General features: G+C 37.3%; 59 protein-coding genes and 1 riboswitch (2 of these 60 running past the window's edge). Of the genes, 31 read left to right on the top strand and 28 right to left on the bottom strand.

What is annotated here, in order from left to right; all coding sequences use genetic code 11:
* Nucleotides 1-888, bottom strand: partial view of a PEP-CTERM sorting domain-containing protein gene (locus tag Q4493_RS03440; RefSeq protein WP_303449426.1) — the 5' portion only. 48 nt of this gene lie to the left of the window's left edge; 888 of the gene's 936 nt are visible here — the first part of the coding sequence; the start codon lies at nt 886-888; its stop codon lies beyond the left edge, outside the window.
* A gap of 196 nt (nt 889-1084) precedes the next feature.
* Nucleotides 1085-1561 (bottom strand): transcriptional regulator ArgR, encoded by a 477-nt coding sequence (gene argR / locus Q4493_RS03435; protein WP_303449424.1) that lies wholly within the window; start codon nt 1559-1561, stop codon nt 1085-1087.
* Between the two features lie 192 nt (nt 1562-1753).
* Between argR and mdh the strand changes: the two genes are divergently transcribed.
* Nucleotides 1754-2689: a malate dehydrogenase gene (gene mdh, locus Q4493_RS03430; protein WP_303449423.1), complete on the top strand. Its 936-nt coding sequence runs from the start codon at nt 1754-1756 to the stop codon at nt 2687-2689.
* Nucleotides 2690-2773: 84 nt separating this feature from the next.
* Here mdh and Q4493_RS03425 read toward each other — a convergent pair whose 3' ends face one another.
* Both Q4493_RS03425 and ispB read right to left on the bottom strand, forming a co-directional pair.
* Nucleotides 2774-3370 carry a paraquat-inducible protein A gene (locus Q4493_RS03425; protein WP_303449422.1) on the bottom strand — a complete coding sequence of 199 codons (597 nt, stop codon included), beginning with the start codon at nt 3368-3370 and terminating at the stop codon, nt 2774-2776.
* A 40-nt stretch (nt 3371-3410) separates the two neighbouring features.
* The gene (gene ispB / locus Q4493_RS03420; protein ID WP_303449420.1) at nt 3411-4382 is read right to left on the bottom strand and encodes an octaprenyl diphosphate synthase; all 972 of its coding nucleotides are present in this window, start codon (nt 4380-4382) and stop codon (nt 3411-3413) included.
* A gap of 231 nt (nt 4383-4613) precedes the next feature.
* Here ispB and rplU point away from each other — a divergent pair, with 231 nt between their 5' ends.
* The 6 genes from rplU (at nt 4614) to Q4493_RS03390 (ending at nt 9058) form a co-directional block, all read left to right on the top strand.
* Nucleotides 4614-4925: a 50S ribosomal protein L21 gene (gene rplU, locus Q4493_RS03415; RefSeq protein ID WP_303449419.1), complete on the top strand. Its 312-nt coding sequence runs from the start codon at nt 4614-4616 to the stop codon at nt 4923-4925.
* Between the two features lie 16 nt (nt 4926-4941).
* Entirely contained in the window at nt 4942-5199 is a 258-nt protein-coding gene (gene rpmA / locus Q4493_RS03410) for a 50S ribosomal protein L27 (RefSeq protein ID WP_303449418.1), read from the top strand.
* A gap of 156 nt (nt 5200-5355) precedes the next feature.
* On the top strand, nt 5356-6513 hold the full coding sequence (gene cgtA, locus Q4493_RS03405; RefSeq protein WP_303449417.1) for an Obg family GTPase CgtA: 1158 nt from the start codon (nt 5356-5358) through the stop codon (nt 6511-6513).
* A gap of 224 nt (nt 6514-6737) precedes the next feature.
* The gene (locus Q4493_RS03400; RefSeq protein WP_303449415.1) at nt 6738-7535 is read left to right on the top strand and encodes an ABC transporter substrate-binding protein; all 798 of its coding nucleotides are present in this window, start codon (nt 6738-6740) and stop codon (nt 7533-7535) included.
* Nucleotides 7536-7652: 117 nt separating this feature from the next.
* Entirely contained in the window at nt 7653-8150 is a 498-nt protein-coding gene (folA, locus tag Q4493_RS03395) for a type 3 dihydrofolate reductase (RefSeq protein WP_303449413.1), read from the top strand.
* A 5-nt stretch (nt 8151-8155) separates the two neighbouring features.
* Nucleotides 8156-9058: a radical SAM protein gene (locus Q4493_RS03390; protein WP_303449411.1), complete on the top strand. Its 903-nt coding sequence runs from the start codon at nt 8156-8158 to the stop codon at nt 9056-9058.
* A 66-nt stretch (nt 9059-9124) separates the two neighbouring features.
* Here the strand turns inward: Q4493_RS03390 and arcA are convergent, their stop codons facing one another.
* The 3 genes from arcA to Q4493_RS03375 all read right to left on the bottom strand — a co-directional run bounded on the left by arcA (nt 9125) and on the right by Q4493_RS03375 (nt 12778).
* On the bottom strand, nt 9125-9826 hold the full coding sequence (arcA, locus tag Q4493_RS03385) for a two-component system response regulator ArcA (RefSeq protein WP_303449410.1): 702 nt from the start codon (nt 9824-9826) through the stop codon (nt 9125-9127).
* A gap of 183 nt (nt 9827-10009) precedes the next feature.
* Nucleotides 10010-11641 (bottom strand): sensor histidine kinase, encoded by a 1632-nt coding sequence (locus Q4493_RS03380; protein WP_303449409.1) that lies wholly within the window; start codon nt 11639-11641, stop codon nt 10010-10012.
* A gap of 99 nt (nt 11642-11740) precedes the next feature.
* On the bottom strand, nt 11741-12778 hold the full coding sequence (locus tag Q4493_RS03375) for a methyltransferase (RefSeq protein ID WP_303449408.1): 1038 nt from the start codon (nt 12776-12778) through the stop codon (nt 11741-11743).
* A gap of 186 nt (nt 12779-12964) precedes the next feature.
* Here Q4493_RS03375 and Q4493_RS03370 point away from each other — a divergent pair, with 186 nt between their 5' ends.
* The 7 genes from Q4493_RS03370 to Q4493_RS03340 all read left to right on the top strand — a co-directional run bounded on the left by Q4493_RS03370 (nt 12965) and on the right by Q4493_RS03340 (nt 21972).
* Nucleotides 12965-14299 (top strand): DsbA family protein, encoded by a 1335-nt coding sequence (locus Q4493_RS03370; RefSeq protein ID WP_303449406.1) that lies wholly within the window; start codon nt 12965-12967, stop codon nt 14297-14299.
* A 127-nt stretch (nt 14300-14426) separates the two neighbouring features.
* Nucleotides 14427-14648, top strand: a riboswitch (Lysine riboswitch).
* Nucleotides 14649-14724: 76 nt separating this feature from the next.
* A complete protein-coding gene (gene dapA / locus Q4493_RS03365; protein ID WP_303449405.1) occupies nt 14725-15669 on the top strand; it encodes a 4-hydroxy-tetrahydrodipicolinate synthase in 945 nt (314 codons plus the stop codon).
* A gap of 31 nt (nt 15670-15700) precedes the next feature.
* Entirely contained in the window at nt 15701-16450 is a 750-nt protein-coding gene (locus Q4493_RS03360; RefSeq protein ID WP_303449404.1) for a 2,3,4,5-tetrahydropyridine-2,6-dicarboxylate N-succinyltransferase, read from the top strand.
* A 41-nt stretch (nt 16451-16491) separates the two neighbouring features.
* Complete coding sequence (locus tag Q4493_RS03355; protein ID WP_303449403.1) at nt 16492-17739, top strand: PLP-dependent decarboxylase; 1248 nt, start codon at nt 16492-16494, stop codon at nt 17737-17739.
* Nucleotides 17740-17792: 53 nt separating this feature from the next.
* Nucleotides 17793-18941 (top strand): succinylglutamate desuccinylase/aspartoacylase family protein, encoded by a 1149-nt coding sequence (locus tag Q4493_RS03350; protein WP_303449401.1) that lies wholly within the window; start codon nt 17793-17795, stop codon nt 18939-18941.
* Nucleotides 18942-19067: 126 nt separating this feature from the next.
* Nucleotides 19068-20570, top strand: a complete 1503-nt coding sequence (locus Q4493_RS03345) for a pitrilysin family protein (RefSeq protein ID WP_303449400.1) — start codon at nt 19068-19070, stop codon at nt 20568-20570.
* A gap of 1 nt (nt 20571) precedes the next feature.
* Nucleotides 20572-21972 (top strand): pitrilysin family protein, encoded by a 1401-nt coding sequence (locus Q4493_RS03340; RefSeq protein ID WP_303449398.1) that lies wholly within the window; start codon nt 20572-20574, stop codon nt 21970-21972.
* A 182-nt stretch (nt 21973-22154) separates the two neighbouring features.
* On the opposite strand, the gene Q4493_RS03335 is transcribed toward Q4493_RS03340, so the two are convergent.
* Entirely contained in the window at nt 22155-23045 is an 891-nt protein-coding gene (locus Q4493_RS03335) for a TetR/AcrR family transcriptional regulator (protein ID WP_303449396.1), read from the bottom strand.
* 171 nt (nt 23046-23216) lie between these two features.
* On the opposite strand from Q4493_RS03335, the gene Q4493_RS03330 reads away from it, so the two are divergent.
* From Q4493_RS03330 to Q4493_RS03320, 3 genes are all read left to right on the top strand, one after another.
* On the top strand, nt 23217-24881 hold the full coding sequence (locus Q4493_RS03330) for an ABC transporter ATP-binding protein (protein ID WP_303449394.1): 1665 nt from the start codon (nt 23217-23219) through the stop codon (nt 24879-24881).
* A gap of 412 nt (nt 24882-25293) precedes the next feature.
* Nucleotides 25294-27672, top strand: coding sequence for a collagenase (locus Q4493_RS03325; RefSeq protein WP_303449393.1), 2379 nt, complete (start codon nt 25294-25296; stop codon nt 27670-27672).
* A gap of 90 nt (nt 27673-27762) precedes the next feature.
* Nucleotides 27763-28320 carry a PEP-CTERM sorting domain-containing protein gene (locus Q4493_RS03320; protein ID WP_303449391.1) on the top strand — a complete coding sequence of 186 codons (558 nt, stop codon included), beginning with the start codon at nt 27763-27765 and terminating at the stop codon, nt 28318-28320.
* A 121-nt stretch (nt 28321-28441) separates the two neighbouring features.
* Here Q4493_RS03320 and yjgA read toward each other — a convergent pair whose 3' ends face one another.
* On the bottom strand, nt 28442-28951 hold the full coding sequence (gene yjgA, locus Q4493_RS03315) for a ribosome biogenesis factor YjgA (RefSeq protein WP_303449389.1): 510 nt from the start codon (nt 28949-28951) through the stop codon (nt 28442-28444).
* Nucleotides 28952-29103: 152 nt separating this feature from the next.
* Here yjgA and pmbA point away from each other — a divergent pair, with 152 nt between their 5' ends.
* Nucleotides 29104-30429 (top strand): metalloprotease PmbA, encoded by a 1326-nt coding sequence (gene pmbA, locus Q4493_RS03310; RefSeq protein ID WP_303449576.1) that lies wholly within the window; start codon nt 29104-29106, stop codon nt 30427-30429.
* Between the two features lie 74 nt (nt 30430-30503).
* On the opposite strand, the gene mgtE is transcribed toward pmbA, so the two are convergent.
* The 12 genes from mgtE to Q4493_RS03250 all read right to left on the bottom strand — a co-directional run bounded on the left by mgtE (nt 30504) and on the right by Q4493_RS03250 (nt 39923).
* Entirely contained in the window at nt 30504-31865 is a 1362-nt protein-coding gene (gene mgtE, locus Q4493_RS03305) for a magnesium transporter (RefSeq protein ID WP_303449388.1), read from the bottom strand.
* Nucleotides 31866-32049: 184 nt separating this feature from the next.
* Nucleotides 32050-32328, bottom strand: a complete 279-nt coding sequence (locus Q4493_RS03300) for an HPr family phosphocarrier protein (RefSeq protein WP_303449386.1) — start codon at nt 32326-32328, stop codon at nt 32050-32052.
* Between the two features lie 4 nt (nt 32329-32332).
* On the bottom strand, nt 32333-33187 hold the full coding sequence (gene rapZ / locus Q4493_RS03295; protein WP_303449384.1) for an RNase adapter RapZ: 855 nt from the start codon (nt 33185-33187) through the stop codon (nt 32333-32335).
* Nucleotides 33188-33211: 24 nt separating this feature from the next.
* Nucleotides 33212-33664 carry a PTS IIA-like nitrogen regulatory protein PtsN gene (ptsN, locus tag Q4493_RS03290; RefSeq protein WP_303449382.1) on the bottom strand — a complete coding sequence of 151 codons (453 nt, stop codon included), beginning with the start codon at nt 33662-33664 and terminating at the stop codon, nt 33212-33214.
* Between the two features lie 27 nt (nt 33665-33691).
* Complete coding sequence (gene hpf / locus Q4493_RS03285) at nt 33692-33979, bottom strand: ribosome hibernation promoting factor (RefSeq protein WP_303449380.1); 288 nt, start codon at nt 33977-33979, stop codon at nt 33692-33694.
* A gap of 23 nt (nt 33980-34002) precedes the next feature.
* Nucleotides 34003-35511 (bottom strand): RNA polymerase factor sigma-54, encoded by a 1509-nt coding sequence (locus Q4493_RS03280; RefSeq protein WP_303449378.1) that lies wholly within the window; start codon nt 35509-35511, stop codon nt 34003-34005.
* A 65-nt stretch (nt 35512-35576) separates the two neighbouring features.
* Nucleotides 35577-36308 (bottom strand): LPS export ABC transporter ATP-binding protein, encoded by a 732-nt coding sequence (gene lptB, locus Q4493_RS03275; protein WP_303449377.1) that lies wholly within the window; start codon nt 36306-36308, stop codon nt 35577-35579.
* Nucleotides 36305-36859, bottom strand: a complete 555-nt coding sequence (gene lptA / locus Q4493_RS03270; protein WP_303449375.1) for a lipopolysaccharide transport periplasmic protein LptA — start codon at nt 36857-36859, stop codon at nt 36305-36307. Before lptA ends, lptB begins: the two co-directional genes overlap by 4 nt.
* Nucleotides 36825-37391, bottom strand: coding sequence for an LPS export ABC transporter periplasmic protein LptC (gene lptC / locus Q4493_RS03265; RefSeq protein ID WP_303449373.1), 567 nt, complete (start codon nt 37389-37391; stop codon nt 36825-36827). Before lptC ends, lptA begins: the two co-directional genes overlap by 35 nt.
* Entirely contained in the window at nt 37388-37966 is a 579-nt protein-coding gene (gene kdsC, locus Q4493_RS03260; RefSeq protein WP_303449371.1) for a 3-deoxy-manno-octulosonate-8-phosphatase KdsC, read from the bottom strand. Before kdsC ends, lptC begins: the two co-directional genes overlap by 4 nt.
* The gene (locus Q4493_RS03255) at nt 37966-38931 is read right to left on the bottom strand and encodes a KpsF/GutQ family sugar-phosphate isomerase (protein WP_303449370.1); all 966 of its coding nucleotides are present in this window, start codon (nt 38929-38931) and stop codon (nt 37966-37968) included. The genes kdsC and Q4493_RS03255 overlap by 1 nt, the downstream gene beginning before the upstream one ends.
* 8 nt (nt 38932-38939) lie before the next feature.
* The gene (locus Q4493_RS03250) at nt 38940-39923 is read right to left on the bottom strand and encodes a calcium/sodium antiporter (protein ID WP_303449368.1); all 984 of its coding nucleotides are present in this window, start codon (nt 39921-39923) and stop codon (nt 38940-38942) included.
* A 363-nt stretch (nt 39924-40286) separates the two neighbouring features.
* Here Q4493_RS03250 and Q4493_RS03245 point away from each other — a divergent pair, with 363 nt between their 5' ends.
* The 7 genes from Q4493_RS03245 to murA all read left to right on the top strand — a co-directional run bounded on the left by Q4493_RS03245 (nt 40287) and on the right by murA (nt 45019).
* Entirely contained in the window at nt 40287-41096 is an 810-nt protein-coding gene (locus Q4493_RS03245; RefSeq protein ID WP_303449574.1) for an ATP-binding cassette domain-containing protein, read from the top strand.
* Complete coding sequence (mlaE, locus tag Q4493_RS03240) at nt 41090-41869, top strand: lipid asymmetry maintenance ABC transporter permease subunit MlaE (protein ID WP_303449572.1); 780 nt, start codon at nt 41090-41092, stop codon at nt 41867-41869. Before Q4493_RS03245 ends, mlaE begins: the two co-directional genes overlap by 7 nt.
* Before the next feature lie 45 nt (nt 41870-41914).
* A complete protein-coding gene (gene mlaD / locus Q4493_RS03235; RefSeq protein WP_303449367.1) occupies nt 41915-42385 on the top strand; it encodes an outer membrane lipid asymmetry maintenance protein MlaD in 471 nt (156 codons plus the stop codon).
* A gap of 26 nt (nt 42386-42411) precedes the next feature.
* A complete protein-coding gene (locus tag Q4493_RS03230) occupies nt 42412-43086 on the top strand; it encodes a phospholipid-binding protein MlaC (RefSeq protein ID WP_303449366.1) in 675 nt (224 codons plus the stop codon).
* A 13-nt stretch (nt 43087-43099) separates the two neighbouring features.
* Nucleotides 43100-43390 carry a lipid asymmetry maintenance protein MlaB gene (locus tag Q4493_RS03225; RefSeq protein ID WP_303449570.1) on the top strand — a complete coding sequence of 97 codons (291 nt, stop codon included), beginning with the start codon at nt 43100-43102 and terminating at the stop codon, nt 43388-43390.
* Nucleotides 43391-43472: 82 nt separating this feature from the next.
* Nucleotides 43473-43730: a BolA family protein gene (locus Q4493_RS03220; protein WP_303449365.1), complete on the top strand. Its 258-nt coding sequence runs from the start codon at nt 43473-43475 to the stop codon at nt 43728-43730.
* Between the two features lie 26 nt (nt 43731-43756).
* Nucleotides 43757-45019: a UDP-N-acetylglucosamine 1-carboxyvinyltransferase gene (gene murA, locus Q4493_RS03215; protein ID WP_303449364.1), complete on the top strand. Its 1263-nt coding sequence runs from the start codon at nt 43757-43759 to the stop codon at nt 45017-45019.
* A 146-nt stretch (nt 45020-45165) separates the two neighbouring features.
* Here murA and Q4493_RS03210 read toward each other — a convergent pair whose 3' ends face one another.
* The 3 genes from Q4493_RS03210 to Q4493_RS03200 form a co-directional block, all read right to left on the bottom strand.
* Nucleotides 45166-46161 (bottom strand): trypsin-like peptidase domain-containing protein, encoded by a 996-nt coding sequence (locus Q4493_RS03210; RefSeq protein WP_303449362.1) that lies wholly within the window; start codon nt 46159-46161, stop codon nt 45166-45168.
* Nucleotides 46162-46410: 249 nt separating this feature from the next.
* Complete coding sequence (locus Q4493_RS03205) at nt 46411-47772, bottom strand: Do family serine endopeptidase (protein WP_303449361.1); 1362 nt, start codon at nt 47770-47772, stop codon at nt 46411-46413.
* Nucleotides 47773-47851: 79 nt separating this feature from the next.
* Nucleotides 47852-48316: a YhcB family protein gene (locus tag Q4493_RS03200; RefSeq protein ID WP_303449359.1), complete on the bottom strand. Its 465-nt coding sequence runs from the start codon at nt 48314-48316 to the stop codon at nt 47852-47854.
* Between the two features lie 184 nt (nt 48317-48500).
* On the opposite strand from Q4493_RS03200, the gene zapE reads away from it, so the two are divergent.
* The 6 genes from zapE (at nt 48501) to Q4493_RS03170 (ending at nt 54346) form a co-directional block, all read left to right on the top strand.
* The gene (zapE, locus tag Q4493_RS03195; protein ID WP_303449357.1) at nt 48501-49616 is read left to right on the top strand and encodes a cell division protein ZapE; all 1116 of its coding nucleotides are present in this window, start codon (nt 48501-48503) and stop codon (nt 49614-49616) included.
* Nucleotides 49617-49814: 198 nt separating this feature from the next.
* The gene (locus tag Q4493_RS03190; protein ID WP_303449355.1) at nt 49815-51971 is read left to right on the top strand and encodes an adenosylcobalamin-dependent ribonucleoside-diphosphate reductase; all 2157 of its coding nucleotides are present in this window, start codon (nt 49815-49817) and stop codon (nt 51969-51971) included.
* A 24-nt stretch (nt 51972-51995) separates the two neighbouring features.
* Nucleotides 51996-52658, top strand: a complete 663-nt coding sequence (locus Q4493_RS03185; protein WP_303449354.1) for a hypothetical protein — start codon at nt 51996-51998, stop codon at nt 52656-52658.
* A 252-nt stretch (nt 52659-52910) separates the two neighbouring features.
* A complete protein-coding gene (rplM, locus tag Q4493_RS03180) occupies nt 52911-53339 on the top strand; it encodes a 50S ribosomal protein L13 (RefSeq protein WP_303449353.1) in 429 nt (142 codons plus the stop codon).
* Between the two features lie 3 nt (nt 53340-53342).
* Nucleotides 53343-53735 (top strand): 30S ribosomal protein S9, encoded by a 393-nt coding sequence (gene rpsI / locus Q4493_RS03175; RefSeq protein WP_303449351.1) that lies wholly within the window; start codon nt 53343-53345, stop codon nt 53733-53735.
* A 215-nt stretch (nt 53736-53950) separates the two neighbouring features.
* Complete coding sequence (locus Q4493_RS03170) at nt 53951-54346, top strand: hypothetical protein (RefSeq protein WP_303449350.1); 396 nt, start codon at nt 53951-53953, stop codon at nt 54344-54346.
* A 76-nt stretch (nt 54347-54422) separates the two neighbouring features.
* Here Q4493_RS03170 and hemL read toward each other — a convergent pair whose 3' ends face one another.
* From hemL to Q4493_RS03150, 4 genes are all read right to left on the bottom strand, one after another.
* Nucleotides 54423-55703 (bottom strand): glutamate-1-semialdehyde 2,1-aminomutase, encoded by a 1281-nt coding sequence (gene hemL, locus Q4493_RS03165; RefSeq protein ID WP_303449349.1) that lies wholly within the window; start codon nt 55701-55703, stop codon nt 54423-54425.
* A gap of 63 nt (nt 55704-55766) precedes the next feature.
* Nucleotides 55767-56780 carry an aspartate carbamoyltransferase gene (locus Q4493_RS03160; RefSeq protein ID WP_303449348.1) on the bottom strand — a complete coding sequence of 338 codons (1014 nt, stop codon included), beginning with the start codon at nt 56778-56780 and terminating at the stop codon, nt 55767-55769.
* A gap of 118 nt (nt 56781-56898) precedes the next feature.
* Nucleotides 56899-57327 (bottom strand): CopD family protein, encoded by a 429-nt coding sequence (locus Q4493_RS03155; protein ID WP_303449347.1) that lies wholly within the window; start codon nt 57325-57327, stop codon nt 56899-56901.
* On the bottom strand, nt 57324-57671 hold the 3' end of the coding sequence (locus tag Q4493_RS03150; RefSeq protein WP_303449346.1) for a chloride channel protein. The gene runs 1377 nt beyond the window's last position; the window shows 348 of its 1725 coding nt (coding positions 1378-1725); the start codon falls outside the window, past its right edge — the gene reads right to left on this strand; it ends in the stop codon at nt 57324-57326. Before Q4493_RS03150 ends, Q4493_RS03155 begins: the two co-directional genes overlap by 4 nt.

Raw genomic sequence — 57671 nt, 5'->3', positions numbered from 1 at the left:
TGTTCTATGTCTTCGCGTTATGAACCACATCAAAAGACTGAATATAAATAACCATATTGTACTTGGTTCAGGTACTTCAACAGTTCCTGTCAGTGGCTCTGAAAACGAATATGATATAAGTGTATTATGAGGTGTACCATAATTAGAATAATCTGTTGGGTTTACTGCAAATGAGTTGAAAAATAAACCATTACTTTGCAATCCAAGGGGAGTGGCGCTTCCTGTACTTGTTGCAATAATAGTGTGGCTTGGGTCATCTATTGCCGGCGCCTGAAATCGAGCAGACTTAAACGTAGCAGACTCTACATATAATGGAGAAGCATCATCAACTATAGCTATAGGCTGACCCATAAAATGACCGGTAAAACTATCTATACCAATCAAGCTATTTAGCGTATTGATACCGAGGCAAAATGTAGTTGGAACGCAATGATCTGTACCTAAAAATAATCCTCCACCTCGTAAAGCCATTTGTTCTGCATAATTTACTAGCATGGTGTGTTCTTGATCATTTCTGAAACCAAGATATTCATTGCTAGTAGTAGTCAAGAGCGAAGATAAAATTCTTCCGTCTGCAATAATGTTTTTATATTGTTGTTGTTGATACCAATTGGCTATCATTTGATAGTTAAATAGATGGTTTGGAGAGTCATCACTTCTTGATGAAAGATCAAACACAAATATTTGTTCGTAGTCTGAAAGGTTTGAGGCGGTATCGGTAAACAGGTTAAAAAATGTTACGTCATGTTCAACACTTAAAATATTATGAAACAGAGCTGCTTGATTTTGATAACCGTTAGTATCGTAAGCGAATAAGATTTTACTTCCGTGTACAAGATTTGATGTAGTTAAAATAATTAATAGTAATAATTTATATAGAATGCGCATTTATTGAGTCCTTTGCTTTTTCTTACAGATAACCTGAAAATAATAACTCAGAGGTAATGAAATTTCTACTATGCTAAAGAGTATTCAATTCCGTGATTAGCCTCATAGTTTTTAAGGAAGAATATAAAAAATGAAGTTATTGGGCACTTGTTTCTTTGACTGAATTAGAAGGGCATTATTGTACGAACTTAAATGGTCAAGATAAGTTTTTAGAAAAGAGTAACTCTAATCTTTCTATGGTTTGTTGTATTTCGCCAACATTGGTCGGGGCGATAAAAATCGTATCGTCACCTGCGATCGTGCCTAATACGCCATCACTTTTACTCAAGCTATCGAGTAAGCGTGCAATTAATTGTGCTGCACCAGGACTTGTGTGAATGATAATCATCATTTCATTGTGCTCAATATCGAGTACTAATTGGCGGAGCGGGCTTTTCGCCGTTGGCACACCTAATTCAGCGGGTAAACAATACACCATGTCTTGACGGGCGTTACGGGTTCTAACCGCACCAAATTTACTTAACATGCGAGAAATTTTCGATTGACTGATATTATCGAATCCTTGCAATTTTAGCGCGTCAACAATTTCACCTTGCGAGCCAAATTGTTCTTGTTTTAATAACTCTTTAAATGCTTGAACGAGTGCTTCTTGTTTTTGTTGTGCAGTTGCCATAGTTATAGTTACATTTCTTGTCAATAAAAGTATAAAAATCGAATCGAGATAATACCTAAGTATTATTTCGTTGTCTGAATTATACGCTATCCTTATAAGTCATTACACGATTAAACATTGTTTTTTGCTGGATAATACTATATCTTTTGCCGGCAAATATTTACGTAATTACTCAAATTTCGGAGACACCCAATGAAAGTAGCAGTATTAGGCGCAGCTGGCGGTATCGGTCAAGCGTTATCTTTATTATTAAAAACTCAGTTACCTGCAGGTTCAGATTTAGCTTTATACGATGTTGCACCAGTAGTTCCTGGTGTTGCGGTAGATTTAAGCCATATCCCAACAGCGGTTAACGTTGAAGGTTTCGGTGCTGACGACTTAGCTTCTGCGTTAAGTGGTGCTGATATTGTTATTATTCCTGCTGGTATGCCACGTAAGCCAGGTATGGATCGTGCTGATTTATTCGCCGTTAATGCTGGTATTATCAAAACGTTAGCAGAAGGCATTGTTGCTAACTGTCCTAAAGCTTTAGTGGGTGTTATCACTAACCCAGTAAACGGCACTGTGCCAATTGTTGCTGAAGTATTCAAAAAAGCGGGTACTTACGACAAGAACCGCGTTTTCGGTGTAACAACACTTGATGTTATCCGTAGTGAAGCATTCGTTGCTGAACTTAAAGGTTTAAATGTTGCTGAAGTTAAAGTACCAGTAATTGGTGGCCATTCAGGTACAACAATTTTACCGCTTCTTTCTCAAGTTGAAGGTGTTACTTTCTCTGAAGAAGAAGTTGCTGCATTAACGCCACGTATCCAAAATGCGGGTACAGAAGTAGTAAATGCTAAAGCGGGTGGCGGTTCTGCTACTTTATCTATGGGCGCTGCTGCTGCTCGTTTTTGTTTATCTTTAGTGAAAGGTTTACAAGGTGAAGAAGTAGTGGATTACGCATACGTAGACGTTGCTGATGGCGATGCTGCATACTTTGCACATCCTGTACGTTTAGGCGCTAATGGTATTTCTGAAATCTTACCATACGGTGAGTTATCTGCTTTTGAAGAAAAAGCGAAGAACGATATGCTAGCAACATTAAACAAAGATATTCAAGAAGGTGTTGATTTTATCAACGGTTAATCCTGAACTTTTTGTTATCAAAGCCAGTCATTGACTGGCTTTTTTTATGGATAAAATATTTAGACTTTATTTTTACGAGAATTATTAATTATTTTGTTCGTGCGGTTTTGATGTTTTATCAAGGTGTTTAAGTGCACTAACACTTAGCTGTGTGCCTAGCATAGATAATAAGCAGTAACTTAAAAAATAATAAAAGCCCATCCCGACATTTGATAACGTTGCACTACTTAACATGACGTTAATTTTAAAGCCAAAAACAGCTAGCGTTTGCTGGGTGGCTGTTTCTGCATGGTTAGTCGAAAGTACCGCTAAAAATATCGCAATAACAAACACATCTGCCATCGACCATTTACCAATAACATTAACAAAAGAAACTAATTTTTTTCCCAAATGAATATTTTTTAAAAAATAGCTGAGTGTCACTAAGGCTGTTTTTAACACGGGTATTGCGATAGAGAAAATAAATATTAACGCCGCAACTAGTAGGCGCTCATCTTGCCAAAGTTCATGAATGGTGCCTAATAATGATAATTCTTTATTGACGATTTCAGAAGATAAACTGCCATTGGCAACATTCGCCGTAACATCCATATTTAAATTAAAAATGGGTAGATAAATACCGGGAATAAAAAGTCCGATGGCGGCTAAGTTAACAATAAAACCTAAGTGTTTTCTAAGCATTTGTGACTCGATTCAATCTATTTAAATTCAAAATAATTGGTTAAGCCGTTCTATTGGCCGCAATATGCGCTAATGAGATAAGGGCGTTTTTATAATCAGAATCTGGAATAATTGCTAATGCATTGATGGCTTTATCTGCTTCTTGCTCGGCAATTTTTTGTGTATAACGTAATGAGCCAGTATCTTCCATTGCTTGTAGAATTTCGTCTAAATTGTCCATGCCGTCGCAATGCTCTATGGCATTTTGGATCAAGGTTTTTTGTTTGTCGGTGCCGTGTTTCATCGCATATAACAAAGGTAATGTTGGCTTGCCTTCGGCTAAATCGTCACCGACATTCTTACCCATTTCTTTGGCATCAGCGGTGTAATCCATAATATCGTCAACAAGTTGGAAGGCAGTGCCTAAAAACTTCCCGTAATTTTGCATCGCTTTTATTGTAAACTTATCTTGATCGGACACAACGGCAGCTAAACGGGTGGCGGCTTCAAAAAGCTTTGCGGTTTTGCAGTAAATAACCTGCATATAACTTTCTTCGGTGGTATTAGGATCATTACAATTCATTAATTGTAATACTTCACCTTCTGCCACAATGTTGGTGGCATCGGATAAAATATCCATAATTTCCATGTTATTAAGCTTAGTCATCATTTGAAAAGAGCGGGTATATAGGAAATCTCCTACTAATACACTTGCGCTATTGCCAAACAGAGCATTGGCGGTTTCTCGACCTCTGCGCATATTTGATTCATCAACAACATCATCGTGTAACAGAGTAGCTGTATGGATAAATTCAATAATAGCTGCAATATCAATATGCTTTGAACCGTTATAATTCAAGGCTCTTGCCGCCAATACGGTTAACATTGGGCGCATACGTTTGCCGCCAGCATTAACAATATAAACACCTAATTGATTGATTAATGCGACATCAGATTGAAGTTGAGAATAAATAAGATCATTAACGGCTGTCATATCAGCTTGTGCTAATGCTTGTATATTTTTGAGATCCATAAAGCGAAAATAGTGACCTAAAAGTTCAATTAACCATAAATTTATATGTGCCCAAGTTTACACGAAATTCAATGATATAGAAGGCTCTATTGAACTGGAAAAATTATTCTTTATTAATTATCATTTATCTCTTAAATGTACTTGCGATCCCTAATATCTTCGCGTAGAATTCGCGCCCTATATTTTTAAATTTAAGCGTCAAATATAACATTGGCGCAGTACGGAGTAGCTATGTACGCTGTATTCCAAAGCGGTGGTAAACAACACCGTGTAACTGAAGGTCAAACGGTTCGTTTAGAAAAAATCGAACTTGAAGTTGGCGCATCAGTTGATTTTGATAACGTTTTAATGATCGCTGACGGCGAAAACATCAATGTAGGCGCGCCTTACATTGCTGGCGGTAAAGTAACTGCGGAAGTTGTTACTCAAGGCCGTGGTGATAAAATTAAAATTGTTAAGTTTAAACGTCGTAAGCATTCACGCAAGCAAGCGGGCCATCGTCAATGGTTCACTGAAGTGAAGATTACTGGTATTAACGGCTAATTAGGAGCGATTAAAAATGGCACATAAGAAAGCAGCAGGTAGTACCAAGAATGGTCGTGATTCAGAGAGTAAACGTTTAGGTGTTAAACGTTTCGGTGGTGAATCAGTATTAGCAGGTAACATTATTGTTCGTCAACGTGGTACTCGTTTCCACGCAGGTGACAACATGGGTATCGGTAAAGACCATACTTTATTTGCATTATCTGACGGTAAAGTTCAGTTTGATGTTAAAGGTCCTAAAAACCGCAAGTTTGTAAGTATTGTTGCTGAGTAACAGTATTTAAGAATTGAAAAACCCTGCTGTTTGGCAGGGTTTTTTTTTGCAGCTATATTTGATCTAGCATCAAATAGTTAGGCTTTGTATCACCTAAGCGAGTAAAATCGCTTATAATACATACAAGCAATTAGTTTTGGAGTGTTTTACAGCACCATGAAATTTGTAGATGAAGTTGAAATTCGCGTAGAAGCCGGTGACGGTGGTAATGGTTGCGTAAGTTTTCGTAAAGAAAAGTATATCGAATTCGGTGGTCCAAACGGCGGAGACGGCGGAGACGGCGGTGATGTTTATCTCATTGCAGACGAAGGATTAAATACGTTAATTGATTATCGCTTTGAACGATTTCATCGAGCAAAGCGTGGTGAAAATGGTAAAAGTAGAGACTGTACCGGTAAAGGTGCAGACGACTTATATTTAAAAGTACCTGTTGGCACACGTGCTGTTGATGTCGACACCGATGAATTAATTGGTGATCTTACGCAACATAAGCAAAAATTGTTAGTGGCGAAAGGTGGCTGGCATGGCTTAGGTAATACTCGTTTTAAAAGTAGTACCAACCGCGCGCCTCGTCAAAAAACCGATGGTACACCCGGTGAAATTCGCAGTCTTAAATTAGAGTTGTTGTTATTAGCCGATGTGGGTTTATTAGGTTTGCCAAATGCAGGTAAGTCGACACTTATTCGTAGCGTTTCTGCTGCGAAGCCAAAAGTCGCTGACTACCCATTTACTACCTTAGTGCCTAACTTAGGTGTAGTGCGTATCGATAATCAAAGTAGTTTTGTTATTGCTGATATTCCAGGGTTAATAGAAGGTGCAGCTGATGGCGCTGGATTAGGAACACAATTTTTAAAGCACTTAGAGCGTTGTCGTATTCTATTACATGTAATTGATGTATTACCTGCAGATGGCTCTGATCCGTTAGAAAATGCTAAAACCATCATCAGTGAACTTGAAACGCATTCAGCTAAACTTGCCAGTAAACCTCGTTGGTTAGTGTTCAATAAATTAGATTTAATACTCGAAGAAGAAGCTAAAGAGTTAACCGATCGCATTATTGAAGGGCTTGATTGGCAAGGCGAAGTTAGATCGATTTCCGCTTTTAATAAAATGGGTACAGAAGAGCTTTGCCAAGGCGTGATGAAATTTATCGATGAATTACCGGATGAAGTGGAAGAAACGCCAGAAGAAAAATCAGTTGAATTTAAATGGGATACTTACCATCAAGAAACCGTCGATGACCTTGATGATGATCTCGATGATGAAGATTGGGATGAAGATGATTACGATGTTGAAGTAGAGTATCGTCGCTAATTTTTCCAGAGCTTTAGTTACAGTAAAATGCCTATCACATGAATTGATAGGCATTTTTTTTGGGTAAAGAAGTAATTATTCTCTGGAGCAGGAATTTTTGAAATTGGGTTTCGTTTAATTAACACTCATAGTGGCTGATTCATTTGGCCAACAAGCAGTACATGCAAAGTGCAAAATTTGAACTATCATCAAAGAAGAAATGACTCAATAGGGAAGGTGTTCAAGTGCGTATTTATATCAAAGTAATTATGTTACTCGCGTTCTTATCTCTAAGCTCTGCTGCTCAAACATATAAAAGAATACAAATAAATGTAGGAGCGGGTATACGACCGCCATTTTTACTTGAAGACAATGCTAAAGGTGTTGGTCCCGATATCATTCATGCATTAAACCTCATCCAAGAACAATTTGTTTTTCAATTGGTGGCAGTACCTATTAAGCGACGTACACAATCATTATATGAGGGCTGGGTTGATATCATCATGTGGGATAACCCCAATTGGGGATGGGAGCTAGAGAGCTTGCAGCATAGTCAACCGTTAATCCATTCAAAAGATGTCTTTATAACGCACGCCGATCAATACCAATCTCAAGATGTTTTTAACCAATTAAAAAGCCATAGTTTAGCTATGGTTCATGGCTATCATTATAAATTTGTTAACTTTGAAACTGACCCCATTAAATTAAATCAATCATTTGATATTACTTTAGTACGAACAGAAGAAGACTCAATTAATATATTGTTATCTGGAAGAGTTGATATTGCTGTTGCCAGTGATGTAGCACTTGCTTGGCATTTTAAAAAACACCCGCAAAGTAAAAATAAAATACTGATCTCTGAGAAATATGATACTAAATATATGCGTTATTTCTTAGTGCCTGCTTCTTCGCCAATTTCAGCGAAAGAATTGGATGAACTGCTAATTTTAGCGGATGAAAAGGGGTTACTGACACCAATATATGAAAAGTATGGTTTAGTGAAACCAACTTTTAAACGTCAATCGCCTTTGATCTCACATTAGTTTCCACATAAATATTTTACGAAAAATTAAATTCTTTTTATTTACGCGTGTAACGCTAGTATCTATCGCTATTTTTTTATTAGAATAACCGACAATAAAAAACTGTAAAGAAAACTTATGACTATCCTTTCTATGATTGTAGCTCATGCTAATAACCGTATTATTGGCAAAGATAATGATATGCCTTGGCACTTACCTGCTGATTTAGCGTATTTCAAAAAAACAACCTTAGGTAAGCCTGTCGTCATGGGCCGCAAAACTTATGAGTCTATCGGGCGTCCATTACCGGGGAGAAAAAACATTGTCATTTCTCGTGATAAAAATTATCAAGCTGAAGGAATAACTACCGTTACTTCAGTTGAGGAGGCGTTAAAACAAGCGGGTGACGTTGACGAAGTGATGGTGATTGGAGGTGGTGCTATTTATCATCATTGTTTGCCTGCGGCTGATCGTCTGTATGTGACTCATATTCATGCTGAAATTGAGGGGGATACACAGTTTCCCGACTACGATACAAAAAACGATTGGCAATTAGTGCAAAGTGAAAAATATAGTGCCGATGAAAAGAATGCTTTTGATCTTGATTTTTGTCTTTACCAACGTATTAGTGAATAACGAGTATGTACCCACTTTCCTATATCGAACCTGTTTTTAGGCCGCCAAGTGAATGGAAAAGTTTGATATTACAAGTGACCAATGGCTGCTCTTGGAATCGTTGTACTTTCTGTGAAATGTACACGGCTGAGCAGAAAAAATTTAAACCTAAAAAACTTGAATTAATCGAACAGGAAATTTTGGCCATCGTAAAATCAGGTTTACCCGTTGGTCGGGTTTTTTTAGCGGATGGTGATGCATTAATGCTGCCATTTAAACGGCTGAAAGAAATTTTATTGCTGATCAAAAATTATTTACCAACGGTCACTCGGGTATCAAGTTATTGTTTACCGCGAAATTTAACCAATAAAACCGTAGAACAATTAACGGAGTTGCGGGCGTTAGGGTTAAAGTTAGTCTATGTTGGCTGTGAAAGTGGCGATGATGAAATACTCAATATCATTGATAAAGGGGAAACCTATGCCAGTTCATTAATTGCCCTTAATAAACTCAAACAGGCTGGGGTGAAAAGCTCTGTCATGATATTAAATGGCTTAGGTGGGCCAGAGTTATCAAAACAACACGCAATAAATTCTGCTCGATTAATGAATGAGGCTCAACCTGATTACTTGTCTACCTTAGTTGTTTCTTTTCCTTTAGGCGAAGAACGCTTTGCTAAACGCTTTGATGAACTTGGTTATCAAGCCTTTCGCTTGTTAAATCAATTTGAACTATTTCAAGAAATGAAACTGTTATTAACTGAATTGGAGTTATCTAAAACTATTTTTCGTTCTGATCACGCTTCAAATTACTTAGTATTAAAAGGTGTATTAGGACAAGATAAATGCAAATTATTGAATTTAGTTAATGAAGCTATTGAACGGCCAAGCAATGTAATTTTGCGACAAGAATGGCAGCGGGGTTTGTGATTCAACAATAACAGACAATAAAAAAGCCACTTTATGTGGCTTTATTGATTTTATAAAAGTGAATTGTTATTCCACTGTGCCGACAAAGCGATAGCCTTCACCATGAATAGTGTTGATGAGTTCTACAGCGCCTTCCACAGACTCAAAATGTTTTCTTAAACGACGAATGGTGACATCAACGGTTCTATCGTTAGAGCGTAAATCACGGCCTGTCATTTCTTTTATCAACTGTTGGCGCGTGACTATTTGTCCGGTATTTTCAATCAGTAATTTTAATGCGCGGTATTCACCACGAGGAATTGAAATAATCTCGCCGTTAGGAGAAGTCATTTTACGAGAGTTACCATCGAGCACCCAATGGTTAAAGCGAATAATGGCACTTTCCGTCTCAGTTTTACCTTGAGATATACGATTAAGGATATTTCGAGCTCGAATAGTTAATTCTCTTGGGTTAAAAGGTTTAGTGAGATAATCATCGGCACCGATTTCTAACCCTAGAATTTTATCGATATCACTATCGCGGCCTGTTAAGAAAATTAATCCTAAATCACTATTGTTGGTTAACTCACGCGCAAGTAATAAGCCATTTTTTCCGGGTAAGTTGATATCCATAATGACTAAATTAATTGTATTTTTTTGTAATTGTTGCTCCATGGCTTCGCCATTCATTGCTTCTGAGACAATATACCCTTCGGCTTCGAATAAATTACGCAAATTAAATCGGGTAACATCTTCATCTTCTACAATAAGTATATGAGGTTTTTGCATGCTCAGTTTCCAGTTAAAAAATACTTTTAAATAATGGGTATGTTAATTACATTTAGTTTAGCAACACCTATGAAACGTTTTATTTACATAGGTTATTAACCGTTAAAATACATGTTATATAACCTATTTATAAAAAACAATTACTAGTTAACCAGGTCAGCTTTATTTTATTAATTGAAATACTTAAAGTAATTGTTCACTGATAGGAAAATTTATTTCAAAAGTTGCCCCTTTATCTGGTTCACTATCTAAACGGATACTGCCACCAAGTGCTTGAGTCACTAAATTGTAAACTAAATGTAGACCAAGTCCGCTGCCACCTTCTCCACGTTTAGTGGTGGTAAATGGTTCGAAAATCTTATCCTTGATTGAAGCATCAATTCCATGACCATCATCTTTAAAAATAATATTAAGCTGTTCGCCTAATTTCATCACTGTGATATCAATAGCGCCATAATCTCTCTTGTCAAAACCATGGATAATAGAATTGAGAATTAAATTAATCATGACTTGATTGATCGGACCTGGTTTACTGACGACGAGTAAATCTTCAGGACAAGTGATATTAATTTGGTAGGGCGTTTTTCTGATTTGTGGAGCAAGTGTTAACAGCACTTCTTTAAGTAATACGTCAAAATTAAACTGACTAAAATCTTCATTAGATTGATCAACCGCTACTTTTTTAAAGCTTGAAATTAATTCTGCGGCTCGATTTAAATTACGGTAAATAATGCCAACGTTTTCTTGCCCTTCATTTAAGAAACGTTTTAATTGACTTGATTTTAATGTTTTTTCGTCAAATGACGTTTTTATTTCATTAAGTCTATCTGATAATAACGTTGAAGCTGTAACCCCTAACCCTATTGGCGTGTTTACTTCGTGAGCAACTCCAGCAACCATGTCGCCAAGTGAAGCCATTTTTTCGCTTTCTACTAATTGGCCTTGAAATTGGTGGAGTTTTTCTAAGGTAGATAATAATTCTTGGTTTGAATCTTTTAGCGCTTCGGTTCGTTTACTCACTTTATCTTCAAGCTCGATATTGAGTAATAAACTTTGTTGTTCAGCAACACCAAGTTTGGTGATATGACGTTCCGTTCTATTAAGTAGATTGTTAATATTTCTAGCTAAAATGTCGATCTCTTTGAACGGCATTGATTTAACTCTATATGAATAATCTTTCGTTTGTGAAATATGCAAAACATCAGCGTTTAATTCTCTTAATGGTGTGGTCACTATATTTTCTAATCGGAAGCTTATAAATACCACTGAAGCGAATAAAACTAAAAAAGTAACAATAAAAATAATAAATAGCTGAGTGCTAAAGGTTAGTCCTGAACGAATATCTGATTGAATGTAAATATAGCCGATTTCATTATCGTTATGCTTAATTGGTGCAACATATTTTACAATGTCGCCTTCGAAGTTTGGTGTTCTAAATTGCTCTTTTTCTTGTGGCGAGATCCGGCTGGTATTATTGGCTATTGAGCCACCCATTTTGAAATTGTAGCTAGCAAAAATACTGAAGTTATCAGGGTATTTTTTATAAATATCAATATAGTGAATTGAGGTGAGTGCTTGGAAGTTATCAAGTTTACTGTTGAGTTCGTTTAGTCTGTCGTTGCGAATATCTTCAGCACTTAATTGAGCAATGTACTTACCTAAATCAATAATACTTTGTTCGTATTGTTGTTTTGATTCATTCAAAAATGTGCTGGAAATATAATAAAGCGCAAGTGAAACAAAAATAAAAACAAAGCCTAACACTGTAGTCAATATTGAACGACGAATAGAGCTAATTTTATTGGTAAGTGTCATATTTAATTGATCGAATATTGATAGCTGCTAAGTAGATAATTATTGATAACTTAACAGATTTCAACTTTTGTTACAGAATTATGTTCAAATTAGCTATCGTTAGTAACTTAAACAGGCATGATAAATAGAGAATCCTCTCTCGACACATATTTTATCGACTTTACCTATCGAATGCTCAATTATTGGTTGGTACTTTAAAAAACTATTCGCAACAATGGTAAGCGTTCCTTTTTTTATTAGGTGTTTTTTTATCCCAGCTAAAAAATTTTCGGTCGCAGCATAGTGGGTTTTTATTCCTTGGTGAAAAGGGGGATTAGAAATAACATGATGGTATTGCTCTGTAATATTGGACAAACTATTCGTTGCGATTACATTTCCCGTTAAGTTATTGATCGAAAGAGTTTTTTCAGAAGAAGCAATGGCAAGTGCACTAACATCAGCTAAAGTTAATTCAGTGTTTTTACATGTTAAACCAATAAAGGTAGCGATTACCCCAGCGCCACAACCAAAATCAAGTACTTTACCGGCAATAATATTCGGTACATTGTTTAATAAAACTTGCGTACCTATATCTAATTTAGCTTGGCTAAACACTCCTGGTAAGGCTGCTACTCTATAAGTTAGCTGATTAACATTAACCGAATAATAATGAAACCATTCTTCAATATTGAACGATATATGATGATTCGTTAATTGTGTTTCAAATAACAAACAATGACGAGCCGCATCAATTTTTTCGCAAAAACTAGTGTGTGCTTTGATTAATTTATCAATAGATTTTATGCCACTTTTATTGTCACCAACAACCAGCACTCTTGTATCTGCATTCGTACACACAGCTAGCATTGCCAATGTAAAAAGCAGTTCTTGTTTACTTTTTGGAAAATGAATGAGCACTAAGTCATGGATTTTATTTGTCTGGTAATGTGCGGCAAAAATACATTGGCTTTGAGCATTTTTTTTATGCTGCTGATGAAGTTCAAAATTGTTATCGAAGTAAGTAATATCACAATCTTTATTCAATGCTGTTAAGCTATGTGACAATTCATCATCTGGCATATTTATTAATAATGGCTTTTTTGCCAATAAGAGGCGTTCATTACGAATTAATACTTGGCTTAAGTTGCTTAAATACATTGAATTACCTAGGGTCTGTTGTACTTTTAATTTATAACTCAGTTGTGCTTGAAAAAATGGCAATCGTGGTACTTAATTTAAGTAACCTATGATCAAATGAAGTTGTTTGAAGAAGGTATTCTACAATAAGATACTGAATTCACCAATAATTCAACTAAGACAAACGCGCATTTTTGAGCGTTAAACATGGAAAGTTTTAAAAAGGGAAATATCATTACCGCTAAATTATTAACAAAACTCAAAGCAGCCTGGCTTAGAAGTAAATATAGAGCTTATTTTTTGACGCTTAAATATTTATATTGGCCAAGTCTATTTGCAGATAAACCAACCATTGAAGTTTACCTCGCCTTGAATGATCCTCATAGTTTTATGTTAGTCCAAGTACTAAGTGAGATAGAACAACGTTTTAAGGTCAATTTAAAATTATTTCTTATTTATGAAACCGTGCCAACGGTGGGCGTTGATCCTAAAATAATACGTCATTGGGCGTTAGCCGATGCCAATTATATAGCCCAACAATATGGCCTCGAATTAATTAAACAGTATCCATCTGCTAAAGCGTTAATAACCGGCCAACAAATTTGGCAACTTAGTTCAAAAACTGTCGAACAAGCTGCAACGATATTTAAGCAAACTTGGTTTGATACATTTGATTTTTATTATAATCCTTCAACGCCGCTGATAAATTTTCAAATTAAAAATCAGCAAAGATTGTTTAGTAAAGGACATTATTTACCTGCGACATTACTTTTTGCCGGAGATTGGTACATTGGAATTGATAGATTAATACATTTAGAGACTAAATTAATTAATCTTGGTTTGAGCAAGAGCAATGAATTAAGCAAATATAATGCTAATTTATTAACGGATAAATGTGTTAGTAATGAAGACTTTATAGCCCCTTGTCGTGAAAATCAGAGTGAAAACAATGTTTGCGAAGTGTTTATTTCTCTAAGAAGTCCCTATTCTTATCTGGGCTTTGAGAAAGTCAAAGCGTTAGCAAAAAAATACCATACCTCGTTAAGAATTAAACCTATATTACCTATGGTGATGCGAGGTTTGGGTATGCCAATAAATAAGGCTCGTTATATTTATATTGATGCCTACCGTGAAGCTAAATTAGCGAATATTCCTTTTCAAACCTTTAATGATCCTATTGGACAAGGCATTGTTAATTGTTACGAGATTTTTAGTTATGCCGAGTCAAAAGGGAAAGCGGTCGAGTTTATCAGTGCCGCGTTTGAAGCTATTTATGTAAAAAATTATGATGTTTCACAACATCAAATGATGAAGCTGATCTGCCAATCAATAAATCTTGATTATAGCAAAGCCAAAGAATACGCAATGCAACATGATTGGCAACAATGGACTGATGTTAATCAAACTGAATTAGAAGAGCTAGGCTTTTGGGGTGTACCTTGTTTTAAATATCAAGATACAAGTTGTTGGGGGCAAGATCGCCTCGCTCAGATAGAACATGCTATGAAAGAAAACATGAATAAAGCGGTCTTTGAGAAATAAGATTGTTGTTTAGTTTTTTTTGATGGCTAGACGGCTATTGCTTCGCATTAGAATAAATGTTCTAATAGTGCCGTCCCTTATTTAAGTTAACTTGTCGTTTAAATCATAAAAGACAAGTTATCCCAAAAGGGCCAGAAGAGGAGCGTTAACTAGGTAGTTATCATGAAGAGATCAAACTCTAATGATTGATAGTAATGGAGATTAACGCCGAGATAATTACATATTTTGATGATGTATTTGTCGGTTGTTTAGGTTGAATCCTAACAATTGTCACCTATTTTTTATATGTTTTAGACCATTAAGTTTCTAAAATATTTAATGTTAATACTGGTGGAGAGCTTCTGGCCTTTGTTAGCCTCTCTTCATCTTTAGTTGAGGCTATACAAACGCCTTAAAGTTCTCCGAACAATTTGAGTTCGAGAGAAATGAATCAAACTGAACAGGCTGTTAAAAGCCAACCTCAACAAATACAAACTATTTCAGAAACGCACCTGTGGACAGCATTAGTTACCCCAATGTTACTTAATGGGGATGTTGACTTTGTTGCCCTTGAAAAACTAGCTATTCAGCAAGCCAGTGGAGGCAACGGCATTACCTTACTTGGTAGTACCGGTGAAGGGTTAGCTTTAACACCATCTGAACAAATAGCCGTAGTTAAATGCGTGTGTGCATTATCATTGAATGTTCCTATTATGGTGTCAGTAGGGGGGTATAACTTAGCTAATCAAATTGCTTGGATATCTCAATGCAATAATCTCGCTATTTCGGCTTATCTTTTAACTTGTCCTATCTACGCTAAGCCAGGAGAGGTCGGTTTAATTCAATGGTTTAATGCCCTGTTAAATCAAGCAGAACACCCATGTATGATATATAACATCCCGTCACGCAGTGGTATTAATATTCCTCTCAATGTGATGAAAAGCATTCAAACTCATAAAAATTGCTGGGCTATGAAAGAGGCGAGTGGTGATATTGAGAACTTTAAATCATATGCGCAACATTGTCCTGAACTTGCTATGTATAGTGGTGAAGATGCCATGGTGCCCCACTTGGTTGAAGCCGGAGTTAAAGGCTTAGTCTCTGTTGCTGCCAACGTTTGGCCTGCGGCAACACATCAATACGTTGACATGGCATTAGCAGGTCAACATCAAACATTATTTCCTGTCTGGGATGAAGCGGTAGCGGCATTGTTTCAAGTAGCAAGCCCTATCCCGGTAAAAGTATTAATGCATCTTACAAATATGTTGAATTACCCAACATTACGAGCACCACTTACCGAACTAGAAATAACAGAAAATCCGTTCGCATTAAAATCTTTAATGGCAATGGATATCGCAATTAATCAATGGCTTGAGCAAAGCCAATCGTAAATTTAAAACAAATCATTGGAGTTAAGCAGTAATGAATTGGCAAGACACATTAGCACAGTTAGAAGCAGGTACGATACGTGCGGCAAATCAAGATGAACAAGGTAATTGGCAAGCGAATATTGCTGCTAAAGAGGCGATTTTAGCGGCCTTTAAAGCTGGAGAAAATACCGAGTTTTCAGGAATATACCAAGGGTTTGTTGATAAGAATAATTTACCTGCCCGTGAATTTACAGTTGAAAACGGTGTGCGGTTAGTCCCTGGTGGTTCATCAGTACGTCGTGGTGCTTATGTTGCTCCTGGCGTGATAATTATGCCACCAGCCTATATCAACGTTGGTGCATTTGTTGATTCTGGTACTATGGTTGACAGTCATGCATTGATTGGTTCATGTGCACAAATTGGTAAAAATGTTCATGTATCAGCCGCTGTTCAAATTGGTGGTGTGTTAGAGCCTGTTGGTGCTAGCCCCGTTATTATCGAAGATGATGCATTCTTAAGTGCCGGCGTTGTGATTGTTGAAGGTATTGTTGTTAAAAAAGGGGCGGTGTTAGCTCCCGGTGTTTCTTTGTCTGCGTCCGTTCCTGTTTATGATTGTGTCAATCAAGTGATGCTTGAAAAAGGGGCTGATATCCCTGAACGAGCCGTGGTTGTACCGGGTACACGTCCAGTGAAAGGTGAATGGGCTGAATCTCAAGGGCTGAATATGGCATGTGCGTTAATCGTTAAATATCGCGATGAAAAAAGCAATGCGTCATTAGAGTTAGAATCTTTATTGCGTTAAGTGCAGACAATCAACGATAACATAACCCCTGAGTGAAAAATATGAGCGCCAATACTAAAGCCCCTGTTTGGTTTGAGCAATTTAAAGCCGATAAACAGTTTCAACCCAGCTTACTTGCACATCAATCGCAAAATGAGCATGAGCAAGCTTACTTTGTTTATCATCTTGATGCGTTAAAAGCACATTTAGCGTTTTTACAACAGCAAGATGTCATCAAACTTTGGTTCGCAGTGAAAGCGAATCCGTTATCAAGCATCATTCAAACGCTTGATAGCGCGGGGTTTAATTTTGATGTTGCTAGTACTGGTGAGTTGAATCAAGTGCTTAAACAGGGGGTTAGTAGCGATAGAATATTAAACACCGGTCCTGCGAAATCAAAAAAACAATTAGCTAATTTTATCGAACAAGGGGTAAATACCTTTGTCGTTGAAAGTATCAATCAACTGCATTGGCTGAACGAAGTGGCGAGTGAGCAACAAGTTAAGCCACAAGTGTTATTACGAGTACAATTACAATGGCCTGATGGAGAAAAAAATCCGTTAGGCGGTAATAGTTTAACACCCTTTGGTTTGTCAGTTGCTGAGTGGCAAAATATTCATGTTGACGATTTTACACAATTAGATCTTTGTGGCTTACATATTTTTCAATGGGGCAATATGCTCAGTAATGAAAAAATGTATTCGCTTTGGCAGCAAATGGTAGAACCTTTAGTAGGTTTGGCAAACGATATTGGTATGTCGCTTAACATCCTAGATTTAGGTGGCGGCTTAGGTATCGATTATCTTGAGCAAGGGCAAAAACTGTCTTGGCAAAACATATTAACAGATTTAGCAAAAATTAAAGCGCAAGCAAATGTAGCAGAGCTTTGGTTAGAGCTAGGGCGTTTTGCCGTTGCTGAATGCGGTTATTATGTCGCGCCAGTGGTTGATCGAAAACTCAATTACCAGCAAGAGCAATTAGTGCTTTCTGCAGGCATTAATCATCTTTTACGACCAGCTATAACGGATCAACCTTTTCCTGCGAGTTTATTACGAGATTCTTCAGCGCAAAAACAGCACTTTGATATTCATGGTCCCTTGTGTACCAGTATGGATAAATTAGGTCATTTGCCACTTCCTAATGATGTGCAAGTGGGTGATCAACTTATTTTTGGTTATGCCGGAGCCTATGGCTTTACTGAGAGCATGCCATTTTTTCTTTGCCATCAAATAGCGGCTGAATATACCTATAGCGAAGGAAAATTAACGGAAGTGCGAGCCGCTGAGCCTGCCGATTGGTATTTAAGATAAAGCTGAAAAGCTCATAATAAATTGAGAATAAACATTAATTATTGAGAAGTGAAATGACGCAATTTTCTAAAGAAGTCATGCATGTTGGTGAAATGGCTAGTGGTGCTGCATTAACGGTACCCGTTTATCGTTTAAAAGGGGAAGGAAATGCCCCAAGTGTTTATATTCAGGCCAATATGCATGGCGCTGAAGTACAAGGTAATGCGGTAATTTTTCAATTACTTGAGTTATTAAGAAATACCAACATTAAAGGTGATATTACCTTAGTTCCTTATGCTAATCCGGTGGGATGTAATCATAAAAATGGTGAATACACTTTAGGTCGATTTGACCCTATTACCGGGGTGAACTGGAATCGAATGTACCATTTTGATGAAAGTATCATTAAGCCATTTGTTCGTGACAGCATAGGCAAAGATGACAAAACGATCGAAGCAAACTTTAAGGCAATAATGATAAATAGCATTGAGCAAAAGCTTGATCATAATATTTTTGGCTTAACGACCGGACAGCGGATAGCCTATCAATTGCAGCGTTTAGCGCATCAGGCTGATTTAGTGTTAGATCTTCATACCGGTCCAATTTCGAGTAAACATTTATATTGTCCTGAATATGCCATTGAAAGCGCAAAATATTTTGATATCCCGCATACTTTACTGATTCCTAATGAATTTGATGGTGCTTTAGATGAAGCAACTTTCTGTCCTTGGTGGAAGTTAGAACAAGCGTTTGCCGAATTAGGCATCAAATTTTCTATCAGTTCAGCACATCTCAATAAAGAAAGTTTTACTGTCGAACTTGGCTCACAAGAGCAAATTGATTTAGATGTTGCGCTTGAAGATGCAAAAAGCATATTAAGCTATTTACAATATAAAAATGTCATTGATACGAATGAATACCAACCGCAAAAACTGACCCGTTATGCTTGTTATTTAAAAGACTATAAAGCCTTTTACTCACCTATGGGTGGCATGGTTGATTACTTGGCAGAATTTGGCAAACCCCTTAAAGCGGGTGAGCCATTAGCACGGATATTACGTATGGATAACTATCACTTCGAAGAAAAAGGAGAGGCAGATCCATTACATTATGTTTCGTTAGATCAGGAGGTTATCCCTATTTTACATTTTGCTTCCGCGAGCGTAAACCAAGGTACTGAATTATATAAAGTATTTACGAATTTTTTTATTTTAGAAGAGTAAATGCTGACGGCAGTATAAACCTTTGTCTCGACAGTTTTATCACAAAATTTTTCAAAACATTTCTTAGTTATTGACGATTCCTGTTATTACGGGCAATCTGGATAAAAACTATACAAGGGAAAGGTTATGGATTATAAAAAAACATTGTTTTATGGTGGCTTATTTTCGTTATTACTCGCGGGATGTAGCCAACCAGAACAAGCCAAAGAGAGCGAATCAGCTGCGCCGTCACAACAAACATTGCTTGAACAAATAGCTGAAAAATCAAACGAAAGTCCTACCGTAGCGAGTTTCAATGTCCCAATAGAATATTTCACTTTAGATAATGGATTAAAAGTAGTGCTATCGCCTGATGATACTGCTCCCACGGTTACTGTTGCCGTTTATTACAATATTGGCTTTAGAAATGAACCAAGGGATCGAACAGGCTTTGCTCATTTATTTGAACACATGATGTTTCAAGGCTCAGAAAACCTTGGCAAAATGGAATTTATTAAATTAGTGAACGCCAATGGCGGCGTACTAAATGGTTCGACACGATTCGACTATACCAATTATTTTGAAATAGTCCCTTCACATAAATTAGAAACCTTTTTGTGGGCAGAAGCTGATCGAATGAAAGGCTTAGCCATCACGCAAGAAAGTTTAACTAACCAACAAGGTGTGGTTAAAAATGAAGTAAAAGTGAATGTGCTTAACCAGCCCTATGGTGGTTTTCCGTGGTTAGACATGCCGCAATATGCTTATTCGAACTGGTACAACGCCCATAACTTTTATGGTGATTTAAAAGATTTAGATGCGGCTAATTTAAAAGACGTCGATGACTTTTTTAACCTTTATTATTCACCTAACAATGCCGCGTTAGTGGTCGTGGGTGATATTAATATGGTTGAAGCAAAAGCTATGGTTGAAAAGTATTTTGCTAAATTACCCGCCAGTAAATTACCTCCTGCTCCTGATCTAACAGAGCTTCGTCAAGAAAAAGAACTAAGCTTTAATAAATTTGATAAATTAGCGCCAAAACCCGCTTATGCTTTTGCTTATAAAATGCCTGAACGCAATACGCCAGAGTATTATGCGATGGGTATTATTGATCAAATTTTAGTGCAAGGTGAAGATAGCTTGTTGTATCAAGAGCTAGTGAAAAACAAGCAAATTACCGGTGATATTGGCGGAGGTATCAATTACTTATTAGGAAATATGTTTAATTATAATGGGCCAATGTTATGGATGAGTTCTTTCACCCATGACGAAAATGTTAGCCAAGCACAAATTAACGCGGCTATTGATTCGGTAATTACTCGCTTAGAAGAACAACCATTAACCCAAGAAGAAATGGCAAGAGCTGTCGTTAAAATACGCTCTAGTTTATTTGACTCTTTAGATGAGTTTTATGGTTTTGGTAAAGCGGATTTATTAGCCAGTTTTGCTTTGTTTGATAATGACCCTGGAAAAATTAATGCGATTGAAGCTGCTTTTAAAAAAGTGACACCAGAATTAATTATGCGTACCGCCAAAGAATATTTGCGGAGCACCAATCGAACGATATTAACGGTTACACCAGGTGAAGACCCTGCTAAACAAGAACCTGAAACTGATTCAGCCAGTCAAACAAGTGAAGGAGAATAAAATGTATTTAATTAAAAAATCATTCAACTTGTTGGCGCTTGCCAGTATTTTATCACTTAGCTTAGTTACCTCACTCTATGCGAAAGAACTGCCACCAGTAGGTAGTAAGCCAAGTAATTTTCAAGTGCCAAAAACGTCGACTATGCAATTAGATAATGGTTTGAAAGTCACGTTTATCCCTTATGGTACAACACCTAAAACAACGATTCGTTTAATCACCAATACTGGTAATATTGATGATGGTAATCAACCTTGGTTGGCTGATTTAAGCTACGAAATGTTAAGGCAAGGTACTAAAACCCAATCGGCTAAAGAAATTGCAGAAAATGTTGCTAGTATGGGCGGACAAATAAATTCATCTGTTGCCATGGATTCAAGTTGGCTAGGCGTTGATGTGTTAAGTGAATTTTCTGAAGACGCCATAGATGTCCTTGCTGATATGGTTTTAAATCCAGCATTAGCCAGTAGCGATTTATCACGAATTAAAACAGATCGTACTCGTCAATTAAAAGTGCAATTATCGCAACCGGGTAATATTGCATCACAAGCTTTTTATAAAGCGATTTATGCGAACCATCCTTATGGCGAACTATACCCTTCAGAAGAAAGCTTATCGGGTATTTCAGGTGATAATATTAGTCAGTATTTAACGAAAAATTTAGTGGCAGGGCGCAGTCACTTATATATTTCTGGGGTGTTTGAACAATCAAGCTTACGTGAGAAAATTGCGAAGGCTTTTTCTACTTGGCCACAAGGTGAAGCTAAAAAATCAATGTCGGTGATCAGCCAAACTGGGCCTAAAGTGATTATGCTTGAGCGAGAAAATTCACCTCAATCAACCATCCGCTTAGGTTTAGCTGCTATTGCTCCTGATCATCAAGATACTATGGCAATGAATATGATGAATACTTTATTAGGGGGCGCATTTTCTAGTCGAATTACCAGTAATATTCGTGAAGATAAAGGCTATACGTACTCGCCTTACTCTACCATAGTAAATCGAATTAATTCAGGCGTTTGGTTTCAATCTGCAGACATTACATTAGAGTCTACAGGAGCTGCATTAACTGAAATTTTTAATGAGATTAATCTGCTTGCTAAAACACCACCGTCTACCGAAGAGCTTGATGGTATTAAAAATTATATGGCGGGCATTTTTGTGTTAAGAAACTCGTCACGTGCCGCCGTGATTAACCAACTCTCTTTTATTGAACTTCACCAACTTAGTGATAATTATTTAAAAGATTATGTGGCTAATGTTTATGAAGTAACACCTGAGAAAATCAGTGAAATGGCAAGTAAATACTTAACACCTGAAAACATGACTTTAGTGGTGGTTGGTGATAAAGCGCAATTAACACCACAACTGAAAGCTGTGAAAGCGCTAAAAGGTTATTGGTAAGATATCAGGTTTAACCTACGCTTGATGGTAAATTGTTATTATCAAGCAAGGTTAACTGTTGATTAAATAATTTAAGGTCGGTTTAAGCCATGCTTAGCGGCTTTACCATTAGCATGTATTTCATTGCGCTTATTGTTAGCCAGATCGTCTTGTTTAGTAGAATTTATCAAGGCGGTCTTAGGTTAAATAAGTTCAACGTCTAGTGTTTCAGCAAGACGACGACGGTAATGATTCAGCTCAGCATATGGGCGTAAATTTGCAATCAGTGCACGAATCAATGTGTTACTTAAATCGGCCTTTGTTAATTCTGCTTCAATTAATGTAACTGTTTCAAGCACCGAGGTTTTCTGCTGCTCGTTGAAGTCTGTTAAGTGATTTTTTATATTATCTAAAATATCACTCGCTTTTTGTCGTTGAAGATTTTCAAGATCAACATTTTGAGTAAGCGGAAAATTATCTTTGGTGATCAGGGGCGATAAATTGGATGTGTTTAATGCCTTTATTGCACTATCTACAACAAACGAGATTAAGTGTGCACAACGCTTAATGGAGAAATTTGCATCATCTAACGTTAAATAAATCGAATACTCTTGTAGTAAACCGTTTACCAACGACACTATGTCGTAAATCCAAGGAGTAATGCTATCACCGTAAGCGTTAATCAGCACTTTTTGCTGCGAGAGATGGTAGTTAATTCTACATTCCTTTAAAACTGCCATTATATCTGTATCCATGACAATTGATTCATCCGTTAAAAACATCTGAATAAATGACCGTTCATTCAATACCTCTTGAAACTCACAGATTAAGTATTGTTCTAATAATTCACTTCCTGTTGTTTGGTTCTTCGTCAGCAGGTTATTAACCGCTTGCTGACTTTTTTCATCCGTTTGAATAAATAGCGCCTTTACAATATCAAGCTTACCGGTGAAATAAGAATATACAGAGCCTTTTGCAATGCCAGCATCTTCTGCAATGCCAGCTATTGTAGTGCCTCTGAAACCTTTTTCAATAAATAAGGCTTTAGCCGTAGCAAGGATAAGTTCTCGTTTAGAAGATGGTGTATTAGACATGAAGCGCTTCTCAAAATGATATTAAACTTTTTATTTACAACAACTATTGTGACACATAAATGAATATTGACCAATAAGTCATTTGACATATGACCCTTTGGTCACTATATTGTGACCAGTATTAAATAAAAGGTCATTTTTATGACTTTTTGGTCATTAGTGGAGAGGTTTATGAAAGAATCATCTGGTACAACTCAAGGATTATGGCAGTTATTATTACCTCATAAACCTAATAAAAGCGCTTTTGTCTATTTAGCATTACTGGTGATTGGTGCGACAGGGCTTGAGCTTATTTTACCTTTATATTCAAGTTACTTGGTTGACTCAATTGGTAGTGATGGAATTGAAACTTATATCATTATCGGTCTTATTGTCATTGTATTAACGACAGCTATATTGGAAGCTTTTCTTGGTTGGTATGGTGGCAAGATCGGGCATACTATTAGCCTTAATTTACGTTATAGCTTAATTGGCAGATTGCTTTCTTGTCAAACGCAAAGCATGGATCAAGAGCATAGCGCTGAGCTAAGTGCTCGAGTGATTAACGATTCTAAAGAAGTAAAATCTGTTTTAGCGGAAGATCTTATTGGACTATTAAGTGGTGTTATTTCGCTAGTTGCCGTGATCGTTATTATGTTTATATTAGACTGGCGATTAACTTTAGTGCTTGTTAGTTGTGTTCTTCTAGGTTTTATTATTATTACCCCGATCGCTTTAATGATGAACAATATTGGACAGGCTCAACAAACCGCTGAAGCGAATTTACTAAAATATGTAACTGAATGGCTGCGATATGGAAAATTGATAAAATCGCATAATGCCGCTAGTCAAATGCAACACCAATCAAAGCAATTACTTGATGCTAGTTTTAAGCATGAAATGAGAGCGACGAAAGTCATGTCATTAATTGGGCCAATTGCAAATTTAGTGTTAATGATCAGCATGATTGCGATTTTAGCTTTTTCGGCTTACTGGCTTAAACAGGGGACATTAACGCTCGGAACCATAACGGCTTTTTTATTATATTTATTTGGCTTAATTTTCCCATTAATGTCGATGGCGATGTTTTTTAGTAACTTAAATAAAGCTGCAGGTGCAGCGAGCCGTTTATCTGAAATTGATGCGTTTGAAAAAGAGCCTGCTGGCTCAGGTGTTCTAATAGACGAAATATCAAGATTATCTGTTGAAAATTTAAACTTTATAAGAAATGGAAAAACAATATTAGAAAACGTTAATTACCAATTTGAAGGGTGTGGTTTTTCAGTTTTACTGGGAGAAAGTGGCAGTGGTAAAAGCACTTTACTTAGTCAGTTTTTAGGTTTTTATCCAGATACCTTTGAACAGGTTCTGATTAATAATAAACCCTTAAGTGCATATAACTTATCATCTGTTAGACAGGCAATTGCATGGGTAGATCAAGAGCCTAAATTATTACATGCAACGGTTTATGAAAATCTAACTTTAGGGTTAACTGAAAATATTGAAAGAGATCACATAATCTCAATATTAAAATCAGTGGGGCTGACTGCGTGGTTAACCAGAATTGAAAACAATCTAGACTTAGTGGTATCTGAGCAAGCGCATCAATTTTCAGGTGGAGAAAAACAAAGATTTGCGATTGCTAGAGCTATTTTACGTCAGTCAAAAGTATTGCTATTAGATGAACCAACATCCGCTTTAGATGATATAAATAAAAAAGAATTATTGGTATTGCTGAGACAGTTAGCGATAAAAATGCGTGTTATTGTGATCACTCATCATCTCGATATTATTGAAGCTAGTGATGACGTGATTGAAATGGTTGCGGGTAAATTAGCTCGGAAAATAGCAACATAAGGACTTAATAGAGGAAAAATTCATCGCCTACATAGTCGTTATTTAATGAATAGCTATTAATAGGCGATAAACCTTTCATAGGGAAGACTATAACTTTAACTCTAAAATTTTTAATAGCCTCTAGTTTTGCGTTCATTCAAATTTAAGGCGAAAAAGGATAAATTTTTTCAATACACTTTCTATCATTGTACTTTTTATCAAAGCACTTTTTAATTAGCTTTAAATAGCTATTCCTCTTTTTTATCAAAAGCTTCCACTAAAAATAGCGATATCCTTATCGTCAAAATTTATCACTAACTCTTCGAAATTACTGTTTAAATGTTAATTTATTGTTGATTAATATATTTTATACAATATACTTTTGTTTGCTTTTTAAGCAAATCAATAATAATAAAACCCCGAGGGTAGTGTCGTGAAAATAGAAAATAACCCGTTATATGCCGGATTATTGCTTGGAATGACTATGGTCAGTTCCGTTGCAAATGCCGAGCAAATAGCAACTATGCCGAGTAAAGCAACGGCTCAAGTAATCAATAGTCAACATGCTCAGCATGTGAAAAATATCGATCAACAAGGTTTTAATCCGCCAAGACAAATATCACCCCATCAATTTCAACAACTTTTACAAAACAACCGAAAGATTGATGACTTATACAAAGTAAAACAAACAAGTCTTGTGACTGAAAAACATGCGCAATTATTGTCAGCAAAACAAAGTGGCAAAGATAAAGTCCGTAGTAACAGCACATCAATTGCACCACTTACTTGTACTTCTCCTGCAGAGTTGCAAAATCTTAGTGGTAACGATTTAGTGAATGCCGTGAAAGAAGGAGAATTAACTTCTTGTTTATACGGATTATTTGATACTTCGCTCGTTGGCACGAGTGTGTTTTCTGATGAAAGTGCTTTAACCATTGTAAATGCAATCAATAGTCATTTAGTTGGTTACACAGGTACAGATGTTAACAGTGCTGCTGAACTTGAAAAACTGGTCATTTACTTACGTGCTATGCATTGGGCAGAGTGGGGCAATAATCGTGTAATGCCTGCTGGTTATCAATCAGCGCTTGAGCAAGCTTTTAGTCAATATTTTGCGGGTGAGCATTTCGTTACTTTTAACGGTGACGTAACGCGAGATTTTATGGTGCGTTATGAATTACTGATTTTATTAAGTAGCTCAGGTACAAATAGAATGCCGTATATAGCCCGATTAACCGATGCCGTACTTGGTTATGCTAAAACTGCTAACCAGGATGACAACTGGGGCGTTTACTATGAAGAAAATGGTTTCACGCAGTTATTAACGCATCTATTTAATGCATCAGAAGACAGTAGTGCTGAACTTGAACAAGCAGTAATAAATACCCCAAGCATACTGGCAAATCTGCAAGCCTTTGTTGATGTAGAAGGTACTTGGCTAATTGGTCACACACGTGAATATCAATGGGGCGATAGTGTTAATGAGCTAGCGCGATTTTTACGTTTCGGTGGCACCATTGCCGAGACTGTGCGTCCGAGCATCCAAGCAATTTTAGCGAATTATAGTTATCAAGGTACGGGAAGTTTAGGCTGGTTAAAAGCGCAATCTGCGGTGACATTTTATGATAGTGAAAATTGTGCCTTGTATGGTGATGCTTGTAGCTTTGATTTACAAGCTACGGTTTTATCAGGTAATCACGTCTGTAGTTCAACGTTAAAACTACGCTTTCAACCTCCTATTGCTAATGAAAACCTGGTTGAGATTTGTCAAACGTTAAGTGAACAAGAACAAGAGTTTCATCAATTATTTAACACCAGTGCTGAAACTCCTGTTGCCGATGACAATAATACTGATCTGGAAGTGGTTATTTTCAGTTCATATAACGATTATGACAATTTTGCCGGCAATTTTTTTGGCATCAATACCAATAACGGTGGCATGTATTTAGAAGGTGATCCTTGGGTTGAAAATAACCAAGCACGTTTTATTGCACATCAAGCCACTTGGCTAGCAGATTTTGCTGTCTGGAATTTAGAACATGAATATGTGCATTATCTTGATGGCCGATTTAATAAATGGGGTAATTTTAGCGAACAAGATGCCAATTCCGTTTGGTGGGGGGAAGGTTTAGCTGAGTATTTATCTCAACCTGAAAACAACCCTAATGCTTTGGCAGTAGCGCCACAAGCAACATACAACTTGAGTGAGCTTTTTCAAACAACCTACGAAAACAGTGACACATCAAGAACCTATTATTGGGGATATTTAGCCACTCGCTTTATGTTAGAGCAGCAAACTTCAGAAATAGACAATGTATTACTGCCTAGCCTTCGAGCTCCGAAGAGAGTGATTTCAACCGGTGAGTGTCAATTTGATTGGGGATGGAAACTTAAAACTGAAGCTATTAGTAATAATTGGTCATGGGCCTATGACGATAGTGAATGGTCAACGGGTGATTGGGTTTGGACTTGTGGTCAACCTCAGCCTGAAAACAATGAAGTGCCTGTATATACCCCATATCAAGAAATATTAAATACGTGGGGAACGTCATTTGATGAACAGTTTTCACAATGGTTAGTTTGTTTAGTAGATGGTGAAGGTGTTTGCCAAGCTCAAGCAACTAAACCTGCGGATCTTGATGGTAACGGCGCTGTTGATATTCGGGATGTTAATTTGTTTAACCAATGGTTAAGAGAGGGAGCAGATTTAACACTTGATTATGATTTTAATAAAGATGGCAAGGTCGATCGTCGAGATGTTAGACCTATGATGGCTTTATGTGATCTAGCACGTTGTGCTGTAGCGCCATAAGTCAATTCGCTGCTTTTTCTTTTCTTCATTCAAGCAAAGAAAAAGCAGCATATAACGAGCAATTACTAATAAAAATTACAGGATTTAAACATGAAAAATATATTACTTATTATTGCGCTACTTTTCAGCGTAAACAGTCAAGCAACACTTATTGCTTTGTCATTTGATCAAACAGAATATAATAACAACGAGACCATTACCGGTCAGTTAGTGGCGAGTGATTTATCTTATTTGTTAGGCGGTTTTGCAGGCACCATCAATTTTGACCCTAGTCAACTTGCGTTAACGGGTTGGTCATTTGGCAATGGTTTTGATGATGGACTTGGTAGTTACTCTGCCGTAGATGATAGTGTTGCCGGCACTTTATATTTAGAAGATTTTGCCGATTTTTATGCCGATGAACCGACGATAATTGCGAATCAAGGTGCGAGTTTTGTTTTGGCAAGCTTTACCTTTAATGCGTTATCTTCAGGCATTCAAACGGTAAGTTTACTACAAGGGTTAGAAGTGGTTAGTTTTGATAATTCACAGCTTGAATCATTTGCTGGCCAATCAGTGAGCTTTAATGTTTCACAAGTACCTGAGCCAATGTCGATAGTATTATTAGCTGCTGCTTTAGTTTTCTTAATTCGACGACCAGTAAGTTAATCAATAAGTAAATGATTAACGAAAGCCTATATTCAATGAGAGAGAATCACTCATAGAATGTATAAAAAACAAAGCAGTATCATGAATACTGCTTTGTTAATTTAAAATTGTTGAGAATAAATTAAAACGTAATATGCGTTTTTAAATAAGCAAATAAGTCGCGATAACCTTTACCTAATTTTTCGAGTTTTTTCTCTTTAGCTGCTTGTCTGATCAATTGCCTAAGCTTTTGTCTTTCCATCGACTCATTTTCATTTAATACTTCTTCAATGAAATCATTGCCTTTGTCGATGAGTTGATCTCGTAAACTTTCTAAATGTACAAATTTAGCGGTTTCTTGTTGGTGCTTATTTGCCATTATATCTAAAGCTTGATTAATGGGTTCTAAGTCCATTTCACACAATACTTTAGCCATATGACGTACATGACGGCGCAAAGCTTCGTGCTTATTGATAATTTTGTCAGCTAAAATAAGCTCTTGCTTAAAATCTTCTGGAAAAGGTATTTTGCTGCGTTGATGTTTGGAAAGCTTTACCAACTTTAAGGCAAAATCCTGCATTTGGTGCATTTCACGTTTTATTTCTGATTTACTTTTTAATTCTTCATCGAATTCAGCAGCAGAGTCGGGCATAATAATAGGGCAATTTAACGATTGATGTGACTATTATACAACAAACTGTATGATGGGCTCCACACCGAAATTACCTTCAGGCAATAACTGTTGGTACTTAGTCAACCAAGTAAATTAACGAGATAATCATTGTAATGTCAGAATCTAATAACATCATCACACAAATGGAACAAGTTGAAAGTCGCGTTGCAGATGCTTTAGCTTTAGCTAAATCATTAGGCGCAGATGGCGCTGAAGTAGCAATGAGTCGCCAACAAGGCTTAAGTGTGAGTACCCGATTAGGTGATGTTGAAACCGTTGAATTTACTAATGATGGTGCTTTGGGGATTACCGTTTATCAACAAGGAAGAAAAGGTAGCGCATCAACGGCAGATCTTTCTGAAAATGCTTTAAAACAAGCCGTTCAAGCGGCTGTTAATATCGCAAAGTATACTTCCGTAGATGATTGTTCAGGCCTAGCTGATAAAGCATTGCTAGCCATGAATCCTCAAGATTTAGACTTGCATCATGAAAAAATCTTATCAACTGATGATGCGATAGCCATTGCCAAAGAATGTGAAGATACTGCGTTAGCTTATGATAAACGCATTACCAATTCAGACGGCGCAACTTTAGCTTGCTTTGAAGGTTTTAAAGTTTATGGTAACAGTCACGGACAATTAGTAGGCTATCCAAGTTCACGACACAGTTTAAGCTGTGTGATGATCGCTACGGAAGATGACGATATGCAGCGTGATTATGCCTATACCGTAAATCGTGACTTTAATTTATTAACCGCGCCTCAACAAGTAGGTAAAGAAGCCTCTCAAGAAGCTTTGTCTCGTTTACATGCTCAAAAACTCAAAACTGGCAAAGTACCTGTGATGTTTAGAGCCGATATTGCCAATACGTTTTTTGGCCATTTTATTGCGGCGATCAGTGGAGGTAATTTATATCGAAAGTCATCGTTTTTACTGGATGCTTTAGGTCAGCCTATTTTCCCTGATTTTCTAAATATTCAAGAACGTCCTCATCTGAAAAAAGCGCTTGCAAGTAGTGCCTTTGATAGTGAAGGTGTTGCTACCATTGATCGAGACATTATTAAAACGGGCGCATTAGAAACGTATCTATTGACTAGCTATTCAGCACGAAAACTTGGAATGACAACCACAGGACATGCAGGTGGTATTCATAATTGGCAAGTGTCGGCCAATGGTGGTGACTTTAAACAAATGCTGAAAACCTTAGGAACTGGGCTTTTAGTAACTGAATTAATGGGGCAAGGCGTAAATATCGTCAATGGCGATTATTCGCGCGGTGCCGCAGGTTTTTGGGTAGAAAACGGAGAGCTTGCTTATCCGGTATCTGAAGTCACCATTGCCGGTAACTTAGCCGATATGTTTAAAAACTTAGTCGCGGTAGGTTCTGATTACGACTTAAAAGGTAGCATTAAAACTGGTTCAATTATTCTTGATGAAATGCAAGTTGCAGGTAATTAGCACAAGCTAAAATTCATTTTCAACTGATTTTATTGATCGGTCGCAACTTATATACAGAGTAATAAAGTTGCGGCTTATGTGCCAAGTAATAAAGTTGCAGTTCCCAAGAAAGCAAAAATACCTACTACATCGGTCACGGTTGTTAAAATTACACTACCAGCAAGTGCTGGATCAATATCAAGCTTTTTAAGAAAGAGTGGAATTGTCACACCAGCAATGCCTGCGGCGGTTAAATTCATTAACATGGCGAATGCGATTACTGAGCCAAGCATAAAATCTTGTTTCCAAATCGCGACGACGGTGGCAATTAACAAAGCCCAAATGATCCCATTAAGAAAACCAACAGCAAGTTCTTTATAGAGTAATGTTCGGGCATTACTTTCACCAATATGACCTAACGCCATACCGCGAATAACTAAGGTTAAGGTTTGATTACCAGCAACGCCACCCATACTAGGTACTAAGGTATTTAAAATCGCTAAAATTGCCAGTTGGCCCAAAATATCTTCAAACATGCTGGAAACAGCGACGGCAAATAAAGCGGTAATCAGGTTGACGCCTAACCAAACTGAGCGTTGTTGTGTGCTTTTAAAAACGGGTGCGAAGGTATCGGCTTCATCGTCTAAACCAGCCATACTCATCATGGAATGTTCTGCTTCTTCACGAATAATATCAACGACATCATCAATAGTGATACGACCCAATAAGCGGCCTTCTTCGTCAACTACCGGAGCTGAGAACCAGTCGTAACGCTCAAACAATTGCGCAACTTCGCTCTCTGGCATATCTGCATTGAGCGCGGTAATCTCATCATTAATAAGTTTAGAGATAATGACTTCTGGTTTTGCCGTTACTATATGAGAAAGCGACACCGCGCCAATAAAGTGATCATTTCTATCGACTACATAAAAAGAGTCGGTTGCTTCTGGCAATTCACCTTTAAGACGTAAATAGCGTAATACCACATCAACGGTAACATCAGGACGAATAGTAATGGTATCGGTATTCATGATACCACCAGCGGTATCTTCATCAAAAGACAGTGCCGCTTCTACGCGACTTCTATCTTGAGAATCCATCGAGCTTAATACTTCACGGTAAACACTATCAGGTAATGTACGCAATACTTCAGCAAGATCATCAACGTCCATACCCTCGGCAACTTCGGCGAGTTTTTCAGGGCGCATTTTTTTCAAAATGCCTTTTCGAACTTCTTCGTTTAACTCTTCAAGAACTTCACCGTGATGGTCGTGGTCGATAAGTTGCCATAAAACGGTACGGCTTTTACTGGGAGAAGATTGTAAAATCAAAGCAAGATCGTACGCAGGCATATTTTGCAAAAGCTTGCGGACATAGACAAACATACCGCTGTCGAGTGCTTTGTTGACTTGCAGTAATCGTTGTTGACTGTCTTCTTGTTCTGAAGTTTCCGGCATAAAGCTTTCCTGTGCCGTTAAAAAACGAAAATGGTAATGAGTTATCATGGGCAGAATTTGTTTTATACAACAGAATTATTGGTTGCCCAGTTGCTATTAGTTTATCTCAACTGACTGGTTTTATCAGCTTTTTTCTTATTATATAAGTCAAATTTTACAGCTTTGTGAAAGGGGAATGGGGTTGTTATTCATCCTCATCGAATTTATCGGAAAATAGTTGGCAGACATTATCGAGGGCATCTTGTGCTTCAAGTCCTTCAGTGTGAATGGTTACTTCTTTACCTTGGCCACCTGCTAATAGCATAAGACCCATAATACTACTAGCATCGGCTTGTTTGCTTTCAAGTTCAATGGTTACTTTGGCATCAAACTTTTGGCTTAATTGTGCCAATTTAGTTGCCGCTCTTGCATGCAGCCCTAATTTATTGGTAATGAGTAACGTTTTTTTTAATTTATTAGCCATAGTGCTACGTACTCGCTACTTCAAGGTCACGATGGCGAGCTTGTACATCTTTACGCTCTTTGCGTAAGTTATTGGCGAGTAATTCGGCAATATAAACCGAGCGATGTTTGCCGCCGGTACAACCAATGGCAATGGTAATATAGCTTCTATTATTTCGCTCTAAATGCGGTAGCCATGTCATCATAAAACTATTAATTTGCCAAATAAACTTAGTGACAATAGGTTGGCTAGCGAGAAAATCCTGCACTGGCTGGTCTAGCCCAGTATAAGGTTTAAGGTCTTTTTCCCAAAATGGGTTAGGTAAAAAACGCGCATCAAACACATAATCGGCATCTTGAGGGACGCCATGTTTAAAGCCAAACGATTCAAAAACGACCACCATAGTACCGGTAGTTTTGCCAAGAATGCGTTCTCTGATCAAATCCGCTAACTGATGAGGCGTAAGTTGGCTAGTATTGATGTATAAATTTGCACGGCTTGAAATTGGCTCTAATAATTTTTTTTCAAGCGATATCGCCTGATCAAGTGCGATATTCTGTTTTATCAATGGGTGCAAGCGACGTGTTTCGCTAAAACGTTTAATTAAGTCGTTATCATCCGCATCTAAATAAACAATATTTAAATCTACCGCACTGGGTAAATAATTGATGATTTCAGAAATATCGTTGGGATCTGCCGGTAAGTTACGCACATCTAGACTTACCGCGACCGTTTCATAATCATTAATTACCGTATGTGTTAATGCGGGTAATAGGTTGACAGGGATATTATCTACACAATAATAGCCTAAATCTTCTAGCACTCTTAATGCGACACTTTTTCCTGATCCTGAACGGCCACTAACGATGATGAGTTTCATTGAAGAAATCCTTGGTGCTAAGGTTTAGTTATTATTTTTCAATAAATTGAAAAGCTCTGAACTCGAGTGACATTTTCTGACCTGTTTACAAGTTTTTTTATCACTAAATATTTGTGCAATGCTTTGAAGAGTGGATAAATGCTGTTGACAATTTTCTTCGGGAACGAATAAAGCGATAAAAATGTCGACGGGTCTATTATCGATAGCATCAAAATCAATTGGGGATTCTGTTGTGGCAATCACAACAACGACTTTACCACCATCCGTAAGTCTACCGTGAGGTATAGCAATACCATTGCCAATCCCTGTTGAACCCATTTTTTCACGTGCCATTAGACTTTCTAGCAGTGAATAAGTATTAAAGTCAGTATAAGATTCGGCAGCTTTTTCACAAAGTAGTTCTAAAATACGTTTTTTGCTAGTGGCTTGAACTGCACACAAGGTGCAGTTCTCGTTGATAAGTTCAGTTAATTTCATAATGCTCGTGTTGAAATAGACGTTGGGTTAATGTTGGTTAATTTTGCCTTTGTACTTTAAAACTTGTTTATCGAGTTTATTTACTAAAGCATCGATTGAAGCATACATATCGGCATTTTCGGCTTTTGCGTGTAATTCTGTGCCGTTTAAGTGCGCTGTTGCTTCCGCAATTTGATTCAGTTTTTCTACTGTTAATACCACATGAACATTATTTATATGATCAAAATGTCGTTCCAACTTGGCAAATTTTGTATTGACACTTTCACGTAACGCTTCGGTTATTTCAACATGATGACCAGCAAGATTAATTTGCATAAGCTTAGATCCTTATATAGTTGTTAAAGTAGACTTTTTCGTTGGTTAGAAGGAGGAATTGACAATGATTCTCGATACTTGGCAATCGTTCTTCTGGCGACATTTATACCTTGTTCAGCGAGTAATTCCGCCATTTTACTATCACTTAATGGCTTCGCTGGAATTTCGGCTGCGACCAGTTTTTTAATTAAGGCACGAATAGCAGTTGATGAACATTCACCGCCATTTTCTGTACTCACATGACTAGAGAAGAAGTATTTCAGTTCAAAAATACCTCTAGGGGTATGCATATATTTTTGCGTAGTGACACGAGAAATGGTTGATTCGTGCATGTCGACGGCTTCGGCAATATCATTAAGTACCATAGGTCGCATTGCTTCAGGGCCGTGTTCAAAGAAACCTTGTTGGCGTTGCACAATACAGTTAGAGACTTTTAATAACGTATCATTTCGGCTTTCTAAACTTTTTATAAACCATTTGGCTTCTTGTAAGTTTGAGCGAATAAATTGGCTATCTGCTGAAGATTTCATGGTACGCGCCATTGAAGCATATTGCTGATTAACTGATAATCGAGGCGCCGTATCAGGGTTTAATTCAACCATCCAACGACCATTTTTCTTTTCAACAGAAACATCAGGGATAACATATTGGTCATCACCTTTAATGATGCTATCACCAGGTCTTGGGTCTAAAGATTGAATTAATTTGATCACTTCGCGTAATTGATCTTCTTTTAAGCGAGTTTTTCGCATAATTTGACGATAATCTCGGTTACCCAATAAGTCGATATAGTCATTAATAATCAGCTTACTTTCTTTTAACCAAGGCGTTTCTTTGTCAAACTGGTTTAATTGTATGGTTAAACATTCTGAAATAGAACGAGCGCCAACACCCACAGGGTCAAACATATTGATCCGTTTAAGCACGGCTTCAACTTCGTCAAGTTCAACTTCTTCATTCCCCATAGCTTCAAGAATTTCTTCTACGGTGACTCTTAAATAGCCAGCATCATCTATCGCGTCAATAATTGCGGTAGCAATAGCAAGATCCGTTTCAGAGAATGGCGTTAATTCCATTTGCCAGCGTAAATGATCTTGAATTGAGTCGGTTGTTTCGCCTTGATAAGTATAATCTTCTGAAGCTGGAGTACTTGCGCCAGTATTTGAAACGCCGGCACTGTAGCTTTCTTCCCAGGTAGTGTCTATGTTAAGTTCTTCAGGGATCTCAGACTTATCCATGGCTTCTGTGGTGCTAATTTCATCTATGGTTGGCGCTGAATCTTCACTGCCATCAGATGTTTTGTTCGTTTGTTCTGTCACTCCGGCAGAAAATGCTTCTTCTAAATTATCCGATTGCGTATCATTGTCACTTGGCGTTGATTCATCTACCTCTAATAAAGGATTGCTTTCAAGGGCTTCTTGGATTTCTTGCTGAAGATCCAACGTCGACAATTGCAAAAGCTTAATCGCTTGTTGCAATTGTGGAGTCATGGTGAGTTGTTGTCCTATTCGGAGCTGCAGACTAGGGCGCATTTATCGTATTATTTTCCTGTTTTCTAGCTTCATATCATTTTACTTTTTATCAAAGCTTTCCGTAACTATAGCGTGAATTGTTCACCTAGGTATACATCTCTTACTTGTTGATTAGCAAGAATTTGATCTGCATTGCCTTCAGCGATTAATTCACCGTGACTTACAATATATGCATGCTCACATACGTCTAGTGTTTCACGAACATTGTGGTCGGTAATTAAAATTCCAATGCCCCGTTGCTTTAAGTGTAGGATAATTTTTTTTATATCTCCTACTGAAATTGGGTCAACACCGGCAAATGGCTCATCAAGTAATATAAATTTAGGCTCTGCAGCCAGTGCTCTGGCAATTTCAACGCGGCGACGCTCGCCACCGGATAAACTCATACCTAAATTGTCTTTGATATGGCCAATATTAAACTCTTCAACCAGATGCTCAAGCTTTTCTTCTCGTGCAATATCATCTAAGTCTTTACGAGTTTGAAGGATCGCCATAATATTTTCATAAACGGTAAGCTTTCGAAAAATTGAAGCTTCTTGAGGTAGGTAACCTATACCTTTTCTCGCGCGTTCATGCATTGGTAATAAAGTAATATCTTCATCATTTAAGATAATTGAGCCACTGTCGCTATTGACTAAGCCAACAATCATGTAAAAAGACGTAGTTTTTCCTGCGCCGTTTGGTCCAAGAAGCCCGACAATTTGTCCTTCTTGCACTTTCATGCCGACATTTTTTACGACTTTACGCCCTTTGTATGCTTTCGCTAAATTATTGGCGATTAATGTGGCTTTACTCATTGATTTTCTTTATCCAACGATTTTTTGTTTAACTTTTTTTTCTCAAGGTTTTGAGGCTGTAATACTGTTTGTACTCGGGCATTATCATCGCTACTTGCTTGCACTTGTTCAGTCAGAAAATTATAGGTGATAATAGTCCCACTGACTTTGCTACCTTCTTGGCGAAGCTCGGCATTGCCCGAAATCATCACCGTATTTTTTTCCGGTTGATATTTTATTTCATTGGCTTGTAGATAAATTGGCGTGCCATCTTCTAATACTTGCTCAAAGGTTGCTGGTTGTCCTTTTGCAATATAAGTTTTTTCGTTATTGGAAGACTCTGTGACGACTTGGACAAGATCCGCTTTTATCGTTAATGACCCTTGTGTGATAACAACGTCGTCAATATAACTAAATATTTTATTTTTTAAATCAGCTGCTTGCCTTGAAGCATCTATTTTGATCTCTTCATTGAGATCTACTTTGGCTGCAATAGCGTGATTAGCAATACTTAAGGTTAATCCGAAAGCTAAACAACTAGTTTTTAGTAGGTTGAAATATGGTTTTTTCATGTTTTGTCAGCGTTACTTGTTTTGTGTTTAAGTCTACAATCAGTCCTGTACCATGCATGGTAAAATCAATTCCTTTTATTTCTATCTTTTTTTCTGAACTAATAATATTAGTGTTTAAATCTAATTCTAAATACTTTCCATGGATCTCTTGAATTAAACTTTCACTGTCGGTTGCAATCAACGCCACTTTACTTTCAAGCTTTACTCTATTGCTATTGTAGAGTGTGCCTTCATTTGCACTAATTTTCCATGGCGAATCGGTATTTTTTGGGTATAAGGTATATTTTGGAAATTCAAAATGTGTGACTGCTAATTCGGAATAATGTTCCATTCGATTCGCATCAATAATATAAGAGAGTTGACCTGTATTGTTATAAGTTTCGCTATTTAAGCTTTCAGCAATAAAGTCAGGGGAAACTTTGTTATCAATCGCATTGCTAACTTGATTACTGTTTTGATGCCATTCAATGACAATGTAACTGACTACTGAAAAAATAAAAAACAGTAATGAAACTATATAAATACGTGTCATATACTTGCGCCACTGGCATTTTGCAGGCTATTTTGACTTTGCATAATGATATCGCATATTTCACGTACCGCACCAAAGCCGCCTTTAATCGTTGTTATATGATCAGCTAAATTTAATATAGCAGGATGCGCGTCATTCACGGCTATTGCCAAACCAACATAATCCATACATTGATAATCAGGCATGTCATCGCCAATATAAGCAACCTGATCAGGGGTTAGCTGATGTTTTTCTATTAAGGTTTTTAACGCCGGAAGTTTATTTTCTTCCCCTTGAATAATATGTTTAACGTTAAGGGCAGTCATTCTGGTTTGTACGATATTAGATTGTCGACCTGTGATCACGGCAACGTCAACACCACTAGCGCCTAAAGCTTTAATGCCATAACCATCTTTCGTATGAAAAGCCTTTAATTCTTCCCCATCGTTACCAAGGTAAATACGACCATCAGAAAATACACCATCGATATCACAAACAAAAAGTTTTATGTTTTTAGCTTTTTCGTAAATGTTGTTGGCTATTTCACCGTATAAGGTTTGTGTTGTGTTGTTGGATGACAAGTTTTGTTGTGCCATTAAAGAACTCCTGATTTTAGCAAGTCGTGCATATTCATGGCGCCAACAGGGTGGTTGTTACTATCAACGATAATTAAGCCATTAATTTTATTGTCTTCCATAATTTTTAACGCTTGTGCTGCTAACATTTCTCTATCTGCAACCCTAGGATTTTGAGTCATAACACTGGCTATGTCGTCCTGATGAATATCTATTTTTTCATCAAGAATACGGCGTAAATCGCCATCAGTAAAAAGCCCTGCTAATTCGCCGTTTTCTTTAATGACGGCTGTCATACCTAGGCCTTTTAATGACATTTCAACCAAGGCATCTTTAATCTTCGCGTTTTCATTGACTAATGGTATACGTTCACCACTGTGCATGATGTCTTGTAGGCGCAATAATAACCGTTTTCCTAAACTACCACCTGGATGAGAAAGTGCAAAATCATTGGCGGTAAAATCTTTCGCATTTAACAGCGCTACAGCTAAGGCATCACCCATTACCAGTGTTGCTGTGGTGCTTGAAGTAGGAGCTAAGCCTAACGGACACGCTTCTTGCGTAACTTTAATGCATACATGAGTATCACTTAACTTGGCTAAGGTTGAGTCAGGATTGCTGGTCATGGCAATAAGTTTAGCACCGATACGTTTGATGACAGGAATAATGGCTAACACTTCACCGGTTTCTCCTGAATTGGAGATTGTCAGTACAACATCATTAGCGGTGATCATACCAAGATCGCCATGGCTCGCTTCGCCAGGATGAACAAAAAAAGCAGGGGTACCAGTGCTAGCAAAAGTTGCGGCAATTTTTCCACCGATATGGCCTGATTTGCCCATACCGATAACGATCACGCGTCCTTGGCAGTTAAACATTAATTGACAAGCTAGTTCAAAACCATCATCAATAAATTGCTCAAGTTCAGCAATTGCTTGCTGTTCAATTCCAATTACTTGTTTGGCGAGTTGTTTAAAGTTTTTCATAAATCTATTTAACTTTTCAATTGACTAAAGAGTAGCATTTGATAAGCGATAAAGGTAAATAATAGTAATATCCCTTTAAAACGGGTGATTCTAAAATTGCCAGAATGTCTACTGAAACAAAGAATAAAGAGTAATAAAGTAACGCCTAACATAAATGGCGCATCTCGTACCGATGCATCTTGATCGATATCGCCAGGCGCAATTAAACCGGCTAATGATAATACCGCGAGGATATTAAAAATGTTTGAGCCAATAATATTGCCTAACGCTAAATCATCTTCTTTCTTGATAATACTCATAATACTCGCGGCAAGTTCAGGTAAGCTCGTACCTATTGCGATAACGGTTAAACCGATAACTAAATCACTGATACCAAAAGCTTTTGCAATAAACACGGATGAATCAACCAAATAACTAGCACTTAATGGTAATAAGATAAGACCGACGGTCAACCAAAAGAGTGATTGAGGCGTAGTTATGCCCTCTGGTACTTCTGATTCAGCTTCAATGATCATCGCATCATTGACTTTATTATCTTTCGCACGTCTTAACGTGATTAAAAGCAACGAAATAATATAGATAAAGAAGCCAATAATTAAAATTAGCCCTTCATTAAAACTAAAATGATTATCTGCAAGCATCCAATACGCTAATGCGGTAATCGCTAAAATTAAAGGGATTTCACGTTTAATCGTTGAAGAAGAAACGGATAAAGGGTGGAGTAAAGCGGTAATACCTAAAACTAAGGCAATATTAGTAATGTTGGAACCAATCGCATTACCGATGGCGGTATTGGGATTGCCTTGAAATGATGCGGTTCCCGCTATCATCATTTCTGGTGCGGAAGAACCCATAGCGACGATTGTTAAGCCAATTATCATTGGGGAAATACCAAAGTTTCGCGCAAGCGATGAGGCACCGAAAACAAACTTATCAGCACTCCAAACAAGAGTGACCAGCGAAATAAGTAAAATTAAAATTTGAACAAACATTAAGGACTCCATTAAATCAAAGGTAATTGTCGCCGGTTGGTAAAGAAAACAAAAGAGTTTTTCAGTAAAGAGTCTAAAAAAATTTTGAAGTTATGACTTTTTAGCTAGTTTTTCATCAAATTGTAAATAATTGAAATTTTTTAATCGAGTCATGTTTCTCTTTCTATTAGATTATTCGTTGTTAACTTATTACTCATTCATGTGAATAAACGAATTATTAAACTTACATTTTCTTACGTTTAGATACGTTTTCTTACTAATTATAAACAGAATAAATTGTTAAATTTGGATGAAGTATCTTGCTTAATCAGGTAGAATCCCCGGCTAAGAAATAATATGGATAATTGCTCTAAAAAACTAACTATGTCAGATATTTTAGTAGATATTAAAAACATGACTTTTAAGAGGGACGAACGCATCATTTATGATGATATTAGTTTGCAGATCCCTAAAGGAAAAGTCACCGCAATTATGGGGCCAAGTGGTATAGGGAAAACTACTTTACTGCGCCTTATTGGTGGTCAATTAAAGCCTGAATCAGGCCATATTTACTTTGATCAACAAGATATTCCAGCACTGTCTAGAACGGCACTTTATTCAGCTCGAAAAAGAATGAGTATGTTGTTTCAAAGTGGTGCGTTATTTACTGATATGTCTGTATATGAAAATGTTGCCTTTCCGATCAGAGAGCATGCCCTATTATCTGAAGCTATCATTGAAAAAATGGTTTTGATGAAGTTAGAAGCGGTAGGTTTACGCGGCGCAAGATTTCTAAAGCCAAGTGAATTGTCTGGCGGTATGGCAAGACGTGCCGCATTAGCGCGCGCGATAGCTTTAGATCCTGAGCTTATCCTTTACGATGAGCCGTTTGCCGGACAAGACCCTATATCAATGGGTGTTATTGTTCGACTCATACGTTCTTTAAGTGACACGCTAGGTTTAACCTCCGTCGTTGTTTCTCATGATGTTCCTGAAGTGATGAGCATTGCCGATTATATATACATTATTGCAGAACAAAAAATTATTGGTCATGGAACACCAGAGCAAATTGCTCAACAAACTTCTCCGTTAGTTCAACAATTTGTCAAGGGAGAAGCTGATGGTCCTGTACCATTTCATTTTAAAGCGGAGCCTTATCAAGAAGAACTGTTAGGTAAGGTAGTAAAATCATGAATTTATTAATTTTACTTGGCCGCAAAGTTATCGGACGAGTATCGGCATTAGGTCGTGCAATATTAATGCTAGGCTCAGCTTTATTACATGTACCTAATGTTAAAAAAGGCTTTCCCTTGCTCATGAATCAATTGTATTCAGTGGGTGTTTTATCATTAATTATCGTCTTAGTTTCTGGTTTGTTTATTGGTATGGTTTTAGCGTTACAAGGTTATACTATCCTTGTTGGTTATGGTGCTGAAGCTAGTTTAGGTCCTATGGTGGCGCTTTCATTATTACGTGAATTAGGTCCGGTAGTGGCGGCGTTGTTATTTGCTGGACGAGCAGGCTCTGCACTGACGGCAGAAATAGGTTTAATGAAAGCAACTGAACAACTATCTAGTTTAGAAATGATGGCGGTTGACCCTTTACGTCGAGTGATAGCTCCTAGGTTCTGGGCAGGATTTATTTCTTTGCCTTTACTTGCGGCAATTTTTTCTGCGGTTGGAATTTTAGGTGCACATATAGTTGGCGTTGATTGGCTCGGAGTTGATAGCGGTACTTTTTGGTCAGTGATGCAAGCGCAAGTTTCTTTTGAAAAAGATATTTTAAATGGCGTTATAAAAAGCATTGTTTTTGCTTTTGTTGTTACCTGGATTGCTGTTTATAAAGGTTATGATTGTGAACCAACGTCAGAAGGTATTAGCCGGGCAACAACGGCTACTGTGGTACAGTCTTCGTTATTAGTGTTAGGTTTAGATTTTATTTTAACGGCGTTAATGTTTGCTAAATAGCATGAGCAATAAACGCAGTATATATTTTAGAGTGTGGTGAATGACATGGTGTCGAAAAAAGTTGAATTATTAGTAGGATTGTTTGCAGCAATAGGGATTGCTGCAATATTGATGTTATCGTTAAAAGTGGCTGATAGCGGTATATCGGGGAATGGCAGCACATATCAGCTTTATGCAAAATTTGACAATATTGGTGGGTTAAAGGTTCGTTCGCCTATTAAAGTAGGTGGCGTAGTGGTTGGTCGCGTCAGTAAAATTAGTTTAGATGCTGAAGATTATACTCCAGTGGTCACATTAGATATTTTCTCAGAGTATGATAACTTCTCTGAAGCGACCTCTGTCTCTATTTTAACGTCAGGTCTATTAGGCGAGCAATATGTTGGGTTATTACCTGGTTTTATCGATGAGTCAGTTGAAACCTTAGTTGCCGGTGATTATATCGAAGATACGAAACCGGCTTTAGTGTTAGAAGAACTAATCGGACAATTTTTATTTAGTCAAGGGAGTGGTGATTAGTGTTTGAGTTAGGAAAAATATATTCTATGAACAAAATAATTCCTGTAATAGCGTGCTTGTTGTTTGGTGTTAATGTATCTGCGAATGAATACGTTCATCATTTTTCTCCTATGCCTCTAACAGAAGGTAGTTCGGCTAGTGTTGATAAAAAAGATCCGTATAAAATGATAAAAACAGTCGCAGATATTACCTTTAAACGATTTGCGAATGAACAAAATGCTATTCAGAAAAACCCAAATATATTAAAAGACATAGTTCGTGAAGAATTGATCCCTTATATCAATTATCAGTATGCGGCATTTAAAGTGATAGGCAGTAACTTTAAAAAAACCAATAAAAATGAACGTGCTGAATTCGTGCCGGTATTTAGAGATTATTTAATTACTTCATATGCACAGGTGTTTACTTTATATAAAAATCAACAAGTGACCTTTGCTCCGGCTAAAGATTTTAGTGATGATAAGGTGGTAGCGGTAAATACTAGTGTGATAGAACCTGGACGTCCAGCTATTGATATTTCGTTTCGAGTACGAAAAAGTAGCAAAACCAATGAGTGGAAAGCTTACGATATGGTTGCTGAAGGCGTGAGTTTACTTGACAGCAAACAAGCTGAATTAAATAGTTTAATTCGTCAAAAAGGTTTGTCGCATGTTACTGAAATGCTAAAAGAAAAAGCGCAAAAAAATATAGTTTTTAAATAAGGTTGTTTTATTGATGATTGAAATAAAGAAACAACAAAACCAACTATTATTAAGCGGTGAATTATCACGTAAAACCATTAATAATGTATTCGAAAAAAAAGTAGCACGTTTACTTTCAAATGAAATTGAACAGGTGGATTTGTCTGCAGTAACCAATGTTGATACAGCCGGTTTAGCCTCATTGTTATTGATATTAGAACAAACAATTAAGCAAAGTCATTCTATTCACTTTACTAATATCCCTCAGGAATTACTTAACTTAGCAAAATTAAGTGCTGTAGATAAGTTCCTGCCAATCAAATAATCTTTGACTCCCCTCAGACAGTCGTTTCACTTAGGGATATTTGAGGTTATAATCCTAGTAATTTATTTATTGGGAGAACTCAGTGGAAGTTTCTGAAATTGAAAAGTTGATCAACGATGCGTTAACGTTAGATGAGCTTCATGTTAAATTTGATGGTTCACAGTGTACAATCATCGCCGTTGCTGATTTTTTAGGTGAACTCAGTCGCTTGAAAAAGCAACAGACAGTTTATGCACCGCTTGCACAAGTGATTAATGAAGGCATAATACATGCCGTAACAATCAAAACATTTACGACTTCTGATTGGAAGCGTGAAAAAATGTTTAACTTACCCCTTTAATTTCAGTTAACTAAAAGAAGAGCCCTTTGGACGCATTTAAAATTATTGGCGGTAAGCCAATGCAAGGTGAAGTCACCATTTCCGGCGCAAAGAATGCTGCCTTACCGATACTGATGGCAACATTGCTTTCAGAAACTCCGATAAAAATCACTAATGTACCTCGCCTTAATGATATTGAAACAACGATTAAACTCTTGTCTCAATTAGGGGCAACAGTTGCTTGGACTGACGAGAATAGCCTGTTAATCGATGCAAGTAACGTCGATCAACATAAAGCGTCTTATGAACTTGTAAAAACCATGCGAGCCTCTATTTTGGTATTAGGCCCATTATTAGCAAGGTTTGGTCATGCCGAAGTGTCTCTTCCTGGGGGCTGTGCAATTGGTGCTAGACCGGTGAATTTGCATATTCATGGTTTAAAGCTCATGGGAGCTGATATTGACGTTGAAAATGGTTATATCGTCGCGCGTAATAATGGCCGTTTGCAAGGCGCGAATATTTTCATGGATACTGTGAGTGTTACCGGTACAGAAAATTTAATGATGGCAGCGGCATTAGCTGAAGGCGTCACCGTTATTGAAAATGCTGCGCGTGAGCCTGAAATAGTTGATTTAGCCAATTGTTTAAATGCAATGGGAGCTAAAGTTTCAGGAGCGGGTACTGATACCTTAAGCATTGAAGGTGTCGCTCGGTTAACTGGTAGCGAATATAGCGTGATGCCAGATCGTATTGAAACAGGCACTTTTTTGGTGGCTGCAGCGGTTACTCAAGGTAAAGTAAAATGTTTGAATACGGATCCAAGCGCGTTAGATGCAGTGTTAAGCAAGTTACAAGAAGCCGGCGCAGAAATTACTACTGGTGATAACTGGATCGAATTAGCGATGAATAGCAAGCCAAAAGCGGTGAATATTCGTACCGCTCCACATCCTGCTTTTCCTACCGATATGCAAGCGCAATTTGTGACCTTGAATGTTATTGCACAAGGGACTGCCACTACAACAGAAACGATTTTTGAAAACCGTTTTATGCATGTCCCTGAGTTGCAACGTATGGGAGCAGATATTACCTTAGAAGGTAATACGGCGATTACGAAAGGGGTTAATAGTTTAAATGGTGCGCAAGTAATGGCGACGGATTTAAGGGCTTCGGCGAGTTTAGTTATTGCAGGTCTTGTTGCCAAAACAGAAACGCAAGTAGATCGTATTTATCATATTGATCGTGGCTATCAGCACATTGAAGATAAACTACAAGCTTTAGGGGCAAATATAACTCGCATTAAAGCAAGTTAAGCTTAAGAGAAAAGACTGTTGTTTAAGTGTTAAATAATAAAACCGTATTATATCAATACGGTTTTTTATTGTTTATTAAAAAGAACGAGCAACTATCTGTAATAGCGTGATCAAAACTTTAGCTTAAGTTCAATTATTTCAATCAGTTAAATCGGTCTTTTTTCAAGAATTGTCACATTAATATCAATGGATTTTTTATTGCGGTAAACCTTAAAGATTAATTCAGTTCCCGGGTTGGTTTCAGCGACAATATCGAGCGCTTGTGTTGTACTTTCAATCGGCATATCTGCAATTTGATAAACAATGTCACCCACCTGTAAACCAGCGGTAGATGCTGGGCTGTTTGGATCAACAGCAGCAATGGTAAATCCTTTCGCATTTTGATTGTAATTTCTTGATACTATGCCTAACCATCCTCTAATTACACGGCCGTGTTTAATTATTTTTTGCATCACTTTATATGCGAGCTCATAGGGTACAGCAAAAGAAATTCCTTGAATATCTTGGTTAGGATTTAACTGACTAAACTTTAATGAATTTATGCCCACTAAAACGCCATTTGAATTCACTAATGCACCACCAGAATTACCTTGGTTAATTGCCGCATCAATTTGTAAGAACTGTAAATAACTCGTATTACTTAAGCCACTTCTACCCGTAGCACTGATAATACCTTGTGTGATCGTTTGCCCTAAATTTAAAGGGTTACCAATAGCAAGCACAACATCACCGGCTAATGATTGCTGATTAATATTTTGTGGAATAACAGGCAAGTTACTCGCATCTACTTTTAATACGGCTAAATCAGTATAAAGATCATAACCGATAACTTCAGCATGAAACACTTGACCACTTTGTAATAACACATTGATAAGCGTAGCATTTTGCACAACATGGTAGTTTGTTAATAAATAACCATCGCTGTCCATAATAACCCCAGAGCCTAAGCGGGTTGTTTTTCGTTGAGAATGTGCGTAGTTAGGGTTGGACTGTACTTCTTCGGAATAAATATTAACTACGGCAGGGCTTGATGCTTGAACCGCTTTAGCGAAAGAGATAGCAGGCTCATTTTGGTGACTCGATTGAAAAATATTCCACCAACCAGTATTACCATCACGTAATTCGGGAATAAGTAAAAGCATCACAACTGCGATGATTACTCCATAACTTGCTGAGTTTAAAATATATTTTAATGCGTTTAGTATGTTCAAAATAGTAGTGCTATCGAAAAAATATAATGCAGATTAACATAAATTATTAAGAACCAAAAAAATAGATATAAATTATTTAAAGCTTGATAGTTTATAAATGAAAAGCGGCTTACTGATTAAGCCGCTTTGAGAAAAGGTATGTAATATTAGACTTAGTGTCTTGTTATGAGGTTAAATTAATTATCGAATTCGAATAAATAAATTGGTGTTCCCTCGAACAATATTTAGTAATGAAATACCTTTATTATCTTTTAAATAATCACGAAGCTCCGCGATATTTGTGACACGGTGTCTATTAACGCCACTGATAATATCGCCTGCTCTTAAACCTATCATTGAAGCTGGTGATTCTGCTTCGACAGATTTAATGGTCACTCCAAAGCCTTTGTTGTTATTTTCTAATTCTGCTCCTTCAAGCATTCTATGAATACTGGCAGGTTCGACATTCGCGGTTTCTGACTTTTTCAACACAACCGAGTAAGTTTCTTCGTCACCATTGGCTTTAATTACGCTGAGTTTTACTTCATTTCCAGCGCCAATTGAGCCTATTTTGCCACGTAATTCACTAAACGATTTAATACGTTTACCGTTTACTTTAGTGATAACATCACCCGCTTCAATACCGGCAGCTTGTGCAGCAGAGTCTTCAACAACTTGCTCTACAAAAGCCCCTTGTGCACCTTCAAGCTCCATCGCTTTAGCAAATTCACCGGTAACACTGCGGCCAGAAACACCTAGCACGCCACGACGTACTTCACCAAACTCAATAATTTGATCAACTAAGCTTTTCACCATATTACTTGGGATTGCAAAGCCGATACCGACATTACCGCCATTAGGGCCAATAATCGCTGTGTTAATACCGATTAATTCACCACGTAAATTAATCAAAGCACCACCAGAATTACCGCTATTAATAGCCGCGTCAGTTTGAATGAAATCTTCAAAGTTATCGGCATTTAACCCGCTTCTACCTAGTGCACTAACAATACCTGATGTCACTGTTTGACCTAAACCAAACGGGCTGCCGATTGCAACGGCAAAGTCACCGACTCTTAATTTATCCGAGTCTGCAATACTGACTTCTTTTAAATTTTTTGAATCAACTTGTAAGAGGGCGATATCACTACTTTCATCAGCACCTATTTTTTTTGCATCAATTTGTCGACCATCTTTTAAGGTGATTTGAATTTCATCGGCTTCTTTAATAACGTGATTATTTGTAACTATATAACCTTTGTCGGCATCAATTATGACTCCAGAGCCTAAGCCTTGAAATGGTCTTTCTCTGGCAGGATTTTGTTGACGAGGGTTACCAAAGAAAAACTTAAATGCGTCGGGAACATTTCTTTGTTGTACTTCATGTGTTCCACGAACAGAAATAAGGACAACCGCAGGTGTCACTTCTTCCAACATGGGAGCTAAACTTGGCACTTTTTGGCCACCCACAGAGAAAGGCAGGTTGGCATGAGCAGGTAAACTTGATAAAGCCAAACTACTAGTAAGTAAAACACTACTAATTAAAACTGACATTTTATTCATATGTAAGGACACTCCAAAAGACATTAATACAAAAAAATATAAATACTCAATTAAAGACTTTAACCTGTGAACTAAGTTCCTAGTTTTCAATATTGCTATTTGTAACAGTTTGTTTCTTATCGGCAAAAAGGCCACTCGCTTCACCAGAATAATCAAGTGGTGCTTCGGTAACTTCTCTATCACCCTTGCGCTCTTCTCTGTTATGTCTCAGAGCAACGGTTTGTGCTAATTGTTCTTGTGTTTCTTTAGAGAAAAAAGGCATAGTCTCATTTTCTTTAGGGGTTGCTTTTTGTAGCAAAATGGTACTTTTTTCCATTTGCTCCATCGCCTTTTTGCACGTACTGTTCATTTGTTCTAATAATTGTTTCGAATGATCTAAATGTTCAGCGACATCAACTTTATATTGTGCAAGTGATGCTTCACTGTGATTCACTTTTTCTGCAAGCTTTTGATTTTCTTGATTAGAAGCTGATAGTGTTCTGCTTGTAAAAAAGCCTACTGCTGAGCCAATAACAAAAATAATGATTCCAATAACGATATCCATAAGCTTTTTACCTTTTATCTTGTTGGGGAAAATTGTATTCACATTAAAAATTGGTGAAAATAGAGGTTAACACACTGTTTTTGTTTTTGCTTGTGGGTAAACTTCTATTCTTATTGTTAAATATGTATGCAAATATATTTTTTTCAAGCATAAACAAACCTAAATAATAGATAATATTTCACTCATGATTACGCTTTCACCACTTGAAAAATATAGAGAAGATCTTACTCGTGACGATTTTCAATATGACGCCGCTCAAGAAAATGCGGTAAAAAACTTACAACGGTTATATGAATGTTTACAAAGCAAGCCTTTGCCGGTGACCGGCTTTAAAAAAGTACTTAATCGTTGGAAACGAGTGGTAGCTAAAGCTGAAATAAAACCGGTTCAAGGGATTTATTTTTGGGGAGGCGTTGGTCGAGGAAAAACGTATTTAGTTGATACTTTTTATGACTGCTTGCCTTTCAATAATAAAATGCGGGTTCATTTCCATCGTTTTATGCACCGAGTTCACCAAGAGTTAGAAGGCTTAACTGGACAATCTGATCCGTTAAAAATTATTGCTAAGCGCTTTTCAGAAGAAACCTGCATTATTTGTTTTGACGAATTTTTTGTTTCTGATATCACAGATGCGATGATTTTAGGCACCTTGTTTGAAGAACTATTTGCCCATAATGTAACGTTAGTGGCAACGTCAAATATTATTCCTGATGAGCTTTATCGTAATGGTTTGCAACGCGAAAGGTTTTTACCCGCTATCAAATTAATCAATGAGCATTGTGATGTCATTAATGTTGATAGTGGCGTTGATTATCGATTAAGAACTTTAGAGCAAGCAGAAATTTATCATGCTCCACTTGATGATAAAGCTGATGAGAATTTACATCGTTATTTTGAACAACTCTCAATAGATGCTGGCATGAAGAATAAAGCGATTGAAATAAATAATCGCCAATTAGCGACGGTTCAAGCGTCGGATGGTGTAGTTCATTTTGAGTTTTCTGAATTATGTGAGTCAGCGCGAAGTCAAAATGATTATATGGAAATCAGTCGTTTATTTCATACGGTGTTAGTGGCAAATGTGACTCAAATGAATGTTGATAATGATGACGCCGCCAGAAGGTTTATTGCTATGGTTGATGAGTTTTATGAGCGTAAAGTCAAATTAATTATATCTGCCGAAGTGGTGATGGAAGAGTTATATACGACGGGCGGATTAGTGTTTGAATTTAAACGTTGTTTAAGTCGTTTACAAGAAATGCAATCACATGATTATCTTGCAACAGAGCATTTACCTTAAAGCTCATTAAAACGATTAATGCGCCCTTTAACATTGAAATAACACCGAGTCAGCGCGGTGTTTTTTTATGCCAATTTTTTAGTGGGTGCTATATCTTGTGTTTTTATTGATTTAGATCGCAATATATAGTGTTTTGGCTTTAGCCCTTTTATTTTTTCAGTAAGATGCAGAAAAAATATAACAATAAAAGGGAAATGTATGCCGTTAACGAAAGAAAAACCTATTCACCATACTCTACACATGCAAACTGCGTCGATAGATATTTGGGATAAAAAATATCGACTAAAAGATAAGCATGGTACCCCCCAAGAAAACACCATTGAGGAAACATTTGCGCGCGTTGCGAGTGCACTTGCCGATATTGAAAAAACAAATAATCAATATTGGTATGATAAATTTCTCTGGGCATTAAAATCTGGGGCTTATCCTGCCGGTCGTATAATTGCCAACGCCGGAGCTAGTGAATTTAAACCCGCTACATCAACGATAAATTGTACAGTTTCTGGCACTATTGATGACTCAATGACAGGGATCCTTGCCAAAGTACATGAGTCTGGACTCACGTTAAAAGCCGGATGTGGTATTGGGTATGAATTTTCAACCTTAAGGCCGAATGGTGCTTATGTCGCGGGGGCTGGGGCACGAACATCAGGGCCAATGTCGTTTATGGATATATTCGATAAAATGTGTTTTACGGTGAGTTCGGCCGGTGGTAGACGTGGCGCACAAATGGGAGTTTTCGACATATCCCATCCTGATGTAAAAGACTTTATTTTGGCGAAACGTGAAGATGGGCGTTTACGGCAATTTAATTTGTCATTGTTGATCACTGATGACTTTATTCAAGCGGTGAAAAATGACGCTGACTGGCCACTTGTTTTTCCTATTTCTCAACAAGCTCTCAATGCTGAAAATATTGTTCTTTCGGATCAAAGCAAGATCCTCTTTCGTGAAAATTACTTTGAAGATGATTATCTGAAAAAGCATGACTATATTCTCAATGAAAATGGCTTAATTGCGTGTAAAATTTATGGTCATATTCCTGCGCATCGTTTGTGGGATATGATTATGAGCAATACGTTTGACTATGCTGAGCCGGGATTTTTATTAATTGATCATGCCAATGAATACAATAACAATTGGTTTTGTGAAAAATTGCGCGCCAGTAACCCTTGTGGTGAACAAATATTACCTCCCTATGGTGCATGTTTATTAGGGTCAATCAACCTAGTTAAATTTGTCGATAAACCTTTTACTGAAGCAGCTCAGTTTAATTGGTATAAATTTAAAGAAGTTGTACAGGTATTCACACGCATGTTAGATAACGTTGTGGAAATTAACGGCCTACCTTTAGCGCAACAACAACAAGAGATTTTAAATAAACGTCGCCATGGTATGGGGTATTTAGGGTTAGGTTCAGCGTTAACTCTTTTAAAAATACCATACAATAGTCAGCAAGCAATTGCTTTTACTGAAGAAGTTTCTAAGGTTATGGCGATAACTGGCTGGCAAGAAGCACTAAATTTGGCAGAAGAAAAAGGTCCTGCACCCGTTTTATCTCAAACCTTCAGTGTCACAAAAGAAATGCTGATCAAACGACCTGAAATGGCCGAAGATGGTTTTAACGTCGGGGATAAAGTAAAAGGCTCAGTGTTACATGCTAAATATAGCCGTTATATGCAAAGAATTGCCCAAGAAGATCCCGAACTGGTTGAGGCTTTAGCTAAAACCGGTGCGAGGTTTACCCATCACTCATCTATCGCGCCAACGGGAACGCTAGCATTAAGTTTAGGCAATAATGTTTCTAATGGTATCGAGCCAAGTTTTGCTCATGAGTATCAGCGCAATATCATTCGAGAAGGAAAAAAATCTAAAGAGTCTGTTCCGGTGGTCAGTTTTGAACTTTTAGCATACCGACATTGTATTAATGAAAGTGCTGAAGTGTATGGTCAAGATGAAGAAAATAAATTACCTGATTACTTTATTGCGAGTGAAAATATTACGCCCAAAGAGCATGTTGATATTCAATCAGCTGCGCAATATTGGATTGACTCCTCGATTTCAAAAACGATTAACGTACCTACCGATATCGACTATCAATCATTTAAAGATGTTTACCTTTATGCACACGAAAAAGGTTTAAAAGGGTGTACAACATTTCGTTTTAATCCTGAAGTACATCAGGGGGTTTTAGTTAAAGAAACTGATTTAGCCAATGTCGAATATCAATTTACGTTAGCAGACGGCTCTAGTATTACCGCCAAAGGCAATGAAGAAATAAGGTACGACGGTGAAGTACACACAGCTGCAAATTTACATGATGCCTTAAAAGAAGGCTACTACGGTAAATTATAACTTTTAAAAAAAAGAGAAATCATCATGCAAGAAATTAAGCAAACGATAACGGCGGCTAAAGTAAACACGCCTGAGACGGAACCGAAGAATAAAATAGTAGAAACGTCAATTAAGTTAAATGAAACCGTTAAACGACCTGAAATGTTAATCGGCTCAACGTATAAAATTAAGCCGCCCATTTCTGAACATGCACTGTATATTACGATTAATGATATTTTATTAAATCAACATACCGATGAAGAAATACGCAGGCCATTTGAAATATTTGTCAACTCAAAAAATATGGAGTTTTATTCTTGGGTTGTTGCCTTAACTCGGGTTATTTCTGCGGTATTTAGAAAAGGCGGAGATTGCACATTTTTGGTTGAAGAATTGAAAGCTGTGTTTGATCCCAAAGGTGGTTACTACCAACGAGGTACCGGCATCTTTATGCCATCGGTAGTTGCTGATATTGGTTATATCATTGAAACACATTTAAAAACGTTAGATATGTTGCCAGCCAGTGAGATTGATACTCATCAACAGGCGTATATCCAACAAAAACAAGATGCCGCTGCAGATCAAGCCATTGTAGATAACGGTTTTCCTAGCTCGGCCAGTAAATGTAATAAATGTTATCAAAAAGCTGTCGTACTTTTAGATGGTTGCGCAACGTGCTTAAACTGCGGAGATTCTAAATGTGGGTAAGCAAAAAAGTAAGTGGTGAGAGTTAGTTAACCCAGTTAGACATAAATTTTCAGAAAAACTAAAAAGATTAAAAAATATACGTGATTTATTTTGTTAGCTTCTGTATAATGCGCGCTCCCTGACGTTACAAATGTCTAATATCCCCAAGATACTAGACGATGGACTCGATACTCGAAGGGGTAATGGCGTAGTCTTTTAACTGACAACCATACAGGTTGTTTTTTAGTAACATTTTAATATTGGGTTTTTTAAATGAAAACTTTTGTAGCAAAACCAGAAAGCGTACAACGCGAATGGTTTCTAGTGGACGCTGAGAATAAAACTCTTGGTCGTATCGCTACCGAAATTGCAACCCGTTTACGCGGTAAGCATAAGCCAGAATATACACCTCACTGTGATACAGGCGATTACATCGTTGTTATCAATGCAGAGAAAGTTAAAGTTACTGGTAATAAAGCGAAAGGTAAAATTTACTACTCGCATACTGAATTCCCTGGTGGTCTTAAGCAAATTAGCTTTGAACAGTTAATTGAAAAAGCGCCAGAGCGTGTGATTGAATTCGCAGTAAAAGGTATGTTACCTAAAGGTCCTTTAGGTCGTGAAATGTACCGCAAGCTTAAAGTGTATGCTGGTGCTGAGCACAAGCATACTGCACAACAACCACAACTTTTGGAGCTGTAAGCAATGGCTGATAATCAATATTACGGTACTGGTCGTCGCAAGAGCTCAACTGCTCGTGTGTTTATGAAAGCTGGTAACGGTGCAATTACAATTAACAAACGTGACATTTCTGAATATTTCAGTCGTCCAACGGCTCGTATGGTTGTTCGTCAACCATTAGAATTAGTTGAAATGTTAGAAAAGTTTGACTTTAACATCACTGTAGTTGGTGGTGGTATTTCTGGTCAAGCGGGTGCTATCCGTCACGGTATTACTCGTGCATTAATGGAGTTTGACGAATCATTACGTAGCGGTTTACGTGCTGCTGGTTTCGTTACTCGTGATGCTCGTAAAGTTGAACGTAAGAAAGTTGGTTTACACAAGGCTCGTAAAAAGCCACAATTTTCAAAACGTTAATCTTTATATATACGTTATTCAAAAAAACCGACTTATGTCGGTTTTTTTTTGCCTTAAATTTACGGTTTTTTATTAATACTAATAAGTAGTTAAAAATTAATATTCGAGTTAAGCGCTTACATGGTTTGAGTTTTAAGATAACTAAGCTAAGGTTAGATTATGAAAAATATTCTCACCAAACATCTACTCTCAATTGGGCTATTGGGAGGTTCTAAATGAAACATCGTCTAAGTTTCGGTTATTTCAAAATTCTCGATGACAATATTCTTGAAGTTGTTGCTGATGAAGGTGTTGAAATGACCTTGGAGATGATCGAAGAGTGTCATCAATTTGTTGAATCACATTTTAAAGATGGCTTTGGCATGTTAGTTAATCGAGTGAACAATTATACTTATTCATTTGAAGCAAAATTAAGTATTGCTTCATATGAACACTTAAAAGCGATTGCTTTTGTCTATTACTCAGCTGAAAGTAAGAAAAGCACGGAAGATTTGTATCAATTACGCGCTTTTGATGAATGGAATTTTCAAGCGTTTTCAGGCTTAGAACTCGGTTGGCAACAAGCGTTTGATTGGTTACAACAAGAACTCATTAGTGTAAAAGTAAATTAGCACAAGACGCTATATTAAAAGAAAAGCTGCTAAGGTAAAAATTAGCAGCTTTTTTATTGGTCGAGATTAGTTAACTTTAAAGTTGTGCAAAACAGCGATCGGCAGCGGCTAATGTTTCTTCAAGTAGCTCGTCAGTATGTGCCGTTGATAAAAAGCTTGCTTCAAAAGCTGAAGGGGCTAGATAAATACCTTCTTCAAGCATTAGGTGGAAAAAGCGTTTAAATTTATCGCCATCACAAGCTGTTGCTTGCGCGAAACTGGTGATTTTTTCTTCTTCAGTGAAAAAGAAACCGAACATGGCGCCAACATAATTAATGGAAAGTGACACACCATTACGTTCAGCAGCAGCTTTAAAACCCATGGCTAATTTTTCTGTCGCTTTAGCAAGTTGCTGGTGTTTATCACCTTGGCAAAGTTCATTTAATGAAGCTAAACCTGCCGCCATGGCAATGGGGTTGCCTGATAATGTTCCTGCTTGATATACAGGACCAACTGGCGCAATGTAATCCATTATGGCTTGTTTACCGCCAAAGGCACCAACGGGCATTCCCCCGCCAATCACTTTACCTAAGGTTGTTAAATCTGGTTGTATATTATAGTGGGCTTGTGCGCCGCCTAAAGCGACACGAAACCCTGTCATTACTTCATCAAAAATAAGTACCGATTTATATTGATCACAAACTTCTCTTAGGCCTTCTAAAAAACCTTCAACAGGTGGAATACAATTCATGTTTCCTGCTACAGGTTCGACGATAATACAGGCTATTTCATCACCAAGTTCTGCGAAAACCTGCTTAACTTCTTCAATATTGTTATAGCTTACCGTTAGAGTATGTTTAGCAAAATCTTCTGGAATACCTGGCGAATTAGGCACGCCCATGGTTAAGGCACCAGAGCCTGCTTTGACTAATAAAGAATCTGCATGACCATGATAACAACCTTCAAATTTAAGGATTTTGTCACGGCCAGTATATCCACGTGCTAAACGAATAGCGCTCATGGTCGCTTCAGTGCCTGAGCTAACCATGCGTAATTTTTCCATCGAAGGTACAATTTCGCGTACCTTTTCAGCCATGGTAATTTCCAGCGCTGTTGGCGCGCCGAAACTTAAGCCGTTTTGAGCGGTTTCAATCACAGCGGCCAAAATTGCAGGGTGGTTATGCCCTAAAATCATTGGTCCCCATGAGCCGACATAATCTATGTATGCTTTATCATTTTCGTCATAAACATAGGCGCCATTTGCGCGCTTGATAAAACAGGGAGTGCCACCTACGCCATTAAATGCACGAACAGGAGAGTTAACACCACCAGGAATCACTTCTTGAGCGTGATTAAAAAGTTGTTGAGATTTATTCATTATAGTTATGCCTTACTTCATTTTTATCGACTTAAATAACTTTATTTACAATGACTAAGTTATTTAAATGTTCTTATTACTGTGCCAAGTGATAGGTTTTTCATATTGAGTTAATTTATCTTCTACCCCTAGAGTTAATGCAAATAATGCCATTCGAACTAACACACCATTTTGTGCTTGCCTAAAAATAGCTAAATTGTCTAAGTCATTTAAATCGGTATCTAACTCATTTGCTTCAGGACGAGAATCGCGTGGTAAAGGATGCATGATCACCGTATGATCTTTACAATATTGACGGTATATTTCTTTATTTAAACTAAAATGACCACGATATAAATCAGCTTCGTCGGGGCTGGCAAAGCGCTCTTGTTGAATTCGCGTTTGATAGATCACATCGCAAGCTAAATTGCCTTCAATCTTGTCGGTTAAAGTCACTTTATGACCGGCATTCTCTAACGTTGAAATAACATTGTCGGGCATTTGGAGTTCATTTGGCGCGATCATGGTGATATTAACGTCATTATATAAACTTAACAGTTTCGACAATGAGTGCACGGTTCGGCCATGTTTTAAATCCCCCATCAATGTGATGTTAATGCCATCTAACGTTTTATTATGAGGGGTCATTTCAGATTGTATGGTAAATAAATCTAATAATGCTTGAGTAGGATGTTCATTTGCGCCATCGCCACCATTGATAACAGGAACATTACTACCTTGTGCAAACTCACTCACCGAGTGCATTTTCGGATGACGCATGGCAATAACATCCGAATAACCACTGATCACTCTGGCCGTATCAAAAAGTGATTCGCCTTTACTTAATGACGAATTTTCTTCCCCAACAGTTTCGCGAACAAAGCCACCTAATAAATTGAATGCTGCGCCAAAACTGACTCTTGTCCGAGTACTAGGTTCAAAAAATAGATTATTTAAAATTGCGCCTTCTAAAACATGGCAGCGCTTTTGACGCATCGCATAAGGAGCCATCTGTGCCGAAACAGATAAAATTTTTGAAATGGCTTCACGATCAAATTGTGAAACAGAGAGAATATGGCTACCTTGAAAGGTCATCATGGCTTATTACCTGTACTATATTTTTGAATACCTAACAAAAAAAATATTTTGTTAGCTATAACCATTTATTTGCGCGGTAATATAGCACATTTGAAAATTTATTAGCACGTGAACTCGTTTAAAAAGGTTTAAGATAAACTAAAAATATGACCGCAAATAAAATGAGTACGGGGGCTTCATTAAAAATTCGATAAAACTTTCCAGAACGCTTGTTTTTATCTTCCTTAAAGGTTTTTAATAATTTAAAGCAATAACCATGATAAATTAATAAACCAATCACTAAGCTTATTTTTATATGTAACCATTTAGCACTGACAAACCACTCGTAACCATAATGATAAATAAGCGCGATGCCTAGAATGACCGTTAAAAAAGCAAAAGGCGTCACAAAATACAGTAAACGTTTTTCCATGCCTTTTAAGTGTTCAATTACTTTAGGCTCATCACATTCTGCATGATTAACAAAAAGACGAGGTAAATAAAAAATACCGGCAAACCATGCAACCATAAAACTTACATGTAATGCTTTGAGCCAAAGGATTGTCATACCGCTGTTTTTCCTTCTAATAAATAACGTCTAATCTGTTCAAAAGAAACAATGCCTAAAATATTTTCTTTATTATCTTGGTAAATATATACCCCACCTAATCTATCAGCTACAAGCGCAAGGTAAGCTTCAGCTAAAGTGGCCTGAAAGTCTAAGGGAATAAGTTTATGTTCGACAATCTTATCATTCACGGTTAATTCAACGGTATCGTTATTGACATCTTGTGAGTGACTTTCTGAGGACGGCACAAATTCATGCCAAGTAAACAAATGCTCAGAGTTGTTATCTTTGCTAATGACGAGCTTTTTACCTTGTGTTGCTTCGAATGTTTTTGTAACTGTTTG

The sequence above is a fragment of the Colwellia sp. 1_MG-2023 genome (assembly GCF_030546755.1).
Classification (GTDB): Bacteria; Pseudomonadota; Gammaproteobacteria; order Enterobacterales; family Alteromonadaceae; genus Thalassotalea_H.
This window is presented reverse-complemented; position numbering and strand designations above follow the sequence as displayed.

What these genes read in the sequence shown, in the direction of transcription:
- argR (WP_303449424.1), bottom strand. Translation starts at nt 1,561, where the DNA reads ATGGCAACTGCACAACAAAAACAAGAAGCACTCGTTCAAGCATTTAAA.
- mdh (WP_303449423.1), top strand. Translation starts at nt 1,754, where the DNA reads ATGAAAGTAGCAGTATTAGGCGCAGCTGGCGGTATCGGTCAAGCGTTA.
- Q4493_RS03425 (WP_303449422.1), bottom strand. Translation starts at nt 3,370, where the DNA reads ATGCTTAGAAAACACTTAGGTTTTATTGTTAACTTAGCCGCCATCGGA.
- ispB (WP_303449420.1), bottom strand. Translation starts at nt 4,382, where the DNA reads ATGGATCTCAAAAATATACAAGCATTAGCACAAGCTGATATGACAGCC.
- rplU (WP_303449419.1), top strand. Translation starts at nt 4,614, where the DNA reads ATGTACGCTGTATTCCAAAGCGGTGGTAAACAACACCGTGTAACTGAA.
- rpmA (WP_303449418.1), top strand. Translation starts at nt 4,942, where the DNA reads ATGGCACATAAGAAAGCAGCAGGTAGTACCAAGAATGGTCGTGATTCA.
- cgtA (WP_303449417.1), top strand. Translation starts at nt 5,356, where the DNA reads ATGAAATTTGTAGATGAAGTTGAAATTCGCGTAGAAGCCGGTGACGGT.
- folA (WP_303449413.1), top strand. Translation starts at nt 7,653, where the DNA reads ATGACTATCCTTTCTATGATTGTAGCTCATGCTAATAACCGTATTATT.
- Q4493_RS03390 (WP_303449411.1), top strand. Translation starts at nt 8,156, where the DNA reads ATGTACCCACTTTCCTATATCGAACCTGTTTTTAGGCCGCCAAGTGAA.
- arcA (WP_303449410.1), bottom strand. Translation starts at nt 9,826, where the DNA reads ATGCAAAAACCTCATATACTTATTGTAGAAGATGAAGATGTTACCCGA.
- Q4493_RS03380 (WP_303449409.1), bottom strand. Translation starts at nt 11,641, where the DNA reads ATGACACTTACCAATAAAATTAGCTCTATTCGTCGTTCAATATTGACT.
- Q4493_RS03375 (WP_303449408.1), bottom strand. Translation starts at nt 12,778, where the DNA reads ATGTATTTAAGCAACTTAAGCCAAGTATTAATTCGTAATGAACGCCTC.
- Q4493_RS03370 (WP_303449406.1), top strand. Translation starts at nt 12,965, where the DNA reads ATGGAAAGTTTTAAAAAGGGAAATATCATTACCGCTAAATTATTAACA.
- dapA (WP_303449405.1), top strand. Translation starts at nt 14,725, where the DNA reads ATGAATCAAACTGAACAGGCTGTTAAAAGCCAACCTCAACAAATACAA.
- Q4493_RS03360 (WP_303449404.1), top strand. Translation starts at nt 15,701, where the DNA reads ATGAATTGGCAAGACACATTAGCACAGTTAGAAGCAGGTACGATACGT.
- Q4493_RS03355 (WP_303449403.1), top strand. Translation starts at nt 16,492, where the DNA reads ATGAGCGCCAATACTAAAGCCCCTGTTTGGTTTGAGCAATTTAAAGCC.
- Q4493_RS03350 (WP_303449401.1), top strand. Translation starts at nt 17,793, where the DNA reads ATGACGCAATTTTCTAAAGAAGTCATGCATGTTGGTGAAATGGCTAGT.
- Q4493_RS03345 (WP_303449400.1), top strand. Translation starts at nt 19,068, where the DNA reads ATGGATTATAAAAAAACATTGTTTTATGGTGGCTTATTTTCGTTATTA.
- Q4493_RS03340 (WP_303449398.1), top strand. Translation starts at nt 20,572, where the DNA reads ATGTATTTAATTAAAAAATCATTCAACTTGTTGGCGCTTGCCAGTATT.
- Q4493_RS03335 (WP_303449396.1), bottom strand. Translation starts at nt 23,045, where the DNA reads ATGTCTAATACACCATCTTCTAAACGAGAACTTATCCTTGCTACGGCT.
- Q4493_RS03330 (WP_303449394.1), top strand. Translation starts at nt 23,217, where the DNA reads ATGAAAGAATCATCTGGTACAACTCAAGGATTATGGCAGTTATTATTA.
- Q4493_RS03320 (WP_303449391.1), top strand. Translation starts at nt 27,763, where the DNA reads ATGAAAAATATATTACTTATTATTGCGCTACTTTTCAGCGTAAACAGT.
- yjgA (WP_303449389.1), bottom strand. Translation starts at nt 28,951, where the DNA reads ATGCCCGACTCTGCTGCTGAATTCGATGAAGAATTAAAAAGTAAATCA.
- mgtE (WP_303449388.1), bottom strand. Translation starts at nt 31,865, where the DNA reads ATGCCGGAAACTTCAGAACAAGAAGACAGTCAACAACGATTACTGCAA.
- Q4493_RS03300 (WP_303449386.1), bottom strand. Translation starts at nt 32,328, where the DNA reads ATGGCTAATAAATTAAAAAAAACGTTACTCATTACCAATAAATTAGGG.
- rapZ (WP_303449384.1), bottom strand. Translation starts at nt 33,187, where the DNA reads ATGAAACTCATCATCGTTAGTGGCCGTTCAGGATCAGGAAAAAGTGTC.
- ptsN (WP_303449382.1), bottom strand. Translation starts at nt 33,664, where the DNA reads ATGAAATTAACTGAACTTATCAACGAGAACTGCACCTTGTGTGCAGTT.
- hpf (WP_303449380.1), bottom strand. Translation starts at nt 33,979, where the DNA reads ATGCAAATTAATCTTGCTGGTCATCATGTTGAAATAACCGAAGCGTTA.
- Q4493_RS03280 (WP_303449378.1), bottom strand. Translation starts at nt 35,511, where the DNA reads ATGCGCCCTAGTCTGCAGCTCCGAATAGGACAACAACTCACCATGACT.
- lptB (WP_303449377.1), bottom strand. Translation starts at nt 36,308, where the DNA reads ATGAGTAAAGCCACATTAATCGCCAATAATTTAGCGAAAGCATACAAA.
- lptA (WP_303449375.1), bottom strand. Translation starts at nt 36,859, where the DNA reads ATGAAAAAACCATATTTCAACCTACTAAAAACTAGTTGTTTAGCTTTC.
- lptC (WP_303449373.1), bottom strand. Translation starts at nt 37,391, where the DNA reads ATGACACGTATTTATATAGTTTCATTACTGTTTTTTATTTTTTCAGTA.
- kdsC (WP_303449371.1), bottom strand. Translation starts at nt 37,966, where the DNA reads ATGGCACAACAAAACTTGTCATCCAACAACACAACACAAACCTTATAC.
- Q4493_RS03255 (WP_303449370.1), bottom strand. Translation starts at nt 38,931, where the DNA reads ATGAAAAACTTTAAACAACTCGCCAAACAAGTAATTGGAATTGAACAG.
- Q4493_RS03250 (WP_303449368.1), bottom strand. Translation starts at nt 39,923, where the DNA reads ATGTTTGTTCAAATTTTAATTTTACTTATTTCGCTGGTCACTCTTGTT.
- Q4493_RS03245 (WP_303449574.1), top strand. Translation starts at nt 40,287, where the DNA reads ATGTCAGATATTTTAGTAGATATTAAAAACATGACTTTTAAGAGGGAC.
- mlaD (WP_303449367.1), top strand. Translation starts at nt 41,915, where the DNA reads ATGGTGTCGAAAAAAGTTGAATTATTAGTAGGATTGTTTGCAGCAATA.
- Q4493_RS03230 (WP_303449366.1), top strand. Translation starts at nt 42,412, where the DNA reads ATGAACAAAATAATTCCTGTAATAGCGTGCTTGTTGTTTGGTGTTAAT.
- Q4493_RS03225 (WP_303449570.1), top strand. Translation starts at nt 43,100, where the DNA reads ATGATTGAAATAAAGAAACAACAAAACCAACTATTATTAAGCGGTGAA.
- Q4493_RS03210 (WP_303449362.1), bottom strand. Translation starts at nt 46,161, where the DNA reads ATGCTTTTACTTATTCCCGAATTACGTGATGGTAATACTGGTTGGTGG.
- Q4493_RS03205 (WP_303449361.1), bottom strand. Translation starts at nt 47,772, where the DNA reads ATGAATAAAATGTCAGTTTTAATTAGTAGTGTTTTACTTACTAGTAGT.
- Q4493_RS03200 (WP_303449359.1), bottom strand. Translation starts at nt 48,316, where the DNA reads ATGGATATCGTTATTGGAATCATTATTTTTGTTATTGGCTCAGCAGTA.
- zapE (WP_303449357.1), top strand. Translation starts at nt 48,501, where the DNA reads ATGATTACGCTTTCACCACTTGAAAAATATAGAGAAGATCTTACTCGT.
- Q4493_RS03190 (WP_303449355.1), top strand. Translation starts at nt 49,815, where the DNA reads ATGCCGTTAACGAAAGAAAAACCTATTCACCATACTCTACACATGCAA.
- Q4493_RS03185 (WP_303449354.1), top strand. Translation starts at nt 51,996, where the DNA reads ATGCAAGAAATTAAGCAAACGATAACGGCGGCTAAAGTAAACACGCCT.
- rplM (WP_303449353.1), top strand. Translation starts at nt 52,911, where the DNA reads ATGAAAACTTTTGTAGCAAAACCAGAAAGCGTACAACGCGAATGGTTT.
- rpsI (WP_303449351.1), top strand. Translation starts at nt 53,343, where the DNA reads ATGGCTGATAATCAATATTACGGTACTGGTCGTCGCAAGAGCTCAACT.
- Q4493_RS03170 (WP_303449350.1), top strand. Translation starts at nt 53,951, where the DNA reads ATGAAACATCGTCTAAGTTTCGGTTATTTCAAAATTCTCGATGACAAT.
- hemL (WP_303449349.1), bottom strand. Translation starts at nt 55,703, where the DNA reads ATGAATAAATCTCAACAACTTTTTAATCACGCTCAAGAAGTGATTCCT.
- Q4493_RS03160 (WP_303449348.1), bottom strand. Translation starts at nt 56,780, where the DNA reads ATGATGACCTTTCAAGGTAGCCATATTCTCTCTGTTTCACAATTTGAT.
- Q4493_RS03155 (WP_303449347.1), bottom strand. Translation starts at nt 57,327, where the DNA reads ATGACAATCCTTTGGCTCAAAGCATTACATGTAAGTTTTATGGTTGCA.